This is a genomic window from Cognaticolwellia aestuarii (genome assembly GCF_002000025.1).
GTDB lineage: Bacteria > Pseudomonadota > Gammaproteobacteria > Enterobacterales > Alteromonadaceae > Cognaticolwellia > Cognaticolwellia aestuarii.
The window spans coordinates 403,700-461,370 of record NZ_MUZV01000001.1 but is presented as its reverse complement, the minus strand read 5'-3'; the positions used below and the strand labels follow the sequence as shown (position 1 = coordinate 461,370).

The 57,671-nt window shown below is 38.8% G+C and carries 48 protein-coding genes and 1 tRNA gene (2 of these 49 running past the window's edge); 15 read left to right on the top strand and 34 right to left on the bottom strand.

Features of this window, described 5'->3' with window-relative positions:
• A protein-coding gene (gene ubiA / locus B0169_RS19080; protein ID WP_143323435.1) for a 4-hydroxybenzoate octaprenyltransferase crosses the window boundary here: on the top strand, positions 1–535 show its 3' portion. 329 nt of this gene lie to the left of the window's left edge; 535 of the gene's 864 nt are visible here — the last part of the coding sequence; its start codon lies off the left edge, out of view; the stop codon is at positions 533–535.
• A gap of 65 nt (positions 536–600) precedes the next feature.
• On the opposite strand, the gene plsB is transcribed toward ubiA, so the two are convergent.
• A complete protein-coding gene (plsB, locus tag B0169_RS02065; protein WP_077284194.1) occupies positions 601–3,042 on the bottom strand; it encodes a glycerol-3-phosphate 1-O-acyltransferase PlsB in 2,442 nt (813 codons plus the stop codon).
• 375 nt (positions 3,043–3,417) lie between these two features.
• On the opposite strand from plsB, the gene B0169_RS02060 reads away from it, so the two are divergent.
• From B0169_RS02060 to proC, 8 genes are all read left to right on the top strand, one after another.
• Positions 3,418–3,909: an NYN domain-containing protein gene (locus tag B0169_RS02060; protein WP_077284192.1), complete on the top strand. Its 492-nt coding sequence runs from the start codon at positions 3,418–3,420 to the stop codon at positions 3,907–3,909.
• Positions 3,910–4,100: 191 nt separating this feature from the next.
• Positions 4,101–5,045 (top strand): response regulator, encoded by a 945-nt coding sequence (locus B0169_RS02055; protein WP_077284190.1) that lies wholly within the window; start codon positions 4,101–4,103, stop codon positions 5,043–5,045.
• A 130-nt stretch (positions 5,046–5,175) separates the two neighbouring features.
• Positions 5,176–5,826, top strand: coding sequence for a cupredoxin domain-containing protein (locus tag B0169_RS02050; protein WP_077284188.1), 651 nt, complete (start codon positions 5,176–5,178; stop codon positions 5,824–5,826).
• Between the two features lie 14 nt (positions 5,827–5,840).
• Positions 5,841–8,159: a bifunctional diguanylate cyclase/phosphodiesterase gene (locus tag B0169_RS02045; RefSeq protein ID WP_077284186.1), complete on the top strand. Its 2,319-nt coding sequence runs from the start codon at positions 5,841–5,843 to the stop codon at positions 8,157–8,159.
• Between the two features lie 9 nt (positions 8,160–8,168).
• Positions 8,169–9,404, top strand: a complete 1,236-nt coding sequence (locus tag B0169_RS02040; RefSeq protein ID WP_077284184.1) for a hypothetical protein — start codon at positions 8,169–8,171, stop codon at positions 9,402–9,404.
• 1,215 nt (positions 9,405–10,619) lie between these two features.
• Positions 10,620–11,735 carry a glutamate 5-kinase gene (gene proB / locus B0169_RS02035; protein ID WP_077284182.1) on the top strand — a complete coding sequence of 372 codons (1,116 nt, stop codon included), beginning with the start codon at positions 10,620–10,622 and terminating at the stop codon, positions 11,733–11,735.
• Positions 11,735–12,982 carry a glutamate-5-semialdehyde dehydrogenase gene (locus B0169_RS02030; RefSeq protein ID WP_077284180.1) on the top strand — a complete coding sequence of 416 codons (1,248 nt, stop codon included), beginning with the start codon at positions 11,735–11,737 and terminating at the stop codon, positions 12,980–12,982. The genes proB and B0169_RS02030 overlap by 1 nt, the downstream gene beginning before the upstream one ends.
• Positions 12,983–12,984: 2 nt before the next feature.
• Positions 12,985–13,800: a pyrroline-5-carboxylate reductase gene (gene proC, locus B0169_RS02025; RefSeq protein ID WP_077284178.1), complete on the top strand. Its 816-nt coding sequence runs from the start codon at positions 12,985–12,987 to the stop codon at positions 13,798–13,800.
• A 144-nt stretch (positions 13,801–13,944) separates the two neighbouring features.
• Here the strand turns inward: proC and B0169_RS02020 are convergent, their stop codons facing one another.
• From B0169_RS02020 to B0169_RS01990, 7 genes are all read right to left on the bottom strand, one after another.
• Positions 13,945–14,652 carry a hypothetical protein gene (locus B0169_RS02020; RefSeq protein WP_077284176.1) on the bottom strand — a complete coding sequence of 236 codons (708 nt, stop codon included), beginning with the start codon at positions 14,650–14,652 and terminating at the stop codon, positions 13,945–13,947.
• Positions 14,653–14,657: 5 nt separating this feature from the next.
• Positions 14,658–16,373 (bottom strand): hypothetical protein, encoded by a 1,716-nt coding sequence (locus B0169_RS02015; protein WP_077284174.1) that lies wholly within the window; start codon positions 16,371–16,373, stop codon positions 14,658–14,660.
• A gap of 77 nt (positions 16,374–16,450) precedes the next feature.
• The gene (locus tag B0169_RS02010; RefSeq protein ID WP_077284172.1) at positions 16,451–18,355 is read right to left on the bottom strand and encodes an alkaline phosphatase PhoX; all 1,905 of its coding nucleotides are present in this window, start codon (positions 18,353–18,355) and stop codon (positions 16,451–16,453) included.
• A gap of 443 nt (positions 18,356–18,798) precedes the next feature.
• On the bottom strand, positions 18,799–19,665 hold the full coding sequence (locus B0169_RS02005; RefSeq protein WP_143323434.1) for a carboxypeptidase-like regulatory domain-containing protein: 867 nt from the start codon (positions 19,663–19,665) through the stop codon (positions 18,799–18,801).
• Positions 19,655–21,379, bottom strand: coding sequence for a hypothetical protein (locus B0169_RS02000; protein ID WP_077284531.1), 1,725 nt, complete (start codon positions 21,377–21,379; stop codon positions 19,655–19,657). The genes B0169_RS02005 and B0169_RS02000 overlap by 11 nt, the downstream gene beginning before the upstream one ends.
• Before the next feature lie 506 nt (positions 21,380–21,885).
• Positions 21,886–21,961, bottom strand: a tRNA-His gene (locus B0169_RS01995).
• A 215-nt stretch (positions 21,962–22,176) separates the two neighbouring features.
• Entirely contained in the window at positions 22,177–24,105 is a 1,929-nt protein-coding gene (locus B0169_RS01990; protein WP_235838434.1) for a methyl-accepting chemotaxis protein, read from the bottom strand.
• Positions 24,106–24,437: 332 nt separating this feature from the next.
• On the opposite strand from B0169_RS01990, the gene B0169_RS01985 reads away from it, so the two are divergent.
• Positions 24,438–24,986, top strand: a complete 549-nt coding sequence (locus tag B0169_RS01985) for a DUF1285 domain-containing protein (protein ID WP_077284166.1) — start codon at positions 24,438–24,440, stop codon at positions 24,984–24,986.
• Here B0169_RS01985 and hemN read toward each other — a convergent pair whose 3' ends face one another.
• From hemN to B0169_RS01940, 9 genes are all read right to left on the bottom strand, one after another.
• Complete coding sequence (hemN, locus tag B0169_RS01980; RefSeq protein WP_077284164.1) at positions 24,987–26,357, bottom strand: oxygen-independent coproporphyrinogen III oxidase; 1,371 nt, start codon at positions 26,355–26,357, stop codon at positions 24,987–24,989.
• A 187-nt stretch (positions 26,358–26,544) separates the two neighbouring features.
• On the bottom strand, positions 26,545–27,027 hold the full coding sequence (locus B0169_RS01975; RefSeq protein ID WP_077284162.1) for a DUF2489 domain-containing protein: 483 nt from the start codon (positions 27,025–27,027) through the stop codon (positions 26,545–26,547).
• 9 nt (positions 27,028–27,036) lie between these two features.
• On the bottom strand, positions 27,037–27,621 hold the full coding sequence (yihI, locus tag B0169_RS01970) for a Der GTPase-activating protein YihI (RefSeq protein WP_077284160.1): 585 nt from the start codon (positions 27,619–27,621) through the stop codon (positions 27,037–27,039).
• Between the two features lie 894 nt (positions 27,622–28,515).
• On the bottom strand, positions 28,516–29,049 hold the full coding sequence (locus B0169_RS01965; RefSeq protein WP_077284158.1) for a VOC family protein: 534 nt from the start codon (positions 29,047–29,049) through the stop codon (positions 28,516–28,518).
• A gap of 143 nt (positions 29,050–29,192) precedes the next feature.
• Positions 29,193–30,986, bottom strand: a complete 1,794-nt coding sequence (locus B0169_RS01960) for a M61 family metallopeptidase (protein WP_077284156.1) — start codon at positions 30,984–30,986, stop codon at positions 29,193–29,195.
• Positions 30,987–31,075: 89 nt separating this feature from the next.
• Positions 31,076–31,936, bottom strand: a complete 861-nt coding sequence (purU, locus tag B0169_RS01955) for a formyltetrahydrofolate deformylase (RefSeq protein ID WP_077284154.1) — start codon at positions 31,934–31,936, stop codon at positions 31,076–31,078.
• Positions 31,937–32,033: 97 nt separating this feature from the next.
• Positions 32,034–32,267, bottom strand: a complete 234-nt coding sequence (locus tag B0169_RS01950; protein WP_077284152.1) for a VF530 family protein — start codon at positions 32,265–32,267, stop codon at positions 32,034–32,036.
• Between the two features lie 122 nt (positions 32,268–32,389).
• The gene (locus B0169_RS01945; RefSeq protein ID WP_077284150.1) at positions 32,390–33,118 is read right to left on the bottom strand and encodes a glutathione peroxidase; all 729 of its coding nucleotides are present in this window, start codon (positions 33,116–33,118) and stop codon (positions 32,390–32,392) included.
• 326 nt (positions 33,119–33,444) lie between these two features.
• Positions 33,445–33,882 carry a GNAT family N-acetyltransferase gene (locus B0169_RS01940; RefSeq protein ID WP_077284148.1) on the bottom strand — a complete coding sequence of 146 codons (438 nt, stop codon included), beginning with the start codon at positions 33,880–33,882 and terminating at the stop codon, positions 33,445–33,447.
• Positions 33,883–34,252: 370 nt separating this feature from the next.
• Between B0169_RS01940 and hutG the strand changes: the two genes are divergently transcribed.
• Both hutG and B0169_RS01930 read left to right on the top strand, forming a co-directional pair.
• The gene (hutG, locus tag B0169_RS01935; RefSeq protein ID WP_077284146.1) at positions 34,253–35,047 is read left to right on the top strand and encodes an N-formylglutamate deformylase; all 795 of its coding nucleotides are present in this window, start codon (positions 34,253–34,255) and stop codon (positions 35,045–35,047) included.
• A gap of 12 nt (positions 35,048–35,059) precedes the next feature.
• Entirely contained in the window at positions 35,060–36,421 is a 1,362-nt protein-coding gene (locus tag B0169_RS01930) for a formimidoylglutamate deiminase (protein WP_077284144.1), read from the top strand.
• A gap of 132 nt (positions 36,422–36,553) precedes the next feature.
• On the opposite strand, the gene B0169_RS01925 is transcribed toward B0169_RS01930, so the two are convergent.
• A complete protein-coding gene (locus B0169_RS01925) occupies positions 36,554–36,910 on the bottom strand; it encodes a hypothetical protein (protein WP_077284142.1) in 357 nt (118 codons plus the stop codon).
• Between the two features lie 221 nt (positions 36,911–37,131).
• Between B0169_RS01925 and ccoG the strand changes: the two genes are divergently transcribed.
• The 3 genes from ccoG to B0169_RS01910 are packed head-to-tail and all read left to right on the top strand — an operon-like array spanning position 37,132 to position 40,228.
• Complete coding sequence (gene ccoG / locus B0169_RS01920) at positions 37,132–38,565, top strand: cytochrome c oxidase accessory protein CcoG (RefSeq protein WP_077284140.1); 1,434 nt, start codon at positions 37,132–37,134, stop codon at positions 38,563–38,565.
• Positions 38,565–39,542 (top strand): serine/threonine protein kinase, encoded by a 978-nt coding sequence (locus B0169_RS01915; RefSeq protein WP_077284138.1) that lies wholly within the window; start codon positions 38,565–38,567, stop codon positions 39,540–39,542. Before ccoG ends, B0169_RS01915 begins: the two co-directional genes overlap by 1 nt.
• A 53-nt stretch (positions 39,543–39,595) precedes the next feature.
• Complete coding sequence (locus B0169_RS01910; protein WP_143323433.1) at positions 39,596–40,228, top strand: thiol:disulfide interchange protein DsbA/DsbL; 633 nt, start codon at positions 39,596–39,598, stop codon at positions 40,226–40,228.
• A gap of 48 nt (positions 40,229–40,276) precedes the next feature.
• Here B0169_RS01910 and B0169_RS01905 read toward each other — a convergent pair whose 3' ends face one another.
• From B0169_RS01905 to B0169_RS01830, 16 genes are all read right to left on the bottom strand, one after another.
• Positions 40,277–40,942 carry a TVP38/TMEM64 family protein gene (locus B0169_RS01905; RefSeq protein WP_143323432.1) on the bottom strand — a complete coding sequence of 222 codons (666 nt, stop codon included), beginning with the start codon at positions 40,940–40,942 and terminating at the stop codon, positions 40,277–40,279.
• Positions 40,943–40,969: 27 nt separating this feature from the next.
• Positions 40,970–41,404: a thermonuclease family protein gene (locus B0169_RS01900; RefSeq protein WP_077284529.1), complete on the bottom strand. Its 435-nt coding sequence runs from the start codon at positions 41,402–41,404 to the stop codon at positions 40,970–40,972.
• A 320-nt stretch (positions 41,405–41,724) separates the two neighbouring features.
• On the bottom strand, positions 41,725–43,863 hold the full coding sequence (locus B0169_RS01895) for a hypothetical protein (protein ID WP_077284134.1): 2,139 nt from the start codon (positions 43,861–43,863) through the stop codon (positions 41,725–41,727).
• A 25-nt stretch (positions 43,864–43,888) separates the two neighbouring features.
• Positions 43,889–44,542 carry a single-stranded DNA-binding protein gene (locus tag B0169_RS01890; protein WP_077284528.1) on the bottom strand — a complete coding sequence of 218 codons (654 nt, stop codon included), beginning with the start codon at positions 44,540–44,542 and terminating at the stop codon, positions 43,889–43,891.
• A gap of 100 nt (positions 44,543–44,642) precedes the next feature.
• The gene (locus tag B0169_RS01885; RefSeq protein WP_077284132.1) at positions 44,643–44,996 is read right to left on the bottom strand and encodes a DUF3802 family protein; all 354 of its coding nucleotides are present in this window, start codon (positions 44,994–44,996) and stop codon (positions 44,643–44,645) included.
• Positions 44,997–45,176: 180 nt separating this feature from the next.
• The gene (locus B0169_RS01880; RefSeq protein WP_077284130.1) at positions 45,177–45,974 is read right to left on the bottom strand and encodes a DUF1338 domain-containing protein; all 798 of its coding nucleotides are present in this window, start codon (positions 45,972–45,974) and stop codon (positions 45,177–45,179) included.
• A gap of 232 nt (positions 45,975–46,206) precedes the next feature.
• Positions 46,207–47,679: a succinylglutamate-semialdehyde dehydrogenase gene (astD, locus tag B0169_RS01875; RefSeq protein WP_077284129.1), complete on the bottom strand. Its 1,473-nt coding sequence runs from the start codon at positions 47,677–47,679 to the stop codon at positions 46,207–46,209.
• Positions 47,680–47,760: 81 nt separating this feature from the next.
• A complete protein-coding gene (gene astA / locus B0169_RS01870; RefSeq protein ID WP_077284128.1) occupies positions 47,761–48,777 on the bottom strand; it encodes an arginine N-succinyltransferase in 1,017 nt (338 codons plus the stop codon).
• Positions 48,778–48,846: 69 nt separating this feature from the next.
• Positions 48,847–50,061 (bottom strand): aspartate aminotransferase family protein, encoded by a 1,215-nt coding sequence (locus B0169_RS01865; RefSeq protein ID WP_077284127.1) that lies wholly within the window; start codon positions 50,059–50,061, stop codon positions 48,847–48,849.
• A gap of 336 nt (positions 50,062–50,397) precedes the next feature.
• Positions 50,398–51,543: an HDOD domain-containing protein gene (locus tag B0169_RS01860; protein WP_077284126.1), complete on the bottom strand. Its 1,146-nt coding sequence runs from the start codon at positions 51,541–51,543 to the stop codon at positions 50,398–50,400.
• A gap of 185 nt (positions 51,544–51,728) precedes the next feature.
• Positions 51,729–52,328 carry an anthranilate synthase component II gene (locus B0169_RS01855; RefSeq protein WP_077284125.1) on the bottom strand — a complete coding sequence of 200 codons (600 nt, stop codon included), beginning with the start codon at positions 52,326–52,328 and terminating at the stop codon, positions 51,729–51,731.
• A 230-nt stretch (positions 52,329–52,558) separates the two neighbouring features.
• Complete coding sequence (locus B0169_RS01850; protein ID WP_077284124.1) at positions 52,559–53,761, bottom strand: alginate export family protein; 1,203 nt, start codon at positions 53,759–53,761, stop codon at positions 52,559–52,561.
• Positions 53,762–54,157: 396 nt separating this feature from the next.
• Complete coding sequence (locus tag B0169_RS01845; RefSeq protein ID WP_158077032.1) at positions 54,158–55,186, bottom strand: 5-oxoprolinase subunit C family protein; 1,029 nt, start codon at positions 55,184–55,186, stop codon at positions 54,158–54,160.
• Positions 55,183–55,950, bottom strand: a complete 768-nt coding sequence (locus B0169_RS01840; RefSeq protein ID WP_077284122.1) for a 5-oxoprolinase subunit B family protein — start codon at positions 55,948–55,950, stop codon at positions 55,183–55,185. The genes B0169_RS01845 and B0169_RS01840 overlap by 4 nt, the downstream gene beginning before the upstream one ends.
• The gene (locus B0169_RS01835) at positions 55,931–56,674 is read right to left on the bottom strand and encodes a 5-oxoprolinase subunit PxpA (RefSeq protein WP_077284121.1); all 744 of its coding nucleotides are present in this window, start codon (positions 56,672–56,674) and stop codon (positions 55,931–55,933) included. Before B0169_RS01835 ends, B0169_RS01840 begins: the two co-directional genes overlap by 20 nt.
• 14 nt (positions 56,675–56,688) lie before the next feature.
• A protein-coding gene (locus tag B0169_RS01830; protein ID WP_077284120.1) for a YcbX family protein crosses the window boundary here: on the bottom strand, positions 56,689–57,671 show its 3' portion. 226 nt of this gene lie beyond the right edge of the window; only the last 983 of its 1,209 coding nucleotides appear in the window; its start codon lies off the right edge, out of view; its stop codon occupies positions 56,689–56,691.

Here is a 57,671-nt window from a genome sequence, read left to right as displayed (position 1 = left end):
GCTGACCTTAAGTAATTACACTATTGCATTATCTTTTGTCGCAGTGTTATTAGCTGCGAGCTATCCGTTTATGAAACGTATTACCCATTTTCCACAGGTGGTACTTGGTGCTGCGTTTAGCTGGGGTATGATCATGGCTTTTGCTCAAGAGCAGGGACAAATACCGGTTGTGGCTTGGCTGTTATTTAGTGCCAACGTGTTATGGACTATTGCTTACGATACTATGTATGCCATGGTTGATCGTGACGATGATTTAAGAATAGGTGTTAAGTCGACCGCGATTATTTTTGGTGACAGTGATAAACGCATTGTTCTATTTTTGCAGTTAATGACTTTAGCTTTGTTATTTACTGTTGGTGATATGTTAGCTTTTGGTTGGCCATACCAACTTTCGTTGATTATTGCCGCGGGTTTTTTCTGTTATCAACAAATGTTAATTGCTGGTCGTGACCGTGATCGTTGTTTTAAAGCCTTTTTGAATAACCATTATGTTGGCTTAGTTATTTTTGTTGGTGTTACCGTAGAATACTTATAAGTTATCAACATTAGCGAAGTATTTGCTGCTGATCACAAGCAGCAAATACTTATTTTAGTGAACTACTAACGAATAATACTTTGTAATACTTCAATATCGACTAAATTACTAACTGAGCTTTTCAATAGACCTAGAGTACTGCTGTCGACTAATTTATCGTTATCATCTAAAGCAATATAACCCTGATCTTTCATGGCTAGGATTAAAGTTGATTGCGCTTTTTTATCAATAAACTCAGGAGCATTGATATTATTGAGTACCGATAGACGTTGGGCTATGGCAACCACTTTTTCATCGAACTCTGATTTCTTAATAGGCGCCAATTGGCTAAGTAATGAAGTGATAATGGCAAAGCGTTGCATGGTTTCGTTCACGCACTCTGCAATTAAGCGAACTTTCGCACGTGTTTCATCATCTGGGCTCAGTGACCAAAAGCCGGCTTTGCTTTGTTTAGCAATATTCTGTTCAGTTAAGAACTGACAAACAGCGTTGACTTGTAGCTCAACATCTTCAGCCGATTGCCATAAAAACAAGTCAGTTTTAAGTAGCTGCACTAAACGTTGAATTTGGCTAAGTAAGTCATCCTGACTAATTTTTGCGTTTCGCTCTAATAAGCGACACACCAATGACGGTAATATAAAGGTGTGGAGAATATTATTGCGATAGTAACGTAATTCTAATATTGCGCTGTCGGTTAACGAAATTATTTCACCAAAACTGTCTTGATTGATGGTCACTTTATTGAGCAATATTACGTGCGCTAATAACTCTGCGCCAGTTTCAGTCGGGATGGTTAATTCGCTATGGTATGGTGCTGCTCTTTGCATGTCCAAGAAGAAATCAAGTTGGCTAATTAACTCTGCTTTGGTTAAGGCTTTGTTCTCTGTTGCATGTAGGATCAGTGATACTAATGCGACACCATTTAATGCTGCACATTGATTGATTGAGGTCATGACTTGCTGCGCCAAGACATTAACGCTAGGCGTTAACCATTTTGGTTTTTGAGGATCTATCGGATCTATATCCTGCTTCCAATCGGGTACTTGCTGGGTTAAAAATTGATTAATATTAATTGGCTCGCCAAAGTTGACGTAGCCCTTACCGTAATTTCGTAAGTTGCGTATGGCTTTAATAACGCCAAATATGGACTCACCTTTCTTTTGACTGCCACTTAATTCTTTGTGATATGTGCCGACTTCCATGACGTGTTCATAGCCAAGGTAAACAGGCACTAAAGTTAATGGTCGGTCAATGCCGCGCAATAAACTTTGGATAGTCATCGCGAGCATACCTGTTTTCGGTGAAAGTAATCTGCCGGTTCTGCTACGACCACCTTCAGAGTAGTATTTTACACTGTAGCCACGCTCGAAGAGTAAGCCTAAATATTCACGAAAAATAGTGGAATACAGGCGATTACCTTTAAAACTACGACGAATAAAAAATGCCCCCGCTTTTCTAAAAATCGGGCCAGCAGGCCAAAAGTTTAAATTAATACCTGCGGCAATACGTGGAGTTACTAAGCCTTGCTGAAAAATAACATAGGTCAGTAATAAATAATCCATATGGCTGCGATGACAAGGTACATAAATTATTTCGTGCCCTTCTTGAGCCAGATTTCTTAAACGTTCTGCTTGATGAACTTCAATGCCGTTATAAAGCCGATTCCACAACCAGCCTAAGATGCGCTCGCCAAAACGCACGGTAACATCACGATAGTCACCAGCAATTTCATCCATTATTGCTAATGCTTGCTTTTTGATTTCTGTTTCACTGAGGTTTTTACTTTTGGCTTCTTCACTGATCAGGCGTTTAATCGCCGGGTTAACCATTAAATGATCGAACATTTGTTGGCGATGCATCAGTCTTGGCCCTGTCGCCGCTATAATTTGACGGTGAAAATGAAAGCGGGCAATACGCATTAATTTTTTGGCACTGGCTTCGTCGCTACCATGTTTATCAGCCATATGGCGAAATGAAATAGCTTCACTAAAGCGCACCATAGTGTGGCGGCCTAAAAATAAGACGATAAAAAATTTGCGTAACCAAGTTGGAGACTCTTGATCCGTTAATAGAGCGCCAACATTGGTATTATTTTTTTCTTTTGTTGGTGTACGGCCCCAAATGACATTGGCAGGGATAAGTTGAGCATCAAGTTTTTCATTTTTTGCATGGGCATTAAGTAACTCAAAGCCTTGTGCTATCGCGGTGGTTTTTTGCGGTTTGCGCCAATGAAATAATGCCGTTGGCTTTTCTAAAAACAGCAGGCGAGATAAGGTTTGCCCATCAACATTAACCTCTGATAAGGGATCAGGTAGATCAGCCTTTTTGCAGGCGGTACGTAATGATAGAACATCACTGGCTGACTGGTGACGCAAAACATAAAATACTGGCTGCTCAGCCGTGAGTTGTTTGGCATTAATTATTTTGTCGGCAACAACTTTGCAACGCACTAATAACATTATTGGTAAGCGCAGTAATAAATAAAATAATTTACGAATAGCTAACATCTTGTTTTTCTCAACTTTATTTGACCGGTTATTATAACACTTAGCTTAAAACTTGTCTCTTATGCACATTGAATTAATCCCTTCGCAAAATGCAGGTTTTGTCGGTGACGTTATCATAGCCATTGTAATGAGTTTCTTTTCGTTCAGTAGTAGATAATCACTTTGATATCATTATCTCTGAGATTTAGCGCTTATTTTTATCACTAACTTTGCTTGCGCTATTTAATGTGACTAAAGTCCATGCAGCATGAAAAATACAGCATGCACAGCCAAATTGTTTGACTATATTGTTATGATACTTCAAGCTGAAATTCTGCATCTTCAACTGTCATGGCTATAAATACACTATGGTTTCTGTTAATCAAAAGGATTTTTATGCAAGCAAGTGAACTACGACCTAAAATTGCCATATTTGTAGATATTCAGAATATTTACTACACCACAAGAGATACTTTTCAACAGCAATTTAACTATCGCAATTTTTGGCAACAAATCAGCCAACAAGGTGATATTGTTTTGGCTAATGCTTATGCAATACAGCGTAGTGACGATCAACAACATAAATTTCAAAAAGCGCTAAAACACATAGGTTTTAACGTAAAACTCAAGCCTTTTATACAACGCCGCGATGGCTCAGCAAAAGGCGATTGGGATGTCGGTATTGCTGTTGATGTTATGGAAGCCGCGCCTGAAGTTGATATTGTTATTTTATTATCTGGCGATGGCGATTTTGATTTATTGCTGAGAAAAGTCATGTCGCGTGATGGGGTTAAAACCCATGTTTATGGCGTGGCAGCCCTAACTGCTCAGGCGTTAATTAATGCGGCTGATGAGTTCTTTCCAATTGACCAGCATTTATTGTTGTAGTTTGTCGCATTTTTCGTCAATACGACGGGTAAAAAATATAAGTTTGCCGATAATTTGAGCTAAATTTGTAATTCTTGTTTGGGCTTAGTATTGTACTATAGCTATGATGCTTCAAGATGTAGAACGGCAACTTACAGTATTATAAGTATAAATAGAGTCGATATAAAAATAATTATAAACGAGGAATTTCCATGTCAGTAGAAGCTTTATATAAAGTTATTTTATACCCATTTATTAATGAGTCACTTGCGAGTTTAAAAGCGATGACCAACCTAGTTGGTGAGGCTGGCGAAGCTTTTGTTGATAATGTTGATGATTTTCGCTTTAAAGGTTACGCGGTATGCTCTGAAGTTACCGGTGGTTTAGATGGTGTCATTATGATGCACCACTACCCAGAAACGGCAATCGCTATTGGTAACTCTGTCTGTGAAAATATGTTTGAAGAAAAATATCAGTTCACCGAAATTAATGACGAATTAAGTAATGCTTTGGCAGAATGGGGTAATACGATTGTTGGTCGTTCAACTGATTTACATGGTCGCTACAGTTTAGATTATAAATTCTCAAGCCCATACTTTGTTCATGATGTTAATGACATGGATAAATATTTAGTCGGTGTGAAAGAAGTCATTACAGTTCCTATCACGATTGAAGGGGTTGGGCGTTATTACTTTAATTTATTAATTCGCCATGTAGAATATCAATCAGTAGGTATTAAGCGTGAAGCAAGCTCTGGCATTGCTAATCCGCATACCAAACAATTACCTGTCGACAGTAAAATTTTGCTGGTCGATGATAGTGCTATGATCCGTAAGGCTTTAAGACGTTATTTAGCACAACTGGGCTACAATAATGTTGTTGAAGCTGATGATGGTTCAACGGCTGTAACTATGGTGCAACAAGAGCAGCCTGATTTTATGATCATGGATGTTGTTATGGGTGAAATGAACGGTGACCAAGCGTTAGCAAGCATTCGTGCTAATGGCAGTAAAGTACCTGTTGTCATGTTGTCGTCAGTTACCGATCAAGCACTGATTAAAAGTTGTCAAAGCCAAGGGATATCAGGCTTTATTTTTAAACCGATCCAAGCCGATACCGGTGCAGAAATTGTTAAAAATTATCTAAAAATAGCGTAATATTGCGCTATATGTTGGTTACGATGCTGAAAGTAAATGCTTTTGCTCGTAACCAGCAATTATAGCTTGAAACTATTTATCTATTTACAAGGTCTTTGTTAGTCACTAACCGCTAATCAGGGGATGACAATTGCGCTCTCTCTCTCTAAATATTTTAATTTTATGTTGCTTACCTTATTATGCAATTGCCGAAAATATAAATATCAACGTTGTTGATAATGCTAATAAAGCCTTACCTGATATGGTGGTTTATCTACAGCCAGAAGATGATATTTCATTACCTTTTAATGAACAAATTGTCGAAGTTGGCCAGTTTGACCGCTCTTTTACACCTTATATTAGCGTGATGCAGCTTGGAAATAAGGTAATTTTTAAAAATAAAGATGATATAACACATCATATATACTCTCCTATTGGCGATAATAAGTTTTCCTTCAAAATTAATGCCGGTGAATCACAAATTAAACGCGACTTTCAGCAAACTGGTGAAGTTGCTATGGGATGTAATATTCATGATTGGATGAGTGGTTATTTACTGATTGTAGATACCCCTTTGTTTGGTAAAACAAATGAAAATGGTATGCTTGATTTACCTATGCCGCCGGCAGGGAAATATCAACTTATTGTTTGGCATCCACAACTTGATGCGACTAACAACCGTGTATATCAGTCAATAGATTTGTCAGAGCAAAAACAAGTCACGATAAAAATTGATAATAAAATACTAAAAATATCAGAACAAAAAAACCAAGAAGACTTTGATTTTTTATCTGACTATTAGGGATCAGTCTCTTAATGAAGAGCTTACAAACTAAAATATTTTTGTTTTTTGTCTTACTGCTGCTGCTAGTGCAAGCGATTGCATTGTGGACCATAGTAGAAGGTAACAAAAGCCAAGAAAGACAAGAGATTACTAATCGTCTTAGCACAGCTAAAACGATCTTTAATGCCCAGTTTAATAGCCGGCGAGATTATTTAACTGCTTTTGCTGAAACAGCAGCTAAAGACTATGGTATCAAGCAAGTTTTTGAAGATGAATTACGTAGCTTGTTAGTAGCGATGAATAACCATCGGAAACGAATTGATGCCGACCTTGCGATGGCTATTTCTGCCAAAGGTATGGTTACAGCGCAACTGGTACTTGGTAAAAACCAAGCGGGAGAGTCAAAGGTAAAGCAGGGTAGCGAACGCGAACAAGCCTTTCGCTTTCCGCACTGGTTGGAAAGCCAAGAACAATCTCACCTCTATGTTTTAGGCGACTCTGTTTACCAAATTAGTTTATCGCCAATGAATGTCGGCGCAAAAACTATCGGTTGGCTAGCCTTTGGCTTTGAGATTAACCAAGAATTGGCACAGCACTTTCTTGATATCACACAATTACATACTGACTTTGCAATTAAAGTTGGTGATGAATGGCGTTTGATAGCATCTTCAAATGCTACAGCACAATTAGATTTTACTAAACAAGTGGTTAACGGTGAAACTCCGAATGATTACATTGCTATTGGCCACCTTGTTGATGAAGCAGGGCAACTGCAATTAGCGCTTGCCATGTACGGCTTACGTGCCGATATTGTTGCCGTACTTCAAGAGCAGTGGTGGCAATTTTTAATTTTAACATTTATCACGTTATTACTTTCCTTATCTGTTGCCTATATTATTGCAGCCTCTATTACCAAACCTGTTAAACAACTTGTTAAGCAAGCAAAAATAGTAGCAAGCGGTGATTATCATCAAACGGTAAATGTTAACGATAGCAGTGAATTAGGACAGCTGGCGAACGAGTTTAATGCGATGCAATCGGCAGTTCTTTCACGAGAAAAAGCCATAACGCATCGAGCGAATCACGACCCACTGACAGACTTACCTAATCGAAGTGTGCTAAAGACGGCATTGCAAAACTTGGCTGAACGCAAACAAGCTTTTACGGTATTTCATTTGAATTTGAGCCGATTAAAAGATGTTAATGAGACACTCGGGCATGATGTTGGTGATTGGCTAATTAAAGCCGCGGCCCTGCGTCTAAGTACGCTAGATGAATTTCAGTTACTTTGTCATATTGGTGCAGACGAATTCGTTTTACTTGCAGAAATTAATGAGCATAGTTCCTCTGAGCTTTTGGTCAGCCGCATCCATCAAGTTTTAGAAGACAATTGCGAATACCAAGGTATCAATCTGCAACTACAAGTGCGGATAGGTATTGCTTCAGTGCCTGAGCATTGCCACGATACTAAGTCTGTTTTACAGATGGCAGATACGGCATTGCACCATAGCCATAAAGTGAGCCAATTAGTACAGGTTTACCATCAAGGGCTTGATGTAAATAGCGTTGAGCGTTTGAATCTGATTAATGACTTAAAAGATGCCATTATTGATGACCAATTGGAGCTACATTTTCAGCCCAAGCTTGACCTATCAACAGGTATTGTGACTCATGTTGAAGCATTAGTACGTTGGAGACACCCAACGCTCGGTATGGTGCCACCAGATAATTTTATTCATATTGCTGAGCAAACAGGGCAAATTAATGCGTTAACGCATTGGGTATTTATTAATTCGTTAAAACAATATAAAGCTTGGTGTGAAGTAGGTTTAAATATAAGTGTTGCAGTCAATATTTCTGCTGAAAACCTTAAATCACCTGACTTTTATGAGTTTATTTGTCAGTCAGTTGATAAACACCAGGTGCCAGCTGATAAGGTTACGCTTGAAGTTACTGAAAGTGCGGTAGTAGATGACCCTGAAGCGGCCATTGCTATTTTACAGCAATTTAAAGATCGTGGCATGCGAATTTCTATTGATGATTACGGTACCGGCTATTCATCGTTAGCGCAGTTAAAGCAATTGCCAGTTCATGAACTTAAAATAGATAAGTCTTTTGTTCAGCGGCTGTGCGAAGATGAAGATGACCGTATTATTGTACGTTCTACTATTGAACTCGCACATAATATGGGGTTGAGTGTTGTGGCTGAAGGTATTGAAGACGAGTTTGCACTGAATTGGTTAGCTAAAAACAAATGTGAACTTGCTCAAGGTTACTTTATTAGTCGACCTAAGCCAGCCAAAGAACTCACTACTTGGTTATTGGAAAAAAAAGTCTATGCCTTTGAATAGGATTATATTTTGTTAAAAATATTTACACTAACCCTATTAATACTGGTGATCAGCAGTGCAAATTCAGCTGAGTATAAATTGCATGGTGTGCTCGATGTACGTGCAACATCAGCTGATACGCTCAAGAGTTATGTTAATGGCGGGTATGGTAAGTTCACTAGCCATAATGGAGCGAATGTTTCATTGGCACAGGCGGGTGGAGAAGTTGTTGTTACATGGGATATAGGACTCAGTGCGCATGTTGTTGCTAACGCCTATAGTGATGAAAATGACAGTGTCGTTGGCTTAACGGAAGCATTTTTGAAATATCGAACACTGCCGAATGAATCTGGCTACCGTTGGCAAACTAAAATGGGGATTTTCTATCCTGAAATATCCTTAGAAAATAATGCTTACGCTTGGGCAAGCCGAAATACCTTAAACTCTTCCGCGATTAATACTTGGCTTGGCGAAGAGATACGTCTACTTGGCGGTGAAGTGGCATTAACTCGCCTAGGTAAATTTAACAATAATGCTTTTGATATTACGTTAGCGGCAACTGCTTTTATTAATAACGATCCTGCAGGTGCTTTATTATCTTGGCATGGCTGGACTATCGGCAATCGCCAAACTTTATGGACAGAGTCAAAAGCGATTCCTGATTTTCGTGCGCGTATGCCAGGTTATGATCTTAATGGCCAAGCAGCCAAATCAGACCCCTTTTTAGAGTTAGATGATAAATGGGGATTTCATCTGCGTACCAAAGTGAAGTTTCATCAAAAAGGCCAGATTTCTGCTGGCTATTACGATAATAAAGCAACGCCTTATATGGTTGAAAATGGTCAATATGGTTGGCGTACCCGCTTCTACCATTTTGGTTTGAGTTGGCGTTTACCGGCAGCATTTGAACTTAGTAGCCAATTTCTGAGTGGCGATACTTTGATGCAAAGTCCTTTCCGCACCGATGTGGTTAATAATGACTATAAAAGTGCTTTTATTGCACTGTCAAAGCGGATTAAAAAGCACCGTTTGACGATTCGCTTAGAAGAGTTTTCCGTTACTGATAATGATCTGACTATTGGTGATAATAATGAAGAATACGGCAAATCAGCAACACTAAATTATACTTATAGACTGACTAAGCCGGTATTTTTATCGCTAGAATATAATTGGCTTGATAGTCATCGCCCCTCGCGTATGTACACTGAACAAGCAATTGATTTAACTGAACGACAATGGCAACTTGCAGCAAGGTACTTTTTCTAATCAATTTCTTAGTGGTATCAAAAGGCAGCTTGCGCATTCATTGGTAAAGTCATCAGCATGCCTAGTAAATGCGCTGTGAATTCCCCCCCATGACACCTTTCAAACGATACATTAAATATCATGGGGTTATGTTTATTTTACTATGTAGTAGTTATAGCTATATGCGCTTAAATATAGGCTATTAGTGCTGTATTCAGCTAATCACTCATTGATCATAGCCAACTCGACAATAAAAGGTAACTCGTGCACACCAAATTTCACGTTAATAGAGATATAGTCGTTATGATTAGCGGGTAGAGCTAATCATAACGACTATATCAATTGCACCTTACCTTCGACTAAAGATACTGCTGATTTTTCGAAACTATTAAAGGTATTTGCACCACTATTGCGGTATGAGTATCACCGTTTGATCTTGTTGTGGCTAATGTGACTTCGCTTTGATTCTTGATTTACAGGTAAATGCTTTTAGTAAGTTCTGAGTAGTTCATTTCACTGAATTGTTTATTACGCTGAGTAATGTTTCATTTAACTTAATTAGTGTACTAATCTTTTTGTTTTTCATGTTAGAAAAATGCATAAATTATAAAACTTCTGCCAGAACAGCCTTGAATAGTTTAATAAAATGCCACTTTTGCACAATAAGATGATTATTAGGCAATCTATATGGATGCAATGATGATTAATTGAGCACTCTTGATCTTTCTGATTAATATAGTTAGTATACAAATCTTTAGTGTACTAACTATGTTAATATTAATTAAATAAAGAGGAAAAAGTTATCAATATTTCAGATAAAACTTCAGCAGAGTGTTTTACTTTAGAAGGCCTATCTTTTAGCTGTTATCGTTAGCTGCTATATCCCCGCAATTTTAAGCACACACCTGTATTTTTAAATTAAATAAAATCAATTAAATTATTGTTTTATCATCATGATTTTAAGTTCTGATTGGTAGGGTGATATTCCGCGTTAAGTGGGCTTTAACAAACATATACTGAATTCCTCACGATATTCGTTTGATGGATAAAATTAAAAATATGTTGTTAAAGAGGCGTTAATCGATATTAGCAGCAAGTTTATTATTTTATTTAGTTTGTAGTGGAATTATCTTATTCAAATAATTATCAGCTGGTGTGGTTGCTACTGCACTCATCATTATTATGGTTAGTGATAAATGAATAAGTAAACATCAGTATAAAAACTAAGGATTTACCGTGAATATTAAACAATGGCAGAGAATAGTAATTAAAGTCGGTAGTGCTTTGATTGCCCCTGAAAAAGCCGGTTGTAGTAGTAAGTATTTACTCAGCATCGCAAACTTTATCATTCAATGTCGCTTATCGGGCATACAAGTAGTGCTTGTTTCTTCAGGCTCGATAGCTGCTGGTGCACACTTATTTGAGCGTAATAACAATAATAGCGAAGCCGCTAATATTGTTATTAAAAAGGCCATGGCTGCTGCCGGACAAGCAGAAATGATGGCAACATGGGATGAACTATTCGATTTTCCAGCCGCTCAGCTGTTATTAACACACGCCGATTTACGTAACCGTGTTCGTTATGAAAGTATCAGAGACACTATAGAAACCTTATTAGCGAATGATATTTTACCTATTATTAATGAAAACGATGCCGTAACTACAGACAAGCTTAAAGTCGGTGATAATGACAACTTATCAGCTATGGTTGCCTCAGCAGCACATGCTGATGCATTAATCATTTGCTCTGATATTGACGGTTTATATGAAGAAAATCCTCATATCAACAAAGATGCAAAATTAGTTGCCGATGTTTATCAAATTAACGCCAAAATTTATGGCATGGCAGGTGGCGCAACCAGTGATGTTGGAACTGGCGGCATGAAAACAAAAATTCAAGCGGCTGAAAAAGCAGTATCACACGGTATTGATACTTATATAGTGAACGGTTTTAAAGCTGATAGCTTTAAAACATTATTAGCAAATGGCAATCCGGGAACGCACTTTTATTCGCATAAAAACCCTATGCTTGATGGCGTTCATTGGATGCGTCACACCACACGTGCTCAAGGGGAATTGATTGTTGGCAATCAATACGACATTACGGATACTGAGTCCAGTGACTTATTACTTGCCGAAGATTTATTGAGTGTAAAAGGTGATTTTTCCTCGGGTGATATTGTTATGTTGCGAAAAGACAATGGCGATAAATTAGCGAAAGTTAAAACCAATTACAGTAGCTGCCTACTTAACTTTGTTGCAGATAGCGACAACCAAGATTTTTCCGAACAATTAGATAAAACGCAAGAACCGATAATTTCAAAACAATATATTGCGTTAATGGAGTCATAATGAATTTAATTACCACTATTTCACACAATGCAGCCCAAGCGGCTAAAGTCATGGCAATTCAAACGGCTGAAACTAAATCAACACTTCTTAATGATATGGCCGTTGCGCTGAGAGTCAGTAAAGCTGAGATCTTTAAGGCCAATGCTATCGATATTGAATTTGCAGTAAAAAATGGTTTGAGTGAATCGATGGTTGACCGATTACAATTAAACGACCAACGTATCGAAGACATGGCAGTAGGACTAGAAACCGTCGCACAACTCCCCGATGTTGTTGGCACGATTAAAGATCAAGATGTTATGCCTAATGGGCTTAAAATCAGTAAAATGCGTATACCGTTAGGTGTTATTTGTATGATTTTTGAAGCGCGACCTAACGTGACAGCTGATGCTGCCGGCTTATGCATTAAGTCAGGCAATGCGGTGATTTTAAGAGGCGGAAAAGAAGCGTTAAACAGTAGTTTAGCTATTGCGAAAGTACTACAAGATGTTTTAGTTGCCTATCAATTACCTAAAGAAATTATTACCGTTATCGCTGATCCCGACAGAGCCTTGATGACAGAATTACTTACCCAGAAAAAATACATTAACTTGGTTATTCCAAGAGGTGGTGAAGGGCTAATAAATTTTGTTAGTGAAAATAGTCAAATACCCGTTATTCAACATTATAAAGGGGTTTGTCATTTGTATGCGGATAAAGCTGCCGACCTAAATAAAACCTTGAAAGTATTATCAAACGGTAAAACCCAGCGCACAGGTGTTTGTAACGCTTTAGAAGCTTTATTGGTGCATAAAGATATTGCAGCAGAATTTTTGCCTATGGTAGCAGAGCACTTTAAAGAAAAAGGCGTGCGAGTTAATGGCTGTGAAATCAGCGTACCTTATTTTGAAAATAGTAAGCAAATAACCCTAGACGAGTTTGGTGAAGAGTATTTGAGCTTAGAAATTGCCGTTCGTGTTGTCGATGACTTTGCGCAAGCGATTGAACATATTGATCAATTTGGTAGCAACCACACTGAAGTGATATGTACTGAAGACTTGCAAGCGGCGACAAAGTTTCAGCAACTTGTTGATGCCTCTGTGGTGATGGTGAACGCTTCTTCGCGTTTCTCTGATGGCTCTCAGTTAGGTCTGGGTGCTGAAATAGGTATCGCCACGACAAAATTACATGCTTATGGCCCGATGGGGATCGAGTCATTAACCACCGAAAAATATTTGGTTAATGGCGACGGCCAAGTTAGGGCATAACCATGACGACTCAACAAACTAAAATAGCCTTTATTGGTGGCGGTAATATGGCGCAGGCCATGCTAAGTGGGTTTATAGCGGCTGAATTTCCGCCTGAAAATATCTTGGTATGTGCACCTACAGCAGCAACTCGTGATGCTTTGGTTAATAAATTTTCCTTGAACGTTAATGAAAATAACAGTGCGGCAGTAATCTTTGCTGATATTATTTTCATTGCTGTAAAGCCAAATATTGTTAGTACCGTTGCCACTGAGTTAAATACAGCCATACAGCGTGATGGTACAAAACCCTTGATTATTAACCTTGCTGCGGGTGTAAGCAGCAAGCAACTGCAAGCATACTTTGATGATGACCAGCAGGTTATGGCGGCAATGCCAAATTTACCGAGTGCTGTGCGAAAGGGGTTAACTGGCTTAGTCGCTGCTAAAAGCTGTGATCAAGAAAGCATTACCTTGGCTGATAATGTACTTTCTTGTATTGGTAAAACGCTGTGGTTAGACGATGAAAGTAAAATGCCAGCAGTGGTCGCGATAGCCGGCAGTGCGCCAGCATATTTCTTCTTATTTTTAGAGGCCATGATTGAGTCTGGTGAAAAACTCGGCCTCACTTATAAACAAGCTGAGGCAGCAGCAATGCAATCGGGCATAGGGGCGTTGACCATGGCATCAAGCTCAGCCTCATCGGTGGTTGAACTTAAAGAGCAAGTTACCTCGCCAAATGGCACCACGCATCAAGCGCTTGTCTCTTTTGCGAATAACAACTTTAAAGATATTGTGTATCAGGCTATGCAAGCAGCGGCCAACAAAGCGGCTTCATAAGATAGCTCTGTGATAACTACTTATGACAACCAACTATGATAAGCATCTAAGAAAGCTATCGTATATTGGCAAACCTGTAGCGTAGATACTGTAAACAACACTTTATGTTTGCCGATATTAGCGATTATATGGGTTTTTCGCGGCTTAACTTTCTAATGTTTTGTAAGAGCCCTTGTGTAATGCAGGGCTCATTAATAGTGCAATAATCACCGCTGAACTTAACAACGTTTGCCACCAATAAAGCTGCAAGCCTAAGGTATAATTAAACAAAGCAAGCAAGGCAAAATAGCCCACCACAGTGTACTGTAGCCAATAGATACACCAGCGTGAATTGTGCTTGTTTTCTATCACACCTGTAAAACGTCGAGCAAACTGTAAACTAATCACCGCAAGTGTTGAAACAAAAAGCCCAACAACAATAAACGACAGCCAAACAAACAATTCTGGCCATCCAATTACTTGTGCTGATTTAGCCGGTCCGGACCATAATGCATCCCAGCTTACCGCTAATATCAGCCCTAACGTTACCAGTATTTGTCTATCTTGCGTATCATTACCAGGATTAACAAAGTCAGCCAACTCGCCCTTTAGATATAAGAAAATAAAGCTAAATGCGATCAAGCCAACCACAGGCTCTATGCCGGGCTGAAGTTGCAGGCTAAAGTATGTTAGCAAGTAACCTAACATCGGAAATACCGTATGAGTAAACGATACCCCGACAATCCAAATAATGGCCGTTCGTAAACGAACGAGTTGTTTTGCCCTAGCAAATGTAGCGATAGCAACATCTGAACCGATACCTAACCCCATTAACAAACTGGCGATAACAAAATCAAATAGCGCAAATTCCATGGTATTTAGTCCATTTTAGCTGTTGGTGTTGTTAAATTTTTTGACCAATTGAGGCGCATATCCCAAGTATAACGATGCTCTGGCGCCAGCGGAGCTTGGCTTTCATCAACTTGTTTCAAAACGTTAGTAGCAGAAGTTAAATTAGCGTCGCGACCAAAAATATAACTTTGTTCACGCACGATAGATAAATAGGCCTTATTTAACTTCAGCGCACGCTCAGCTGACGGCGTAATAAGTTCAAAAACACTGCCGGCATTAAGCACTTTTTGTGTATTGACACTACCGTCTTGATTAAACCAGCGTTGCAGCATTTCGTTATTTTGACGAAACTCATCACCACCGCCAACTCTCTGTAAATATGTCAGTATTTCTCCGTTTTCTTCGCCAATATTGGGAGCATCATGTTGTGCTGCTAAGTTGATATAACCCCAACCTGCTGCGCCTGTCACCTTGCGGGGAAAAGAAAAAGTTTGATCTAATGTTGAGCCGATAGTTTTGTGACAACCCGCACAAAAAGCTAACTCTTGAGAGTTTTGATGGCGTAAATCACCGTTGGCGTTTTCAATGTAAGCATTGAGTGTCCAGCCCATATTACTATTTACACCTTTATCGCCTAATAAGTGCACTTGCGGTAAGTTCTCAAAATGTTTCTCTTTGGCCTCTAAGTAATATTCTGACGCCAATTCTGCTTTGTCTTTAAAGCTGTGCTTTTTCATGTAGCGTACTTCTTTCATGCGTGGCGCATTGTATACCGTGCCGTCGTCGTTTATTCCGATATAACGAACGGTGTGTAAAAACTCGGTATTTTCAGGGTATAGCAAGTGACTTAATGGGATATTTTTTGCGTCACCGAAATAATGTGAGCGTAGCTTGACTTGGCTAACTTGAGTGGTTAACTGGCCATCGCCATTAATATCTTCGCCAATTACATGCTCAGATACTGGGATAGTGGTGATGTTTTTAGCTGCTTTCATGGTCATTTCTACTAAGGCTAAATTAGCAAAGTAAACATCGCTAGAATATTGACCATTTTGTTCTCTAAAGGCTTTAGGTAAGCGGATCATCGCATCACCCGTTGAGCCATTGGTTGGCCAGAAAGTACTTGGGAAAGGCTTATAGTTAAATGCTACCCAGTGGCTGCCATCTTTTGCTAAACCATTCGTATCAAAAGCTTGGTTAGGCTGTGCTAAGTTTTTAATTGGGGTAACTTCACCGTACCAGTTTGGGTCGCTGCTAAACTTTTCTATAAAAGCGCTATAGTTGTCTTGCGAAACCCATTGTTTTATTTCTTGATCTGATATATCAGCGATTAATTGTGTTCTATCGACAAATAAATTTTTCCAGTGGTTGTTTGTGCCTAAATCAGAAAATTGGTATTCACCTTGTAAGTCACCATCATTCATGGTGTTAGGGCGATTGGGGCTGTTTTTATAAGTCTGATGGCAAGCGTAACATGGGTTGTTATTGCCTTCGGTTTTGGTATAACACTGAGGTGGAATAACTGCCTCAGCATTGTAAATTTCTTGATGCGCTATATAAGCGGTTGCCGGAATGACATCGCCTTCAGAGTAAGGTGAATCTGCAGGCGAGGTACTTGGCATTATTAGCGCAGCAACACTGTCATTACTATGCTCTGTCCAGGCTTTATTGTTGTCATCCGAACAAGCAGAGATAAGAAAAAGGCTTAAAAATAGTACTATTATTTTAATTGAATATCGCATAGTTTATCATTTTTTAGATGGGTAAAAGCGGGATGAAGAATCCCGCTATGCATTGATAAATCTAGTTAATTATATAATTAAAGAGATTTAGGATCGTACATCCATAATGTATTGTTCTCTTGGAAGCCATCTTCACCAATAATGATACGGCCATCGCGCATAACAATAACGTTATCAGGTTGAGAAAGTTGCTCAACATCACAGCGCAGGGCACCGGTTAAGCTAGAGCGGTAAGTACTGCCCATTACTACCGGTTCAATGCGGGCTAAGTCATAGTTTTCTTCGAGTTTAGCGCGGTATACACCACCACAATCTTTAACGCGAGCTGATAACTGAATATCACCCTCATCATCAATTAAGGTGTTGTCTAAATCTGCAATGCCCATGTACATATATGCTGCTGTAACGTCTTCGTCTGCAATAGCCTCAACACCACCAACAGCCTCTAGAGCACGGTCGTGATTGATACTAATACCTTCAAGTTTACGCCACTCAGCGGTAGCACCTTTCATTTTAGCGGCTTGACGTGACTCTAAAAATGCCGCTCTATCGTCCATTGGTTGGCCCGCTGTTACTGCGCTGCCACCCTCAGCTACTGACGGATAAGTTGCATCACCATCAGCCCATGCTTGTACGTCTGCAAGTGTCATATAACTGGTTTCGCCATCAACGTAGTCAGAAGTATCAATGCCATCATAATCAGAAATCCACGCTTCGATCGTCGCATTGTTACCTGAGGCTAGTTCAACCCAAGTAACATCAAAACCGGTTGTTGCCGGTTCTGTACTACCAGCATCTTGCACTAATTTAGCGCCGTAAATTGTACCTGAGCTTAAGTCTTCATCAGCATCGGCAACAAATTTAAATAAAACACCACCGGTATCATCTTGTGAAGAGTAAACAGTGCGACGATCTGGCATTACAGTAGAGTTTTCATGCTCATAGCGGCCGATTGTGTAATGTTTAACAGGTACTGGGTTATCAGAAGTCGCGTTAGTAATTTCAACGGTATAGCCGTAACGGTAAGGGTTAGGAAAGTCAGGCGCTGTTAATGCTTCTAAATTATCGGTACTGGTATTCGCAGGATCGTTCCAGCTAGCGTCAGTGGTGGAATTTACTGTTGAGCGTACAATCCATTCCTCAGAGCTAAGTGGTGTGCCCCAAGGTGAAACCGAACCAAAACAGTTCGCCGCTGTACCACCAACACTATCAAAATCAACCATCATAGCTTCAGCAACTGACCAACTGCCAAATTGGTCTTTTTCTATTTTCATACGGCTAACACCACCAGGATATGACTCCCAGTTAGTGAATAAGTATCCTTCACCTTCACCCGTTGACACATAGCCATTGAAATCAGGCGCGTTGTTTTCAATAATTTTGTCGCCAGAAATAATGCCATAATGTACACCTAAACCACCAGCTAAGCCTTTGTCGCCTAAGTCTGCGAAAGTATCATTTGTTTGACCAATAATTTGATATTCACCTAATGCAGACACCACAACTTGACGCTCTGCTTGTGTTTCTGGTACCGGTGAATTAACAATTGTTTTTGGCAAGTTGTTAAAGTTAACGCCACGCAATACACCCACTGTACCTTTGTTGTATGCTTTGCCATTAACCGAGTCCGTCATGGTATTGGCATCAGAGGGATGTTGAACATTGAAGAACAAGTCGCCTTCATCAGTAAGAAAGGCTCCTGTAACCTCTGCACCAGTAGGTACTGTCGCTAAGCGAGTTAAAACCGCTGCCGACTGGCCATTCACACCATCAGAGCCGTTAGTACCGTCTGAGCCATTAGCGCCATCAGCTCCGTCAGAGCCATTTGAACCGTTAGCACCATCTGTCCCTGCAATACCTGGAGCGCCTGCTTGACCTGTTGCTCCATTTGCTCCGTCATCGCCACCACACGCTGACAACCCTATTACTAAAGATATAGCTATAGCTGATAACTTAAATTTGTTCGTTACTCTTATTGACATAGTTTTTTCCAATTATCTAAATAGTTAATAATGATTAATGGCAAACAGGCCCCTGATACTCAGAGAAAAGAGGTACTGAAAGTGAGCAACATCTTGATGAGGTTTCTTGACAATTTCATGATTGTAAAATGAAGTTAATGAGTCATTAAGATGACAAAAGCATAGATTTGCTAGGTTTTACAAAGGTAATTTCGTGTAAGAAAGACGGTATTTTTTTATACGGATTTTTAATAAAAGCAATTAAAATCAGGTGGTTGTTGTTTTATTGATGAGGTGAGGGCGTTTTTTGTAATGGTATTCACCCTCTTACTTTTTGTTCAGTAATAACTGATGGCAAAATTATCACGTTGAAGTAAGTGAGATAAAAAGTGATTTTTTGCCCCATTTTTATCTGCTAGAAAACTTTAATAATACGGCGATAACGAAATAAATTTATCACCATATTATACAGTTTTATCGACGAAGATCATTTGCCAAACTTTGCTTAGTAACTGTTTTAAAAGCTTAATTAAGCGATAAATTAACCATACTGCTAGTAAAAATAACAGCGCTAAAATACTCCAAGTAATTATATTAACACCTAAAGAATATTCTTTTTTAGGCTTATCAGCTTTGACTGAATCGTCAGCCTTTTTAGTGCCGGTAACACTGATCACTTCAACTTTTTGTGGTTGTAGTGCGACATTAAAATTGTTTTGGTTATGATCAAGAGTAATATTAAATTTAGCTGTTTTATAACCTTTATGGCTCACTTCAACCAGATACTTTCCTGGCGAAAGTGGCATAGAAAATTTATATTTGGGCACAATGTTTAAAATTCTAATTCTTGCCGATTGCGGTTCCGTGCTAATTTCCAACGGATAAACTTTTACACCTTTTTGCCAAAAATTTAGTGCGGTTTTATTGATAACGCCACTATTTATGATAACTTTCCGCTCAATTGCTTGTTGTTTAGAGTCTTTAGGTTGAGCTTTCAACCAGTAAGTACCTGACGCTAATATTGCCTGATCGAATATTTTTAAACCAGGCTCATAACGTGTTCGAGCAATAGTGATATTTTCAGCATCGTTATAATTAGCTAGCTCTAATATTCCACGATGCTTGCTTGTTGAGATAAGCTTAAATTCGTTAGTCTCGATTTTTTCTTTAACTTGTTTTAACCCCGGCAGTTTTGCTAATTCACCAGCAAACTCTTCTAGAATACCTTTTTTAATGGTGCCTTTAATGGTCTTTTTAATATCAGCATGTGCGATATTGGGTAAGATAGCAATGAACAGAAAACTACATAACAATAAGATTTTATTCATCACTTGAGTCTCCAATTAAACTTGTTAACCAACCGACGAGCTCAGGCGCTGAATCACCGAGTAAGTCTATGATCATTAAAACAGTGTCAGTGTCGCCATTATTTTTTATATAGTCGCTAATGATAGAGTCAACCGCGGCTTTATTTTGTTGATAGAGCTCTACACCACTACTTTTCATTAGCTCTTCTAGCGCTTCACCTCTGAGTGCATCTTCAAGTTTCTCTGTTAATTCATTAGACGCTTGATTTTGAGTTTTTACTTTCTCTGCTGTTTTTTTATCTTTTAAATTAATCGTATGCTGGTTAATACTATCTGCTTCGACCCCCATTAACTGCGCGAAAAACACACTAACATTAGAAAGTGCAACCACTTCAAAAATTTGCTTTTCAACTTCTGACTTAGCCGGCATATGCTGCTTTTGAGGTCTGCTTAGGTTACATATCTCTGAGTCGGGTAATGTGCTGCAATGGCCTGTAGAAATTTCCTTGCCATTAATGAGTAGTCGCCAGTTAAATGCCATACCAAAAACTAGCCATAGGATATTACCACCAGGATACTCAGTGCCGTTCATAGTAATAAGCTTATTTGGGTTTTCTCCTGCCCAAATAGAGGTTTGGCGTGAGCCTTTTTTTGTACCTAATTGGCATAGGTAAGAAACTTCTAAGCAAACATTTGGCTGGCTGAATAGTGAACTTGAGCTGGTGGTGAACTCAACGAGATCATCGCCGGTAAAACGCTTTTTTCCTTGATTAAGCACGCTAGCTAACTGTTTTTCTAATAAGCTATTAGCGCTGCTGGGCTCAGGGTAAGAAAAGCGTAAATGCTCGGGAGCATTAATTACCATAGTGTCAAATTTAGCTGGCGTTTCCTTATTTAACGCATTTGAGAGGTAGTGTTGATAATACCTTTCCATAAATAATTTAGGCTCTCGTGCACCGAAGTTTAGCGCGGCGGCTGTGATGTCACGCACTTCAGCAAGCGGTTTAAAGTTGTCGTGATGTGTGGCTTTTACTGTAATGCTATTGTAACCTGACTTAACAACCTCATTTAGCATTTCAAGAAATGCTGAGTTTAACCCTTGGGCATTATAGCCTTGACGATACATTTCAAGCTTCAAGCGAGCTCGTTGATCAATCGACTGCATCGCGATATCAATTTTCTTCTCCATAGCAAAGCAGTGTAAACGTCTTAATTTTTTACTATTAGCCCAGTGAAGAAAATCTCGATAGCCAGCTTTACTGTCTGAAGCGAGTGCCTCCTGCCATCGCCTATCGGTTGAAATATGCCGAGACAGGTATGAAAGCAAGAAAAAGAAGCTTAAAACCGTACCTAAAAATTGGCTGACGCCTAAATAGTAAGGTTCGTAAGGATAGCTTTGTGTTAATGATTGCGCCGACTTTTCTGTCAAAGGGTAAGTCGTTTCATAATCTAAAGAAAGCAGTACCGGTGTCGAAAGACTCTCAATAGGGAGTAATCTATTTTCTTGCCAAGCAAAAATAGTTTGTATATTACCTTGATAGGTAAATACTTTGTCAGTATATATTTGATATTTTACTGAGCCGAAGGCGATAGTTATTAGCCAAACGATGGCGCCAATTAAGGCATAACGAGATAAACGTTTTAATTTAATACGCCAAATAGAGTTTGGCTTTGATTTGGTAAGCTGACGAATGAACATCCAAAGAACAAAACAAGCAAGAATAACAATTTTTATCATTAATACGTCCATGCCAAAATATATGATGAGCAAGCCTATAGCTATTGGGAAATAGCTTTGCCAAGCAAAATATAAATATTATTTATAATCAATTCGACCAATTTATCACTAAAACTTGAATAAAACCAAATTATTACGAGCATTTTTTAGTCGTTATACTTTGTGTAGGGTAGAGAAAATAAGACTTATGCGTTGTGATCATAGCCTTTCAAATCAATTGATAGTTTCGTTGAATTAAAAAAATTAGCTCTTTTTTGATGGGGCAGAATGACTGATGTTGAAAGGTGATAACTTAAAGTTCCAGCTTGCACACCTATGAATAAGGCCGACTTAAATAAGGTGAATGAGTTTTGGCTGATATTTTGGTATTAATTGCCAGTTGAATGTGAATAGAAGTAGAGCGAATTAGTTTCAAGTAGGTATATAAATGCACAGACGTTGTTTTAACAATATGCGTTACAAGTTATTAAGAAACTTTGATTTTAAAGGAATAGTGTGAGAAAAGATGGGGTGGCTAAAGGGACTTGAACCCTCGACAACCGGAATCACAATCCGGGGCTCTACCAACTGAGCTATAGCCACCACTGAACTTACTTAAAACGCCTTGTGGTAAGGCGCGGAGAGTATATTGCATTTGTTAGCTTATTGACAAGGAAAATATCTTATTTCAGATGATTTTTCTTTACTTTTTTGTTGCTCAGAAGCAATTATCGACAATACTAGCAAATATTTCAGCACTGAATAAAAGGCTCAGTCCTAGATATACCTGCTAGCCCGTGCTTAGTATATTTTTTAAATTATATTTTAAATGTTTTTACTTGATCAGATAAATCAGCCGCAAGTTTTGCCAACTCATCACTTGCCGCTGAAATTTCTTGGGCACTATCACCAGTTTCAACGGAGATATCGCTAATTTCCACGGCTTGTTGGCTAATATCTCGTGCGACTTCACTTTGTTGTTGTGTAGCAGTCGCAATTTGAATATTCATATCGGAAATGAGAGACACTGATGCTTCAACTTCAGATAATGAGCGCGTCACTTCATTGGTTCTATCAACAATTTGCTTAGCTTGTTCACTACCGACATTCATTGATGTCGTTGCTCGGCTTACTTTGCTTTCCAATGACTGAATCATGGTTTCTATTTCAACGGTAGATTTTTGGGTATTTTGTGCAAGTGTTCGTACTTCATCCGCAACCACAGCAAAGCCTCTGCCTTGTTCACCAGCGCGGGCTGCTTCGATAGCAGCATTGAGTGCTAATAAGTTGGTTTGATCGGCAATCCCCTTAATAACCACGAGAATATTGACAATGTCGGCAGTGCCTTCTTGTACTTCATCGATTAAGGTTTTTGAATCGAGTATACCAACTGACAGTGCTTTGATTTGCTCGATAGTTTCATTAATGGTTAATGAGCTAGTGTTAACCAGCTGTTTCGAGTTGTCAGCAGCATCTGATGCCTCCGATGTTTTACTGGTGACTTCATCAATAGAAGCGCTCATTTCGTTAATAGCGGTTGCAACTTGATCGGTTGCTTGATGTTGACGTCTGACATTCTGATCTGTTTGCGCTGTGATGCTAGAAAGCTCTTGTGATGCTGTTGCTTGTTGCTCTGCTGAAGCCGAAATATGTTCAATCATGCCTTTTAAGCGCGTAATCATGTCTCGCATAGCTTGTTGTAATAAACCTAATTCATCGCTTTGATTTACTTCAATCGTTTGGGTTAAGTCTCCTGCTGAAACATGCTGAGCAGCTTTCACTGATGAGATGATAGGAGTACTGATGTTTTTTGCAATGAATAGCCCAATCAATGTAATAATAATTGAGACTATGATGATAGTGATCACGGAGATTTTAATTAATGCATTCGCAGCAGCAAAGGCTTCAGATTCATCAATTTCAGCTATTAAGGCCCATTTAAAGTTGCCTAAGTCGAGCGTGGTAAATGACGATAGTACAGCATTTCCATTATAGTCATTAATTATTTCACTAGCAGACACGCCGTTAAATGCATGCTCGACAGCCTTAGTATCTACACCATTTTCAGCGATTGTTCCTGCAAACGATGCTAGGATCGAGTGGCCTTTTGGATCAAGAAATGAATCAGAACGCATGCGCTTATCTTGTCCAACCAAATAGGTTTCACCTGTTTCACCCATACCATCGCGTTGTTGCATAATCTCATTCACTTTACTGCTTGGAAATTGCAATGCAATGTAACCAATATGGGTGCCATTTTCGTCGGACTTTTTAGCCATAATGAAAGCTGCTGGCTCATTATTTGATGGTGGATAGGGTTTGAAGTCGCTGATGGAAAGTGTACCTAAAGCACTATTTTTAGCGTTCACAAAGGCATCATTAATACTACTTTTCGCCAGTGATGAAGTACTAATGTTCATGCCTAAATCAGATTCTTTAGCGGCGCTGAAAACAATATTGCCTTTTAAATCAATCAGGAATAAATCATACCAAGCGTTAATTTTATTAATACTTTTTAGGTGCTTTCCATATTGTTGTTCAAGCTGTTGCCATTCTTTTCCATTGACACCTGTGCTAGCAGTAGCTGCTGTAAACTTCTTTAGTGCTATTGCGGCATAAGGATCACTGTCGAGTATCAGCAGGCTTGATTTCAGTGAAGAAACATAGTTTTCTAATTGTATTTTTTTAATACTCTTGATTGACTCTAGTTGATTAAAAGCTTGTTGCTGAATGGCTGTTTGGGCCATATTGATACTAAAAAATGCAAATATGATAAGAGGAAGTAGAGAAAGGCATAGAAATGAAAATGTTAGTTTTTGATTAATTTTTTTAAATTTGTACATATAATGAACTACCTTACATCCGAACAACTCAGCGCAATGCTTAGCTGATACTCATTATGTTTAATACCTCCTGGCGCTGAATGATGTCCTATAATTTTAGCGTAACACAAATTTTAAGAAACTCTAGCGCGTGCTGAATTATTTTTAAACGTTCTTTTAGTTGTTAATTATCTGGTTATTTTAGCTTTTTCAGTTAATTTGCTAGTATTAAGTAAAATCACTTAGAAGATAAATATATGTCATTAGAAAGCATTTCTGCACAAATTCTTAACACTGAGCAAGGCAATGAGAAAAAAATGCCGCCGGTTGAGTTATGGGATCCACCTTTTTGTGGTGATATTGACTTGGTGATAAAGTCGGACGGTAGCTGGTTTTATAATGGCACAATATTTAAGCGCTTATCTTTAGTTAAGCTCTTTGCCTCAGTCTTAAAAAAGGAAGCCGAAAAGTACTTCTTAGTTACACCAGTTGAGAAGATAGGTATTGTTGTTGAAGACGCGCCGTTTTTGATTACCCAATGGCAGTGGTTAGATGATGCAAAAACTATTATGCAAGTTAGCAGCAATTTAGGCGATAGTTTTACTTTAAGCGCCGAGCATCCGTTAACGCTGACAGAAGAGGGTGGCCTATATGTCACCGTTAGACGTAACTTACCCGCTAAAGTGCATCGTAATGTTTATTATCAGTGGGTTGATTTAGCGAAAGAAGAAAACAATGAAAACGGCACTGAATTATGTTTTTACAGTGCCGAACAGCGATTTGTTTTAGGGGTATTAGAAGATTAGTTATATTACGCGAGAAAAACGTTGTTTATTTAAATGTTGCTTCATGTAGGCATCAAAACTCATGCAAATATTACGTATCAGTAAGCGTGCTTTTTGATTCACTTTGATTTCATCAGCACTATTGGTCATTAGCCCATCATTAATAAAAGTGTTTAGTGATGGTAAATCTTCGGCAAAATATTGATCAAAATCGATGGCAAATTTTTCATTGATTTTATTTTTATCGAGGTAAAGGTTACACATTAATTCACGTATGACTTCACCACGAATAATATCGTCGTTGGTTAAACTTACACCTTTTACATGGGCGTGAGCTTGGTTATCAATTGCCTTGTAATAGTCTTGTAATTCTTTAGTATTTTGACTGAAGCTGTTACCAATAGCACTAATAGATGACACGCCTAAACCGAGCAGATCGCAGCCGCCTTTAGTGGTGTAACCTTGGAAGTTTCGGTGCAATTCGCCTGCTTTTTGCGCTATTGATAGCTCATCTTCAGGTTTAGCAAAGTGATCCATGCCGATAAAGTCATAACCAAAATCACATAGCTTTTCGATAGCGAGTTTCATTAGGGCAAACTTTTCATCAACACTGGGTAACCACTCATCTCTTAACTTTCGCTGGGCAGCAAAGCGAGCAGGAATATGGGCGTAGCTAAACAGTGAGATGCGATCTACATCCATTTCATGCGCTTTATTTAAAGTACGAGTAAAGGTGTCGATATTTTGGTGCGGTAGACCGTAGATTAAATCGATATTAATGGATTTAAAGCCAACTGCTTTTGCGTGAGCAATGAAGTTTTCAATAAATTCAGTAGACTGTACTCGATTAATGGTTTCTTGCACCTTTTCATCAATGTCTTGAACACCAATGCTTATGCGGTTGAAGCCTAGGCTATAAAGATGCTCTGCTAGGTTCATTTCAATTTCACGAGGATCGATTTCGATACTCATCTCTACTTGTTCAGCAAAAGTAAACTTTTCTTTTAGCAGCTCAACCAGTTTGGTGATTTGTTCGTGTCGTAAAAAGCTTGGTGTGCCGCCACCCCAGTGTAACTGTTTAACGGTGTAGTCTTTAAATAGTGGTGCTCGAGAGGCAATTTCTTCGGCAAGAAATTCAAGGTAAGTGTCCGCTTTATCGCGATGGCGAGTGATAACTTTATTACAACCACAGTAATAGCAAAGGCTATGACAAAAAGGGATATGCACATACAAAGACAACTCACGATTAGGTGAAGCTTCAATGGCTCGAACCAGATGATCATGTTGGAATTGATCATGAAACTCTAGTGCTGTTGGGTATGAAGTATATCGTGGGCCACTAGTGTTATATTTCTTTAATAGCGCGCTATCGAAAAATTGAGTTGCTTGCATGAGTCTTCTCGTTTACCAATTTGACGCTATTATAGATAAACTAGCCGCCCAAACATTGATCAAGCGCAATGCTGACGGCTTTATTGTGACTTATGTCAATTTTGTTCTATTTTATTATTATATTACAGTAACTTGATGTTTTTAAAACGAGTTAATAATATTTTCCGACATTATTGCGTGGGTTGACTCAATTGCTGTTTCGTTCATTCGCGTATTGATGTAGTAAGCCAATATCACGGCGAATATCTTCCGCTAGCTCTGCTTCAAGCTTCATGCGCTCAAGGTCGAGCTTCATACGCGTTCGTTTATCAAGCTTTTTACGTTCAGCTAAAATAGGCATATGCTTAATACCTTCATAAAATTTAAATACCGCAGGAAATTGCAGATTTAAATCTTGGCTTAGCTTTAATGAGTCAAGCAACACACTCAAACGCCAGCAGCCTTCGGCAAAGTCGCACTGCTCTTCTTTCATAGCTCGCACAATAATAATGACACTGGCGATGATTTTTTTATCATGCTGTTGCAGTGCTTGTTGTTGCGCGGCTTTTTGTTGCTCTTGTTCTAGCGTTTGTTGTTTTAATTGACGCAATAGCTTAACTGCTACTGCGGCTAGTACGCCAATAATCACCATGGCCAATAACGCGAGATATATCCAAGGATTTGAAAACATGAAAGCTACCTATTCAAATTTTGATAGGTCACTGCTATCAAATTTGTCCCATAAATCATCTTCAGAGTCTGAGCTTTTAGTTGGTGCTATTATCTCTTCTTCATCATCATCAAGCCCCAATGCTTGACTGATTTTTTCATGTTGTTCCATTAATTCATTGTAATAATTAACATCTTCAGCTGTTAGTTCTAAATCATCGTCTTGCTTTTCAAGTATTTCAAGCAAACGAGGATCTTGCTCAATACGATTTAGCTGCTCAGCTAAAGACTCACTCGCTTCCACCGCGCGAATGGCTGCGATAGGTGAATTATTTGCTATGACTTTTGCCGGTTTAGCAGCTTTGGTTTTAATTGGTGCAGTAACAGGTTTACCTAAGTCAATAGGTGTTTTATTGCCAATACGTGGATCTTTGTTTACTGATGATTTTTGCCCATTATTGACTTTAGGGCTAGCTTCTTTTTGGCGATTTCCCGCTTCTTTGCCACTTTTTTTCTTGGCTTTACGAGGTGTCGGGGTCACTAATTTTTTCTTGTCATCTTTAAGGATGCCAATTGAGCCTGTGCCTGGCTTGCGGGATTTTTTAGTACGAGACATAGTTATAACTTTTGCTAATGAACAATTATCACTATTTTACGACATTCCACGCTAAACCGCGATAGAAAGAAAAAAAGCGACGTTAATAACGTCGCTTTTGGATGAAATGTGGCATAAGCCAAACATATAATTCCGATTTTAAGGGGCTATCCTAGCCTTTTGGTACAGTCCTTGTGAATTTGACAGTTTCCAATATTATTATAGTCACTTCCGTGCTTAAATTTATTTTTTTCGGTCGTCCTGACACTTTCTTGGTTTATCCTTAACGCCCTCTATGGGCAAATTACTTCAGCACTCTTCCTGAGTATTAGTAAACTATCCGTATTTTAAATTATTTGCTGCGTATATAACGCTTATTGCTTTCCGTGCAAAAATTGTCCGTTTTGTATGCTGCTACTAAAGTAGCTGACCCATACTTTACGTGACTTTGCCAAAGCAGCAAGCTATTTTTTTCAATTGTTTCTTGCACTAAAGTCGAATAATTAACAAGTGCTTGTTTTTAAATGTAATATTTTTGTTAACAAATGTAATTTAATTATCCTTTATAAATAATAATGGTCAATGTCTTACAAGAAAAATGGCAGATAAGCTAATTAGTTATTTGATTTTTATTTACGAAACCCTTCGTTAATAGGTGCTGTAGCGTTTTTACTATATTGTGCATTTGCGAACAATGAATAAATACCTGGAGAAGAGAGTTTAGATAAAGTTGAATTATTCGCCAGCACAGTGTCATACACTGAAGTGTTTTTAAGCTCAGGTTTGTTGTTCCAAATAGTGTTGGCGTTTATGGTGGTGGCGTGTTGAAACGCATGTTGTTATGAAGTGTGACGAAAATTAACTTTTTTAAAGCAGTAGACAGTGATGGAGCAACTATCTACTGTATTGTCGCTTTTAATCTTCTTGTTCGTGTAACCAAGCGGCGTGAGTTGGTGCTTTTTTAGTTTTAGACCATTCTTCAACCATTAACGGCGCAACACGTTTAAGCTCAGCATATTGTTCAGCTGTACCGGTATTTGTAGCGAGTTCTAAGCGGTGGCCATTAGGATCAAAGAAATAGATAGACTTAAATATTCCATGGTTAACTGGGCCTAAAACATCTACGCCATGGGCTTGTAAGTCGTTTTTCGCTGACACTAGGGCATCAATATCTTCAACTTCTAAAGCAATATGTTGTACCCATTGCGGGGTATTTTCATCACGTCCCATTTCAGGTGAGTTAGGTATTTCAAAAAAGGCTAAAACATTGCCCATACCAGCATCTAAAAATATATGCATGTAAGGATCTGGCGCTTTAGTTGACGGTACTTCATTTTCTGCAATAGCGACAGTGAGTTCCATATTTAAATGCTTTTGATACCAGTCAACGGTTTCTTTTGCATCTTTACATCGGTAAGCCACATGGTGGAAGCGTTTTAAATTAATCATAATGTTGTTAGTTACGTTATAAGTTAAACAGATCTCGAATGAGCTATTTTTTACCATAGCTCGATAATAGACCCTAATTTTCAGATGAGTTTAGCGACGTAATGTTGTCAGCAATTACGTACGCTTTACTTTACAAGCTGATGTTATTTCGCTGCGATAATCTCTTGCCATTGCTTTGTTAAATTATTGTCTACAACTTTAAAAGCAATACCCGCTAAAGGTGAGTCAGTGACTTGCAGTGTCGAAGTTAATAGCTGATCGTCACGAAAGAAGTGGCAAGTTAGCTCGGTATTTACCGATAAATGTTCAAATAAAGCCTGTATTGTTGATTCGGTTATTTTGATGTTATCAATAGCAATAAGGGTATCGTTCACCGCTAATCCTGCATTTGCTGCCGGTGAATTTTCCAATACTTGGTTAATAACTAATCCCAAGGTTTGAGCTTTGTAGTGAGCCCCTAAATAGGCGTGATAACATGTGGCCGGAGTAGTCTCTAAGCTATTGAGCTTTTTGAATTTTTGTTTCTGTAATTCAACGCCATATTCTGCTAACTCTTTGCTGATATCAATACGTTCATTACTATCGAGGTGGCGTTTAAATGTTGTTGAAATGTCTTCTCCACACAACAGGTTAGCTATATTAATAAAATCGTCTTCCGTGGTGCCTGTGTTAGTACGACCAAAGTGGATCCATAGTTCACGCATCAGGGTGTCTAAGCTATATTGATGATTAGATTTACTGCGAATAGTTAGATCTAGCCATAAAGCAATTAATGCGCCTTTAGCGTAGTAACTGACAATGTTGTTAACCGCATCTGGACCTTGTTGATAAAACTTGGTCCAAGCGTCAAAACTTGAAGCGGTAATGCTTTGCTTCAACTCACCCGCGCCACGAAACACCCGTGTTGCTGTTTTTGCCAATATAGCTAAGTAGGCTTCAAAATCAATTAAGCCGGTGCGGTAAAGTGAAAAGTCATCGTAGTAAGAGGTGATACCTTCAAATGCCCATAATTGCTTGGTGTAGCTTTCTTTTTGTAAATTATATGGCACAAATTCTTTCGGCTTAATTCGACAAACATTCCAAGCATGAAAATACTCGTGCGAACATAAACTTAAAAAGGTTTTATAATTATCACTCATATCGGCATGAGTTTGTTGAGGGTTGGGAAGATCAAAGCGACTAGCCTGCAAAATAGTCGAGTTTTTATGTTCTAAGCCGCCAAAGCCCTGTGCCTGCAAATGGGTAATAAACCAATATTCTTTAAAAGGTGCTTCACCAAATAAATTAATGTGGTGCTGACATAACTTACTGACATCTGCCGCCAAGCGCTGCGTATCGCCATAATGTTTACTGGTAAATACTAAATGATGGACTACACCTTCCACAGTAAATTCGGTGCAATCAAACTCACCAATGGCAACAGGACAATCAATTAAATGTTGATAATTATCTGCAATATATCGACCAAATTGAAACTTTTCAGTTTCTTTTGCTCGGGTTAAACCTGTGGCGACTCGCCATTGGTTATGTGTTGTGTTTGCTGATGGCTCAATGATGAGCTCGCAACTTAACTCGCTTAACTCTGTGACTTGTAAAAAGGTCGAGCTGCCATTGAAAAAACCACGTTGGCTATCAAGGTAGGCTGTGCGAACAGATAAGTCGAAAGCAAACACTTGATAACGCACTTGTACTTGGTCATCTTGGGCTTGTAGTGACCAAGTTTGCTTGTCTATTTTAGTTAATGCTATGGCTTGTTCTTGGCCGTCAAACGCATGGATTTGCGTTATATTTTTAGCAAAGTCGCGGATCATATAACTGCCAGGTAACCAAGCGGGTAACGATAAGGTATAGCTTTGGCCAGGCGTACTTTTAAATGACAGTAAAACCTCAAATAAATGGCTATTTGGATTGATAGGAAAAATTTGATATTGGATCATGTTGGAAGACAATTATTGGCAAATATTTGTCTTCCAATGTAGCAGAGTTGATGGGATAAAACAGCTGTAAAATAGCGTCTTGTGAGCGCTTAACTTAAAATAACAGTTTTATCTTTATTCAAGCAAATACGCTGTTCTGCATGCATTTTTACTGCGTGACATAGGGCGGTTGCCTCTAAGTCGTGACCAAGGTGAACCATTTTCTCAATAGTGAAGGTATGGTTAATCGGTTTGACCTCTTGAACAATGATAGGGCCTTCATCAAGATCAGCTGTGACGTAATGCGCTGTGGCACCAATAATTTTAACCCCACGTTTATGTGCTTGATGATAAGGTTTCGCACCTTTAAAACTGGGTAAAAAAGAATGATGAATATTGATCGCTTGGCCACGTAGACTATGGCAAAGCTGATCTGATAATATTTGCATATATCGAGCAAGTACCAATAAATCACCTTGATATTGTTGATAAATATCGAGTAAAGCTTGCTCTTGTTGCGCTTTGTTTTCTTTATTAACCGGTAAATAATGAAATGGAATATTATGCCATTGTGCCAAGGCTTCGCAGTCTTTATGGTTGGATGTAATTGCTACTATATTAATGGGTAGGGCGCCCGCTTTCCATTTTGTCAGCAATGAAACTAAGCAATGATCATCTTTAGAAACGGCAATAACCACGTTAGGATAGCTTTCTTTTTCTCTGATTTTATACTGCATGTTTAACGGTTTTGATAGTAAATCAATGGCTTGACTTAGCTCTGCAAAACTCACTTTAAGCTCTCGATCGTCAAAAGCAACACGAGAAAAAAAAGTTTCAGTATAAGGGTCACTGTATTGGCTGGTTTCGGTAATAAAAGCACCGTGTTGAAATAAACTTTGCGATACTTTTGCTAATACGCCTGAGGTGTCAGGACACTGCCAAGTAAGGATGTAGTGATTAATGTTTTTCATCTGCTAGTAGTTGTTGTGATTATATTGCCTCAGCATGGCATTTTATTGCCATATTGTTCAATACTTTTGCGTTATATGCTAATGCCTTTCAAGTGATTTAAGTTTGGTCGGTTAACTTACTTTTGTGCTTGATATAAAGCGCTTCAACTTTTTCTCTTGCCCAAGGGGTTTTCCTTAAAAACTTTAAACTTGAGTTGATACTCGGTTCGTCAGTAAAACAACGAATTTTTATTTCTTTACCGAGATACGCAAAACCAAAGTGCTCAACGAGTTGTGTGACGATAGTTTTTAAAGTTAATCCGTGTAATGGATTATAAGGTTGGTGATCCATATTTTGGGCCTATGCAGTTTTGAGCGCTATTCTATCATGTAGAGGATAAGATAATTAAAAAAGCGACAGATGAATGTCGCTTTTATCGTTGGCTTTAAATCACCTGCTTGTTCTTGCTCACATTAGCTAAAGTGTGCTGCTAATGCCTCACTACCACCAATATGTTTACCATCAATAAATACTTGCGGCACAGTATCTGCGTTAGTTAATGCTTTAAACATGGTTAAATTAACATCTTTGCCAACTTCTAGTTCTTCAAATGTTAAGCCTTTTTCTGTTAATAAAGCTTTAGCCTTTTTACAGTATGGGCAGGTAGGCTTGCTAAAAACCGTGATTGCTGAAGTTTGACAAGCAGAAGGGTTAATATGATTTAACATAGTGTCAGCATCTGATACTTCAAACGGGTCGCCTGGTACATCAGGTTCAATGAACATTTTTTCAATGATGCCATTTTTTACTAGCATCGCATAACGCCAACTACGCTTACCGAAACCAATGTCAGCTTTGTCGACTAACATACCCATAGCGTCGGTAAATTCACCGTTACCATCAGGAATAAAGCTAATATTATCAGCGTCTTGATCTTGTGCCCATGCATTCATTACAAAGGTGTCGTTTACTGACATACAGATAATTTCGTCAACGCCATTTTTAAATAATGTTGGCGCTAATTCATTGTAGCGTGGTAAATGTGAAGATGAGCATGTTGGGGTAAAAGCACCAGGTAATGAAAAAACGACGACAGTTTTGTTATTAAAAATTTCATCGCTAGTGCGTGTTGTCCATTCGTCATTTGCTCGTAATGTGAAGGTAACATTAGGGACTTTTTGTTGCTCTTTATTTTCTAACATAATGGCTCCGTTTTATTATCATAAATAGTGTTTTGTAAGGCAATGCAGTAATTATCCTGTTTTTACGATAAATATAAATCGATTAATATAGAATATATCAATCTATAAAATAGATTATCACTGCTTGCTAGTGATAGGCAAAATTTATCGTATTATCCTAGCTTAGAATAACAACGCGATAATGCCTAGTGCTTTAACGCTAAGGACAGCTATTACCCTTTACTTAGCGGTAACCATTGCACTTATGTTTACTATTGTTTTTGTTGTCAATTGGTTATGAACATACTCAACAATGCTATCTTGTGTGCTTTTGCAGTTTCAAGTAATCAGAGTTCAATCACTGCAACCATGTCTTCATTATCTTCATCCATGCCAACTTCGTTAAAGCCAAAGCTAGCATAAAAGCTTTTCGCGACTGGATTTTCAGGGTGGTAGCAAATTTCGATCTGCTTAAGCATTGAAACGACTTTTATTTCGTCTAAAGCGAGCGATAGGGCTTTACGACCTATGCCCTTTTTTTGATAATGTTGGTCAATCATGAAACGCCAAATTGACATTTTATCTGCGCTTTCTCGCACCCACATCAAAAAACCAACGGGTTCATTAGCTAAATAAATTGCTCTACTTTCATAACCATTGTTATAGGTGGCCTCAACTAAAGACCACATATTACAGGCAACATAGTCTTCTTGGGCTTTTTCTACATCAAGCTCGCATACTCGCTCATAATTATCTTTTGTTACTTTGCGAAGCGTTACATCCATTTGTTTTCCTTGGTAAATCATTTTTACTTTACATTGAGTTAAGTAATGCCTGCTAAATTAGTAGCATGATATATACCGCTCATGGTTACTTTTATATATGGAGTGGCCATTATCATTTTCAAGTGTTGATTGGTTTTTGACCGAATCATTGGCTAATCGCACTAAAAAGTGCTTTGGCTATTGATAGTTTTAACACTCTTGTTCTGTAGCTAAGAGTATTTGTAAACGCAATAAGTGCCGAGGTTGTTATGAGAGTAAGTAATAGAGCGACTAACTATATTGCGCTCAGATAAATAAAGTAGTTCATGTTCTTATTATTGCATGGTAAATTATCAACAACAAAGTTGTATATACAATTTAAAGAGGTGATATGTCTACTAGCTATACGTTAATTAAAGGCTCTGTTCCTTTACTGATAAGTATGCCCCACAATGGCGAAGAAATACCTGATGATATTGCAGCCGTAATGACAGCTAAGGGCCGTGAAGTAGCAGATACTGACTGGTATATGGATCGCTTATATGCCTTTGCGCAAGCGCTAGGTGCCTTTATCTTAATTCCTAAATACAGCCGATATGTTGTTGACTTAAATCGTGATCCTGACGGTATTGACCTATATCCAGGTGCAAACAATACCGAATTATGCCCAACGACTGCATTTGATTTATCACCGCTGTATTTAGAGGGTAAAACGCCTAACGCAGAACAAATTAGCCAGCGGGTTGCCAATTATTGGCAACCTTATCATCAGGCGTTAATGTCAACCATGCAAACAATAAAGGCTGAGTTTGGTCAAGCAGTGTTACTTGAGGCACATTCCATTCGTTCACAAGTACCGCGTTTTTTTACTGGCCAATTGCCTGATTTTAATTTTGGTAATGCGGACGGTAAAAGTTGCTCTGCTGAGCTTATTTCTGCTGTAGCCAATTTAAATTATGCTCCCTATACCATGGTTTGTAATGGCCGCTTTAAAGGCGGGTATATTACTCGTGCTTTCGGCCAGCCGGATAATGGTTTTCATGCTTTACAGTTGGAGTTATCGCAGCGAACATATATGAATGAGCAAGCGATGACTTACAACGAAAGCTTAGCGTTACAGGTACAACCAAAACTTGAAGCTTTGGTTAACAGCTTGATTACTTTTGCTAAAACTAGTCACAATTAACGGAGCCTGGTAATGAAACTTTTTGCGAAAAAAATATTACTCGCTAATGGTTGGGCGAATGATCAAACCTTGACTATAGAGCAGGGAATGATTACCGATATTGTCGAGGGTGAAATCGCAGGTGCTGAGCATGCAAAAGGCATCGTTATTCCCGGCATGGTTAATTGTCATTCTCATGCATTTCAACGCGCTTTTGCCGGGTTTAGTGAGCAGGGCAGTGAAGGTCAAGATAGCTTTTGGACTTGGCGCAATGTCATGTATAAGTTTTTAGGGCAATTAAGCGCACAAGATGCACAAGTCATTGCGAGTCAACTTTATATTGAAATGTTGAAAATGGGTTATACCCGTGTGGCTGAATTTCATTATCTTCATCATGATATTAATGGCGAAAATTATGCTAATTTATCAGCAATGGCGCAGGCAATTTTTGCTGCCGCTGAGCAATCCGGTATCGGCTTAACATTGTTACCCGTATTGTATCGATTTAGTGGCTTTGATACTCAGGCGCCTAATTCAGGCCAGCAGCGCTTTATTAATTCTGTTGCACAATTTAATGATCTCGTCAGTGAATGTTTCGAGCTTGCTCAATCACAAGCGAATTGTAATGTCGGTATTGCGCCGCATTCATTACGTGCAGTGGATAAAAGTTCACTGCTCGCGGCTGTTAAGCATGTCAGAGCACTCGATGAACAAGCGCCAATTCATATTCACATTGCTGAACAACAAAAGGAAGTACAAGACTGTTTAGCCTATTATGGTCAACGACCTGTGCAGTGGTTATTAGATAATGCCGAGCTAGATAAATATTGGTGCTTGATTCATGCCACACACATTAATGAACAAGAGCGTCAGGGCATCATTGCTAGCCAAGCGATTGCTGGCATTTGTCCAACAACAGAAGCTAATTTAGGTGATGGTATTTTTCCTACCGAGGAGTTTATAGCTGAAAACGGCACTTTTGCAATTGGCTCAGATAGTCATATTTCGGTTAACCCGATTGAAGAACTACGTTGGCTTGAGTATGCCCAGCGCTTAAGTAAGCAGCAACGTGCACTGTTAACCGGTAAAGAAGAGAAATCAGTTGGCGCGAACTTATGGCAGCAAGCCGCCGTGGGTGGAGCACAAAGTACTAATAGCAACACCGGTGCTTTAGCCGTAGGCAAGCAAGCTGATTTGTTGGTGTTAGATGATAGCCAGTTGCGTTTGTATGCTCATGACGACAAACATTTACTTGATAGTGTAATTTTTGCCAGTCGAGAAAATCCAGTATTAGATGTTATGGTTAATGGCCATTGGACAATTCGCGATAAAAAACATGCTTTAGAGCAGGCTTGTGCGGATGATTTTTCTGAGTTACTTGCTAGGATCAGTTGATCTTTTATTTTAGCCAAAATGCTTTGGTTTTTATTGCAAAAGCGCCTAGGTTTTAGCTTAATTTTATAAGCTAATCACTATCGCTTTTATGCTGTTGTAATAAACGTTTACGGCTTTGCTAAGCGTTTATTACTATAATAAGCTACTGTATTCACTAATGGTCTGACAGACTTTAATTAAATTATCGCGATGTAATTTCGTGGTTCTTTTTTTATCGAGACAATGGCTTTGGTAAAAACTTTTTACCTGTTTACGGCTACGGGTAATTTCGGCTACGTAGGTTTGTTCTTGAGCATTAAACTGAGCAAAATGGTTGGATAAATCTTGATAAATTTTATCTGATTTTAAGCGTATTTTTGTATCGGTAGCATCGGAGAAATAACTCAACACTACAGATTTTTGTTCTAACAACCAGTTATTTAGCTTTTCGTTAGGATAAAAATGAAAATATAACGCACTTGCCACGATTAAGATCAATAATTTTTTCATACCCTGCCTTATAATTAAGATGTACGGATAAATAATAAGCGACATCATGTTATTATTTAATCGACCATAGATATCATTATGCTTTATTGAAATAAATATAATGAGAATAGTTCTAGGGTAATCAATTTTCTATTAACAAAGCAATATTTTGCTATTTTTTGATAGGTAATCAGTGCCAATTCGTTATAATTGACCCGCATTATCGAACTAAAGGATCCGCTTTGAAATCACAAGATCATAACCGTAAAGTTAGTAATCAAATTCCGATTAAAAATGTTGAAATTCATCAACCAGAAAAAAGCGATACATATAAACCCCGTGACCAAATTTATGTACGTAAAGTGGAAGGTGTATTTCAAAAACTCCGTCAAAAGATGAACTTTTTCTTTCTTGCCCTATTTGCTATTTTACCTTGGTTGCAATATGACGGTCATCAAGCGATTTTATTTGATATTGGTGAGCAACGCTTTACCTTATGGAGCGTGACACTTTGGCCACAAGATCTAACCTTGCTGGCGTGGATTTTTATTCTTGGTGCTTTTCTACTGTTTTTTGTTACCACTTTCTTAGGGCGTGTTTGGTGTGGGTATCTTTGTCCTCAGACCGTTTGGACTTTTATTTTTATCTGGTTTGAAGAAAAAATAGAAGGCACCGCTAACCAGCGTAAGAAGCTCGATAGCCAAGCGATGAACGCGAATAAATTTTGGCGTAAAGCGTTGAAGCATTTTTGTTGGGGCTTTTTCTCCATTTTAACGGCGTTAACCTTTGCTGGCTACTTCGCACCAATGCGAGAAGTTTTTGTTGATTTCTTTACCTTTAATGCTTCATTTGCTTTAGCAGCAACCGTGTGGTTTTTTGCTTTTTGTACCTATGGTAACGCAGGCTGGATGCGAGAGATTATGTGTTTACATATGTGCCCGTATGCACGCTTTCAGTCAGCAATGTTTGATAAAGATACTTTAACGGTTTCTTATGATACGAAACGTGGTGAAAATCGTGGCCCGCGTTCAAGAAAGCAAGATCCAAAAGAACTTGGCTTAGGTGATTGTATCGATTGTAATTTATGTGTTCAGGTTTGCCCAACAGGGATTGATATCCGTAACGGCCTGCAATATGAATGTATTAACTGTGGCGCCTGTGTCGATGCTTGTGACGGTGTTATGGAGCGAATGAAATATGATAAAGGCTTAATTCGCTACACGACAGAGCATGAATTAGAAGGTAAAAAAGTTCATTTTGTACGTGGTAAATTAATTGGTTACGCCATAGTGCTAATAGTGATGTCTAGCCTATTGATCTTGGAAATGGCTAACAGAGTACCGGTTTCTATGGATATTATCCGCGATAGAAATCAACTAGCTAAAGAGAACTTTAATGGCGACATTGAGAATGTTTATACGCTTAAGATTTTGAATAAATCACAAAAAGATAATCGTTATCGTTTGTCGGTTAAAGGTATAGATAATACCAAGTGGCATGGCGAACAAGAGATATTTGTTAAGGCGGCAAAAGTGTATACTCTGCCAATCAGCATTTCGGTTGATCCTTATGAGTTGGAAGGTTATATGACAGATATAAGTTTTGTTATTGAATTAGTGTCAGATACGGATGAGGTCATGCTTGAACATGAAAGCCGCTTCTTTAATAAGCGCTAATGGCCGTATTTGATTTTACGTCGTTATCACCGGACTTAATTTTAGACGGCTTAGAAAGTACAGGCTTAACCGTTGATAGCGGCTTATTAGCGTTGAACAGTTATGAAAACCGTGTTTATCAATTTCATGATATCGATAAAACTAAGTATGTAACTAAGTTTTATCGGCCTCAACGTTGGACTGAGGCGCAAATTAGAGAAGAACATGAGTTTTCTTTTGAGTTAGACGCTAATGAGTTGCCGTTAGTTGCCCCGTTGAAAATTGATGGCGAATCATTATTTTCTTACCAAGGATATTATTTTGCAATATTTCCTTGTCGTGGCGGTCGTATCTTTGAGGTTGATAATTTAGATCAGCTGGAATGGATGGGGCGATTTCTAGGACGTATTCATGCTATCGCGGCTAAAAAGACGTTTATTGAACGACCGACATTTAATAGTGAAGAAATGTTGCAGCAGGCGCAGCAAACTATTGAAGATTCAGCATTCGTTCCCGCGAGTTTGGCATTGCCCTTTTTTACTATTTTAGAACAAGTGATTGCGGTTGCTAGCAAGCAGTATCAACCACAATCGCAAATTCGTTTACATGGCGATTGTCATGCCGGTAATATTTTATGGACTGAGGCTGGGCCGCACTTTGTTGATCTTGATGATTGTCGAATGGGGCCAGCAGTGCAAGACATTTGGATGATGTTAAGTGGTGACCGTCAGCAGCAATTATTGCAGCTTGATACGATATTGACTGGCTACGATGAGTTTCACAGCTTTGAGGTCAATCAATTGCCTTTAATTGAATCATTGCGTACTATGCGAGTAGTTAACTATATGGCATGGCTATGTAAACGTTGGAAAGATCCTGCTTTTCCTCATAATTTTCCTTGGTTTAATACTGAAAAATATTGGGAACAGCAAATTCTAATGCTTAAAGAGCAAATGTCGGCATTGCAGCAACCTCCGCTGAGTTTATTGCCTTATTAAGTATGTTCGACGCTATTGATTTTGATTTATTAATGATTAGGAATTGTAATTTTATGAAAAAGTTAGTGAGTTTATTCGCTTTGATGTTATTACCAGTATTCGCTTTTGCGGCAAATTATACTGAAGGCGAGCATTACACTAAAGTGAGTGAAGAAATCACCACTAAACCGGAAGTACGTGAGTTTTTCTCATTTTATTGCCCACATTGTTTTCAATTTGAACCTTTTATGGCAAAACTAAAAACTTCAATCCCTGCTGACACTGCGTTCGAAATGAACCATGTCGACTTCTTACGTGCGGCGTCACCTAAAGTACAACAAATGCTAAGTAAAGCTGTTGTTGTTGCGCATCAAATGGGCGTGGAGAAAAAAGTTATTGGTGCCATGTTTAACTATATTCACGTACAAAAAGCTGTATTTACTTCAGAAAAAGACATCCGTAATGTTTTTGTGCTTAATGGCGCTGACGGTGAAAAATTTGATAAGTTAATGAAAAGCTTTGGTGTTGCGAGTAAAGCTAAAAACATGAAAAAGCAGCAAGACTATTTCGTTAAAAAAGGCGCATTAACTGGTGTTCCAACAGTGATTGTTAATGGCAAGTATCGTGTTGATACTAAAGGCCTAGATAGAAGTAACTTTGAACAAGATTACATTAATCTTGTTAATCATTTATTAACCTTAAAGTAACTTTACCTATTGTTATAATTAAAGAGGCTTAGGCCTCTTTTTTATTATCTAAACTCTGTAAGTTGAACTGAATTCGTGTTTTCGGTAGAGATAACCGCTAAGGCTGACAGCGATAACCAGTAGAACTCCACTAAGTATCAACTGTTGCTGACCATTAACTTGTAGCCCAGCTCCCATTAATGAAAATATGGTCATCTGTGGTATAAAACCAAGTGCGGAGCCGAAAACATAAGGTGTTACCGGCGTACGTGCAGTGCCGGCAAGTACGTTAGTGAGAAAGTTTGAGCCAGCAGGTAGTAGCCGAATAATTAATGCTTTTAAAAAGGTGTTATGACTAAAAAAGTTAGTTACTTTGGCCAAAGGCAGCGGATAATGTCGTTGAACTAAGTTAGCAAAACATTGACGAGCGACTATTAAGGTCAAGATACAGGCAACAATAGCCGATGTGGTTGCTATTGCCATACCTAAGCCTGCACCAAATAAAAAACCGGCACTTATTGCCGCTATTTGCCTTGGTAGCCCCATAGCCATGGCAGGCGTTAATAGTAAAATAAAAGCGAGTGCACCCCATGGGGTATTTGGGATAAATTTTGCCATATAGTTTTGAATATCAGCGCTATAGCTACCGAGGAAAATGGCAGCTATTGTGATGGCTAACAGCACTGATAGTATTGTTGCCAACGCAGTTAATTTTATTGCTGAATTTGCTTTCAATAGAGGCTCTTTATGCTGATGATGCAATTAGTGGCACCAGCTTTGTTTTTTAGTTTTACCAGAATACACTTTTGCAAACCCCGCCGTTAATAACTCTTCTGCAAGGCTCTCACCGTCAATAAAGACATCGGCGGTAATGCGAAAGTATTTCCCGCGATTTAAATTCTTCAGTTCAATCACATTAGCATGCTGTAATTTATCTTGGGTAAATTTTTTGGCGAGTAAGGCTAATTGCTTTTCATATGGGCACTTTGCCCTTAATTCGGGCGTATCAATATTGTTGATGCGAATTGGCGCATTTTTACCAATCAGTGGCGGCCATTGGTCGATATCAACACGAAAGGTATCCCCGTCATAAACATTTGTTACACGGCTTATGACAATACTACCGTAGTCATTAGCAAGCGCTTGTGGGGCGAGTAAAATAAGAAAACAACAAAGTAATTTTGACAACATTGGCATTAAATTAGCCCAAAACAAAAATTTGCAGCATTTTGCGCCGCTTTATCACTAAATACAAGCCAGTTATCTGTTAACTTGAACTCTGGATAATGAGCGCTTGATATTCAAGTGAATCAAAAGCTTAGGTGGCAAAGTAAATGCTATAGCAAGGTGAACATCACTAATAGACACCATCAATGCTTTATTTTATGCCTTTTCCAAGGCAAAACGTTGATGAATAGCGCGCTATTTATCGACGTTTTAACGCAGATAATGGCTTAAAAGGGAGGATTGAGCAAGCGCTGCTTATTCAGAGTTCAGATTATGTTAAGCATTAATTTTTAACGCTTTGATGAAGGTGATCGGGATTCGTTAGCTAAATCTTTTAATATTTTGCTTTTTGCCATATTAAATTCACTTTCATCCAAGTAACCTTGCTTTTTCATCATAACAAGTTTGTCTAAGGCTGCGATTAATCGAGTATCCGCATCTACATAATCGTTATTACTCTTATGCGATTGACCCTGAGTAGCGGTGTTATAGTGTGAAGTGTCTTGATCGGATATTTCTGTACTCTGAGTGACTTTATTTGCGTTGATATCTGTAGCACTATCTGGCTCTGTTGGCTTTGGTGTTGTTGATGGCTCTGTTGGCTTTGGTGTCTCAACGTTAACTTTTATTTTTCGTTTACTCGTGGTTGTTGGATGAATATATTGAGAAAACAGCCATTGCCAATCAATTACTTTATTGATCACTTTACTGTACTTGAGTTTAGTGTGACGTATATTACCGACCCGAAAATATAGGCAAAATAAATAAGTTTCTGCTTGCGCGTTTGTTAAGCGTAGTTGAATTTTTCGTTGCTTTTCATCGATCATTTTTAGCTGATTCTCTTTGGCGAAAATCGCTAGCACTTGCGTTTCTAATGTATTGGAAAAGCTTTGCGCTGAGTGCGCATCTACTGTTGATATAACGTTGTCATTTAATAATAATTCACTGCGTGTTAGTGATAATATTTCGATAACTTTTTCAGCATTTTTCTCATGACGTTTATAAAGCTTGATTGATTTTTTTTCAGGGACGATATCAAAATTAGCCCATTGCTCGTGTAGAAAATGTTGTTGTTTATGGGTTCTTTTTCTTAAATACCAGAAATAGCTTATTAGCATTAGCACTGTGAAGGCAATAAAAGCGAAAGCATTACCGCTATTAGTATTTGTTGCCGAGCTCTCGTTATTAATGGTTTTACTGGGGGCTATTTGAGGTTGCTTGAGACTGTACAGGCGTTGATTATTATGTTCGAGTAACATCAGTTCACCATCGAGTCTTTGATGTAAGCTGAACTTTGTTTGTTTAATCTTACTTTCGGGTTCTAAGTTAAATGGGCCCTGCTGGTCAGTTTCTGTATTAGTAAACTCTGGAAATAATGGTGAAGCTTGTAACTGCCAAATATCTTCTGTTGTTTGTAAGTGTAATACTTTACCCCATAAACTTTTTAATTCTCGGCCGTGATAAAGGAAAGTTTTACGTGGACTATCAACTGATGCTAGTTGCTGCTTAATCTGCTCTTGTGGAATGTTCTTTCGCCAATCTTCGCCTATTTTAGCTTTGACAAGTAAATGATTATCTTGATGCTGTAATTGGACAAGTAAACTGTAGCTACCCTTTTTTATCCAATCAAAATGGATAATTTTTTGCCCGGCGATAAAAACAATTTCATTTAAAATACTTGCTTGCTTTGAGAACGGATTATTTACTGGGGTACTGTAACCTCTAACACCGTATGCCTTTGGTTTTATGCGTAAAATTGTACCTGCATAGAGTGCCTCGTGAGCTAACTTTTCACTTTTAGCTAGTCCAACAAAAAGTAAGCCAAAATCATTGTGCCAAGGTTCAATATAAGGATTAAAGCTCAGCTGTTGTATGTGTTCTTGTGCTTGGTTTATGGCAATACGCATTACTTCGCGTTGCTTATTTAATTGAGGTCTTTGATCCCTTGTGTAAGTTAACTGCCAACGCATGATCACTGTATCATATGGCAAAGAGATGTCGTTTTCTGGGCTTAATTTTGTTTTTGATTTTTTGTTTTTTTCAGTATGGGCAGTATAAAATGTCAGATAACCATCGCGCTCACGGTAGTTAAAATTTGGGTCGAGTGCAATGGCTGTTAAAGTGATGTTTTCAGGAGTATTTAATGCAGATTTTAGTTCAAAAAAAGGAGAGGGGGAAATATCACGATCATTAATTTGATAAACATTGCCGATGCTGGTAGCGATAAAGTACTGCTTATCATTACCGGGTATAGGCAATACAGCCTGCCAACTTTCATTTTTTAGCGTGGCATGGCTAAGGTCTGCGATGGGTGATAACGCTAGACCACTGTGATTATGTTCTTCCGCGTTAACCGAGAAATTAAAAAGCGCTACTAATGTGTAAATAAAATACAGCTTAACAATATTAAGTCCGTTTTTCTTTTCCATATAATAGCGCTTCCTTAAGGTGATATTAGTGCTTGGCGAGTAACACCGCTTGATGTGCATCGATAAATTGATTTTTATTCTTATTATTAAGATAGCTCAATTTTCCGTCAACTATTATTTGATCATTTATTTTGCCATGTTCTGCAAGGTAAAGTGCTTGCTTACCCCAGATATGAATAGGGCGTTGAATAGTGACCACATGGCTTTGCTGGGTGATGGCCGAAAATACATGTTGTTTTGATTCAAGTATCACTTCGGTTAATTCTTTATTGTTTTCTGTGGTAATGAGCTTAATTTCTGACACGATATTGCCACTACAATGAATTTGATTAATTGATTGTGCGTAACCTTTAGGAAAGGTTTGTGCGTAAGTTGCATGAATGATTTCACGATTATTTTTTCTACTATTGATTAAGTAACCCTGCACTAAAATAATATCGCCTTTGCCTGCATGAATCAGGGCACGCTCAACTATTTCACCAATAACTTTTACCGTATGGTAGCTCGTCCATTCTTTAAATTGATTACTGGTTTTGTCAAACCAACGACTATGTGTTGCTAAAGTAAATTCGGCAAAAGCTACAACGGGATTGGCTTGATAGCGAATATCAGGCTTATTAACAAGGTTGCCCAGTAGAGTAACTGTGCATAAATGGTTTTGGGGTTGTTCAGGTAACATAAGGCAACTTGTGGTTGATAAGATAAATGGCTCGAACGTTAAGCCAGCATAAGTGCTGATAACGCACAATAACAAGACTTGTTAGTAAGCTAACCAATGACTAAAGTAAAAATTGACTGTGTATTTCGGTATCAAATAAATTTTTAATTAAAATTGCAAATTCTTGAATAAACTCTACTTGTTCATTGGTTACCGAGTTATTGATGACGCCAGATAATATTTCTTGTAAATCATAGACGATAGCGTCAATTTCTCGAACAATGGTATTACGTTGATTAAACGTTAGTGCTTCATTTTGATTGCATAAGCTAATAATTTGTTCGCTCATTTCTTGCTCGATCACTTCTAAAACCGAGCTATTGTTATTATCAATATTCGAGCTGTTTTCAAATAGGCTTAAGTGAGCAGTTAAATATTCAATGATATGAATATAACCTTCAGTATCGGTAACCATTGATTCATCTATTTAATTTTTATTGTAGCCCTACTTTACTCATAAAATATGCTGATGATCAAGTAGCAAAGCCGTTATTGAATGCTGAGTGGGTAAATTTAATACTCCGGTTTGGGCGATCTAAGAGCAGAGTGTGGTATGAGGGAAATTGGCACCTATCGATTATAGGTGCCGGCTAACCTATGCGGCAGCGTTAGTGCTTTCAAAGATCTTGTCAGCAGAAGCTGCAACAAAACCTGTGTAAAGCTCGCCGTTTTCCATCGGGTAGCGCTTGGCAAACTCGTAGAAACAACTTGGAATAGCGACTGTTTTATCTGAGAACTCCACTAATACATGATCAGCCATAGTAGAAGATTGCTCTAGTTTAACGCCTTCGTCACCTTTGATCTCGCCACCGGTGGTATTCAATTTAAAGCCGCCAGCTTTCACTGCTTCATTGACTGCTTCGATTGAATCGTAATTGGCTAAATGATTAATGCTAACAGTGAAATGGTTAGCGCGATAACCCCATGCAGCAACCCAAGCGGCATATTCACTTTCAGCTAACAAATCTAAATATTCCTGATGGCTTACTTGCCAGTGAGTGCCTGAATACAAAAAGCTTTCAAGGTTAATGTCTGCTTCGTCGATACTCGCAACCATTTTAGCAATAATCTCTTGAACACGTGGTGAGAACTTCTCTACTAATAGTTCACTAATGAAAACTTTTGGTAAGTTAGTATCGCTATGTTCAAAGTGTTTGGCGTAAAGTTTTTTAGCTTCAAAGTGATATTCACCACACTCTGTATAACCTAGGTTAATTAAGTGTGCAGAAATCTTTTCAATATTGACTTTGGCAATGTTAAAGGTACGGTAAGCAACATGATCGTTGATTAAATCGTCACCTGTGCTTAAAAGTTGGTGTACTTTTTCAGCTGAAGGCGTTACTTCTAAATAGTTTTGCCAAATGTTGTTAAATAAATTTTTAACCGCAGTCATGTTAAATTCCTAAATGCATAAATAAAATAGTGTTGATATCTCAAGTCGACAGAGTGGTATGTGAGGCTATTTATTACTTCTTCAATAGGAGATTAAAGAATATTTAGGACAGCATGCTTAATAACCACTCAGCATAAGTGACTATATTTGATCGATGTTTTTAAAAAAGCCGGGACGGATCCCAGCTTTTTTTAATGGGCAGTGAAGTTTCATTGCTATTAAGTTATTTCTATTACTTAATTGATAAGCCAGGGCTTAATGCCGCTGGTAATGCTACTTTTTCAGCTTCTACTGACGCGACAGGGTAGGCACAATAATCAGCAGCATAAAATGCACTTGCTCTATGATTACCACTAGCACCAATGCCACCAAATGGTGCAGCGCTGCTAGCACCGGTAATGGGTTTATTCCAATTTACGATACCTGCGCGAATACGGCGGAAGAAGTGATTGTATAACGCTTCACTGTCACTTAATAAACCAGCCGATAAACCAAACGAGGTGTTATTCGCTTCGTTAATCGCTGCGTCAAAATCTGTGTAACGGTAAACTTTTAATAGCGGACCGAAATGTTCATCATCTGGCATTTCAGAGATATTTGTAACATCAACAATGCCAGGAGAAATAAAGCCAGTGCCAGCTTCAAGGTGCTTCATCATCACAATTGACTCGCCGCCCAGATCAAGAAGTTGCTGCTGAGCTGCCACTAAGCTTAATGCTGCTTTCTCAGATATCATTGAGCCGATAAAAGGTTGTTCTTCATCGTCAAAATAACCAATTTTAATCGCTTCAGTGCTAGCCACTAATTTAGCTAAAATCGCGTCGCCTTGCTCACCAGCTTCAATAAATAAGCGACGAGCACAAGTGCAACGTTGACCGGTAGTGATAAAAGCTGATTGTATAATGTCATGCACTACCGCATCGATATCCGTGACATCTTTTACGATTAATGGGTTATTACCACCCATTTCTAACGCTAAAATTTTGCCTGGTTGACCGCCAAATTGCTCATGTAAAAAGTGACCAGTGGTTGAGCTACCGGTAAAGAATAAACCGTCAATTTGTGGATGACTTGCTAATGCTTTACCTGTTTCAACTTCACCTTGTACCATGTTAATAACGCCAGCTGGAAGGCCAGCTTTTAGCCATAGTTTTAAGGTTTCTTCCGCAACCATAGGCGTTAATTCACTGGGTTTGAATACTACAGTGTTACCTGCAATAAGTGCTGGCACAATATGACCATTTGGCAAGTGACCAGGGAAGTTATAAGGGCCATATACCGCAACAACACCGTGTGGTTTGTGACGAATAAAGGCTTTTGCACCTGGCATAGGGTTTTCAACAGTGCCGGTACGCTCTTCATTAGCACGTACAGAAATAGCGATTTTACCAACCATGGCACCTACTTCCGTGCGGGTTTCCCAGATAGGTTTACCGGTTTCAAGTGCGATAGTTGTCGCAAATGCTTCTTTATGCTCAGTAAGTAATTCAGCAAACTTAACGGTAATAGCAATACGCTCTTCGATTGGCATATTAGACCAAGTCTCGAAAGCTGCACGAGCAGCAAGCACAGCTTCGTCAACTTGTGCTGGAGAAGCGGTATTACCCTGCCAAATCACTTCATTTTTAGCCGGATTTTTTGAAAAAATTTCATGGCCTAAACCTGCTGTCCATTGACCATTAATAAGTTGTATATTGTGTGACATTCTAGATTCCTCTGCGCGTGTTTCGCTCATGAGTGTAATAACTACCTTCGCTCGATAATTATCTAAATAATGACTAAGTGATTAATTGGCAACTAGGCGAACCCAGTCCCCTTCATTTACCATAAGTGCATCTGCAACGGCTTGTGATATCACCACTTGATTGGCGGTTTCACGTAATAACACTGGTGCTTGTGTTGCTCTAAAGTCAGCTACTTTGCTATTACAAATAATATATTTATTGTCATTAGCAACGTCGCCAATAAGTACTTGGCATTTCTGGCTTTGGCGTACCGTTTTTACTGATGCTGTTTGTGTTTCTACTGTTGGGCCACCGTCAAAAATATCAACATAGCCGCGGCGCGAAAAACCTTCAGCTTCTAGTAGTCTCAGTGCTGGTACTGTTTTTGGATGTACTTTATTGATCACTTGTTGTGCTTCTGGGCTCAACAAATTAACGTAAATTGGGTATTTAGGCATTAATTCAGCAATAAATACTTTTTTGCCGATACCTGTAAGGTAATCTGCTGTTGGAAAATCAAGTGAGAAGAAATTATCTTCTAGCCACTTCCAAAATGGAGATGAACCATCTTCATCTGAAACACCGCGCATTTCCGCAATAACCGTTTCCGAAAAACGTTCACTATGTTCTGCCATAAATAGAAAGCGGAAACGCGACAAGAAACGTCCGTTACGGTTTTTACGGTGGCTTTCGCTAAGAAATAAAGTACAAATCTCAGAAGCACCCGTATAGTCATTACATAAGGATAATGTTTCAACAGTATTGTAGATATTAAGCTCACGAGAGCTATGCACCACTTTACCTAAATGGTAATGATAGAATGCATCGTCTAGACCAACTGCGGCTTCAATACCACTTGTACCAACAACGGCGCCGGTTTCTGTATCTTCCATGACAAAAAGGTAACCTTCATTGCCAGGCTCGGTTACCGAGCTATTAAAAGAAACTTCAGCATGAGAAATGCGTTTTCTGAGCAATTCTTCGTTGACCGGTAGTGATGTAAAACCGTGTCCTGACTCAACAGCAATTCGATGTAATGCATCATAATCACTGCTTTGAATAGGGCGTATAATAATCATAGAAAACTCTCAATGAGACGTTCAAATACTTAAATAGTTAAGTATTTGAACGCGATAGTAATGAATGGCTTACTTAGCTAATTTAGCTACGGCTTTTTCAAAACGTGCTAAACCTTCAGCAATATCTTCATTCGGGATAACTAATGAAGGGGCAAAACGTATAATGTTAGCGCCGGCAACAAGTGTCATAACACCTTCATCCATTGCAGCATTTAAAAAGTCTTTTGCTCTACCTTGGTAAGCGTCAGTTAATACCGCACCAATCAGTAAACCTTTACCACGAATTTCACTAAATACATTATGTTTGGCGTTGATAGCATTTAAGCCATCGACATAAAGTTGTGCTTTTTCTTTAACACCGTTTAATACTTCTGGCGTATTAACCGTATCAAATGCAGCTTCTGCTACAGCACAAGCTAATGGGTTACCGCCGTAAGTACTACCGTGTGTACCAATTTTAAGGTGCTTAGCAATATCGGTTGTTGTGATCATAGCGCCAATAGGGAAGCCACCACCTAATGCTTTTGCAGTGGTTAAAATGTCAGGTGTTACACCTAAGCCCATATATGCATATAATTCGCCTAAGCGGCCAACACCAGTTTGTACTTCATCAAAAATTAACAAAGCGTTATGTTCATTACAAAGTTCGCGAACGCCTTTGGCAAATTCGTCAGTAGGTGAAACAATACCGCCTTCACCTTGTAGTGGCTCCATTACTACAGCACAGGTTTTGTCTGAAATAAGTGCTTTTAGGCTGTCTAAGTTGTTGTACTCTGCGTGATCAATATCACCAGGCTTAGGACCAAAACCATCTGAATAGGCTGTTTGACCACCAACAGTAACGGTGAAGAATGTACGACCGTGGAAACCTTGTTTAAAGGCGATGATTTGTGACTTTTCTGCGCCAAAGTTTTCAAGTGCCCAACGACGCGCTAATTTTAATGCTGCTTCGTTTGATTCTGCACCAGAGTTAGCGAAATAGACTTTATCAGCAAAAGTATTATCCGTTAATTTTTTTGCTAAACGTAGAGCTGGCTCGTTGGTCATCACATTTGATAAATGCCAGATTTTATTGGCTTGTTCTGTTAACGCACCGACCAATGCTGGGTGACAATGTCCTAAACAATTCACTGCAATGCCGCCAGCAAAATCGATAAATTCACGATCTTGTTGATCCCAAACACGTGAACCTTGACCGCGAACAGGGATAACTGCAGATGGTGCATAGTTAGGTACCATAACATCATCAAATAACGCACGATCTACGGGGAAGTGATTAGACATTGTAAATTCCTCTTATAGTTAGGATATTGTAATCAATAGTTGTGTATTAGTTTTATAAGCTAAAGCTTAAAGAAACTAAATGAATTAATTAGCGAAGTGTAATCTCAACACATGACTAACTAAAAAATAGGCAGGGATTATGACAGAAAAAACCCACTCTGTCTCGTAAATATGCGCTGTACCCCTTGTAAAGCAAAGGCTTAGCCGTTTTTATTCATTATTCTTGCATAACTATTTTTAGTGGCTTTTTTCGCCTTAGGGGTGGCTGCTAGCGCTTGATGTATAGTATGAGGGTCAGCAATTGCTGGTAATATTTCATAATTAATCAAAAATAATTTAATTAAAGTTTAATTTTATATGGTCAATGTCACCTTTTTTTAGCAGCGCTATATCTTTTGTCGTTAATTGCCCAGCGGTTAGTAGTGTTTTAGCTTCTTCGGTATTGATGAGATCTTCTTTGGCTAAGCTTCTAAAAGCAATATAGGCTTTAGCCTTAGTCAGGATTTTGGCAATAGGACACATGTGACTGATATTAACCGCATAGGCCAGATCAAATAACGCTTCCGTAATTTGTAAGCGATCAAAACGCATTAGCTCAACCATGTCGGCAGCGACTTTACTACTACGTTCAACTAGCTGTTCAAGTAATAACTCTGGTGATGCTTCTAATTCCAGTAAAACGTCATGGAGTTTTTTATCTTTATTGTCGTAAGCATCACGCAACTCTTCGTTGTAAAGTTCTGAATAGGTGTTTAAAAAACTACGAGTTACAGCGAGCAGGCCTAAATTACTCAGCATACCGGCAGCAAAAGCGGCAAATTCATCTAAGCCTTGCTCCTTCGCTAATAATTGTGCAGCTAGGGCAATTGATAAACTATCATTCCACAGTTTACGTTTCATTAATGGAAAAGGAGCGGTATTGCTAGGTAGCCAATGCTTGAGCATAAAAGTTGGCATCACTAATTTTAGATTATCTAAGCCAACGTAGCTGAGTGCTAAGTTAGGCTCAGTGACTTGTACGTCTGAACGTTTACGGTATTGGGGCTTATTCACTAAGTTAATTAATTCAGTGCATAACCAAGGTAATGCTTTAACTAAAGGTGTAATACGATTGATACTGGCAGCCTTGAGTGACAATATTTCCATAATAGACGGCGCTGCATCTTCTATCTTCAGCACGTTCAGGTAGAGGTTTTCTTTATTGTCGAATTCTTTATTAACTTGCTTGGCGACTCGTGCAAAAAACTTACTCATCACTTGGGCTTTAAAGTGTTCGTGTCCATGCGCTTGAATAATTTTATTTTTATTCGCTTCTTCTTCTACGGCAAGTAGCTCACGTCGGCGATTTAATTGTTCACTATTTTGATGCTTGGCAACATTTACTTTGCCATTTTTTTGCTCAGCAAAGTCTTTACTAATCGCTAAGCTAAGTGCTCGATTATAGAGAGGGGAAACAAGTTTATTATCTTCAAATATTTGCATCAGCACTTCATTATGGGTAACGGTGATTGATTTATTTTTATTGTTAGTTAAGTTATCGACCTGTTTATCTATTTCTTAAGGGTCAGACAATTGAGCAAATTGTAGGTAACTCACCTGAATTTAGGCTAACTAAGCATTTATTTCGACACCAAAGTGCCAGTCAGTGAGCTTTATCCAACTATCGGTCAAATATTATCATCTATTAGATTGGCATACTGATCAATAAAGTTTTGTAATAACTGTTGACCTTGCTCGGTTAAAATTGATTCGGGATGGAACTGTACGCTAGCAAGCGGTAAAGACTTGTGTTGTAGCGCCATAATCTCTATGTGATCATTGTGTGATAACCAAGCCGTTACGGTTAACTCATCTGGTAGGGTTTCAGGTGCAACAATTAATGAATGATAACGGGTCACTGTTAAGGGCTGTTTTAATGCTTTAAATAGTCCCTGTTCATTATGTGAAATGTCACTGGTTTTTCCATGCATGACTTTCTTGGCTTTAATGATTTTGGCACCGAAATGTTGGGCAATACATTGATGACCAAGGCAAACACCTAGTATTGGAATGAGGCCTTTAAACTTTTCGATAATGGCTAAGGAAATGCCGGCGGCATCAGGATCGCTAGGGCCGGGAGATATCACAATATATTGTGGTGCTAATGCTGTTATCGCATCGACATTGATTTCATCATTTCTGACCACCATGACTTCTTGACCAAGTGCTTGAAAATAATGCACTAAGTTAAAAGTAAAAGAATCATAATTGTCGATCATTAATAACAAAGAAACACCTACATAAATTCAGACTTGGAAGCGGGCGCTATTCTAAGCTTTTATCCACAGCCATTCTACCCCTAGTGATAGGATTGACGATATTGTTGATTAATACTGTTGTGTAACTTGATGCTAAATGGCGAGGAGGTAAACGAAAAGGGTTTAAACACAATCGTTTAAACCCTTTGTTAGCTTATTTTAAATGTTAGCAAGCGCTAACTTTAGCTGAGGAGTGTAGCTTAGAAATTAGCGGCAACTTGTACACAAAGCTTATCCGTATCGCTAGCATAGTTGTCAGCATCAAAACTGGCGAACTTCACTAGAACACTGTAATTTTTATTAAATGCATAGGCTGCAGCAACGTCGATTTCTGAGCCATAATCAATACCATCAACATCTGAAGATAAGTCATGATAAGTGGCAGAAAGCTTGATGCCATTGATTTTGGTTTTCGCGGTAAAGTAAATATCCTCAATACCTTGAGCTGGAGTGCCTAAAAATTTATCAGCAAAACCTTGGAACTTGTGTAGTGTTGCTAATGGTGTAGAGAAACCAACGCCGTTATCACTTCCCAAAGATTCGATACCGGCTAATAAAGTCACGGTGCTCACTTTCGTGCCGACTTCAAAATTGTAGTAGTCAGCACTGAAGTCAGCTGCGTTATCACCCGCGTCACTTTGTGTCGCGTAAGCTGCGTTAATCATTACTGGGCCAAAGTTACCGTTGTAACTAACACCGTAAGTATCTGTTGAAGAAGTTGCTGCGGTATCGAAATCAAGTAAGTAAGCATACGCATTGATCTTGTGCTCTTTATTGATTTTATAACCCGTGTTAAGTAAATGGAATTGACCATGTAAGTCAGCTTTATCGCCGTCAGGGCCAAAAATACGATTTATGTTATAAATATAGCTATAATCTGCAGAGAAACCTTTGACCGGTTTCACTTGAAAACGGTAACCGTCGTAAGTTTGCTCGTTTTGTCTCCAACCCACACCGCCAACAAAGCGTTGGTTGTTATGTAAAATACGTTGACGACCCGCAGTGGCAGAAAAATTCTCAGTTGAGTACTTTAAGAATAATTGGTTTACATCTGTGCCCGTTGGATCAGCGACTACAGGGTAATCAGTTTCGCCATTGCTAGTGCTATTGTAGTTATCGATGATGTCAGTCACATTATCAACTTCAACACCTGCAGATAACCCCTTAAAGCTACCGGTATTTGCAGTGATACGACTTTTTAAGGTCAGTGCACTTGCGTTGTCGTCAATGCCATCTTGATCAACACCTTCGTAACGAGCGCGGAAGCTAAGTTTTACTGTGCTTTCTGAAAGCGCCTTTTTAACGCCTGATGCCACAGATGTTTCTTCTGCAAAAGCTAATGGTGCACTTAAAAGTGAAGCTGAGAGTAAAGCGAGAGATGTGTATTTTATGTTATTTTTCATAATATCAACCTTAGTGTTTTTAAACTTTGAGAGAGTTTATTTTTAATCAACCATAGTAAGAATTAGTCAAAATATCGGATTGTTTTAAGGCATTTTTTTAGTAATTTTTATTTGTCTGAACAAACTATATTTCATTTATTTACAATAAGTTACACAAGACGGCTTTGTTCATTCATCGGCACATAAGTTTAGATGATGAAAAAGTAATAATTGCCAAGCTGTTTAAAAAACGAGTAACTTTTTAATGCGCTAAAATTAGCACTACTCTGGTCTAATGAGAAATACAAAAAGCAAAAATGCGCTGAATAATGTCGCTAAGCTGATCTGGAACAACAAAGCGTGGTTTTTTTAGCGATTCATTGAGTCAATTACTCGTTTTTATAGTCGGAATTAGCGCTATAAAAGGCTAAATTTTCGATAAAACGCGCGTAACTGTTGTTGTGCTTGTTGGTGATTAATGAGGGTGAAATTGACTTTTTCACCTGGGCGCATTTGGCTTAAACGGAATAAATCGGTTTGCATGACGCTACCCAACACTGGATAACCGCCCATGGTTTGCCTTTCCTTCATTAAGATGATGGGTTGTTCGTTGGCCGGAAGCTGGATCATGCCGTATGTAACCGGTGATGATAATAAGCAACGCTCGCGCAATGACTCAGCAAGTATTTTTTGTTCAAATGAGCCGCTTTGCTCAGGTTTGCTCTGTAGTCGATAGCCCATACGGTTACTCTGGGCTGAAATAGTATACTCATTGGCTAAAAAGTGTTGCTGCTGTTCATGACTCATTTTCAAAAATAATGTACTGGGCATTACCCTTAATGTTAGTGAGTGTTGGGCGTAGAACTGCGTTGGTGAGCTGATTGGCTTATTGGCATTTACGGGCATATGCCGTGCTAAATCATTCGCATCTGCTGAGCAGTATAACTTACTGCCGGTTATTAACGGTTTACCGGTAAAGCCTAGTGCCATTTCATTCTGAGTTTGAGCAAAACTGCCTAACCAGGGTTTCTGTCCTACTTGGCAAGTAAAGCCACCTGCCACAGCTAAATAGCTATGTAAGCCATGTTCAGGCATGGCAAAAGTAATCATGTCATGGGGCTTTAGCTGGTAGCATTGCCAGTTTTTTATCACGGTATCATTGATTTTAGCCTTACAATTCGCACCGGTTATGGCAATTACACATTCGGTATTGGCGCGAAAACTCACTTGTCCTAAGGTGATTTCTATTGCAGGGCAATTACTTTGGTGCTTATTCGGTTCAGTCATACTGCAATGATCTGAAATAAGTTGATTAGCTGTCAGAAAAGCAAACTCGTCTGCAGCACCACCAGCACTAAAGCCTAAATGCTGAGCGTTTAACCGCCCGAGATCTTGAATACTCGCCTGACCATTAATGTTGATAATCTCAAGGCAATGCTGACTCACGCTGATAAGCCTTGTTGCATAGCGATAAATTCAACTTTCGAAATAGCATAAAATTCTACATTTTGTCCGACATTGATGGTGGCATTAAATTGGCCGTTACAGGTGTTATACATAGGTAAGGGGGTTTGGCCAATAATATGCCAACCACCAGGGCTTTGATTTGGATACACGGCGGTTTGTTGCTCGGCAATAGCCACGGCGCCTTTAGGTACTTGAGTGCGTGGCGATGACTTTCGAGGTAAATGCAAAGTGTCAGGCAAACTCGCTAAATAACAAAATCCTGGTGTGAAGCCTAAAGCAAAGCCACGATAAATGGTGCTGCTATGCTGTTCGATCACTTCGTTGCTTGTAATGTTGCAACGGGTTGCTACTTCAGCCAGATCCCATTGTTGTTCGATATCGTAGTAAACCGGTATTTTAATACAATCAACGGACAGGCTATTGTCGGTTAGTTGTGTTGGCTGTTGATGATGTTTAGCAAGGTGTTTAATTTGCTCTGTAATTTCAGTACTTGTGATCATTTGATGACGAAAATAAATCATCAAGCAATGATAGCTTGCGATGGTTTCAATGACGTATGCATCTAGCTGATGTTTAATCAGTGATTGCAAGGCAATAATTTCATTATGTTGTGCAATTAAGATTTCGCTTTTCCAGCTGAGCTGTAAGGCGTTTTCGGCGACAATATCAAGGCTAAAGTTTATTTGAAATCGTGGGTTGCTAGCTCTCTTACCTATCACGGTATTAAGACTTTTTTTCTGCATTGAGGGTTGCTCGCAAAGCTTTGATCATAGCAAAAGCATTGGGTGTGTCACCGTGTACACATAAAGCATCAATGTGAAGTTGCAAAGGTTGCTGATTAATACTTAGTAGCGGTTTTTGTTGCAGTATATCCTGACAGCGACTCACCACGTCTTGGTTATTACTTAACACCGCACCGCTTTCATTGCGCGGTACGAGTAAGCCATTATCTAAATAAGCTCGATCAGCAAAAGCCTCAAAATAGAGCTGAATTTGGTGCTTTTTAGCTATTTTCTGAAATGGCGCGCTGTTAGTTAATGCTTGCAGCATTAAGGATAAGGGTTGATGACTTGGTTGAGCTAACTCGGCAATAGCAATACAAATGCCATTAAACAAATTAAGGTCTTTCATCATATCGTTGTAGAGTGCACCATGGGGTTTAACATAATGAACTTGTGTATTTTCTGCTGCGCAAAGTGCTTGTAATGCCCCTATTTGATATTGCACATTAGCAATTAACTCATCTTGTGTTAACTGCATAGATTGTCGACCAAAGTTTTCGACATCGGGGTAACTGGGATGCGCACCAATAATGACTTGATGTTGGTGGGCAAGTTTAATGGTGTTTTTAATGGTTATTGGATCTGAACCATGAAAGCCACAGGCAATATTCGCCATATCAATCAATGGCATTATATCGGCGTCGTTATTATCTTTAAACTCACCTAAATCGCAGTTTAACTTCATGACTTTTGCCTTACTTAATCATTATGTCTATTGCGACGTTTACGCTCTGGATGCCTAATAACCACATCAGTTAATGGCGTACTACAGCAACTTAAAATATAGCCTTGTTGTTGTTCTTCATCGGATAAACCGTCTTGACACGTTTCCGTTACTTGGCCTTCTTCGAGCATAACCTTACAACTACCACACATACCTGCACGGCAAGAATAAGGTAATACTAAACCCGCATTTTCGCCCTGTTCAAGCAAAGTTTCGGTATTGTTGCCGGTTACTGATTTATTAAAGCGACTAAAAGTTATTAGCGGTTTCTTTTTCGTAACTGGCTGTAATTGTGCTGCTTTTTCTTTAATGCTTAGCCCGTTATTGTCAGTAGGCGCTGTTGATTTTTCAGCTAACGCAAATACTGGCGCAGCTTGATATCTTAATACTTCCAGCTTGTCACCGCGTTTAATTTGTCCTTGATTAAGTGCGACTAAGTTTTGCCCAAATAGAATGTCGCCATTAGCTATTTGCCGATAATTTTTTAATGTTTTTAATGGTTCTTGCTGGTGATCTTTCACTGCATTTTCAGGGTTAATGGTGGTAAAAATACAACGAGTACAAGGCTTGGTTACTTCAAATTCTACTTCGCCAATACGAATTTTTTGCCAAGTATCTTCTGTAAAGGCGTCACAATCGCTCACCACAATATTGGGCCTAAACTGCGACATTGGAATGCTTCGAGAGTTAGGTGGATATTGGCTGTTTAAATGATCAAGTGAGGCTTGTGAAATAAGTAATAAAGGGTAGCCGTCGGCAAAGCCCACTTGGCTATTTTTATTTTTAACAAAGCGTTGTGACTCAGTGCCAAAAAACAGTAATTGGCAGGGCTTTTGAAGGTAGCGACTAAACCATTGGTTGATAGCGTCTTCGCACTGTTGTGCGCTGATAGTGTCATTCCAAACTTGCACATCAACATAATTGAGACTCAGCAGATTATAATCAATCACCAATGCCG

What these genes read in the sequence shown, in the direction of transcription:
- B0169_RS01945 (WP_077284150.1), bottom strand. Translation starts at nt 33,118, where the DNA reads ATGTTAGAAAATAAAGAGCAACAAAAAGTCCCTAATGTTACCTTCACA.
- B0169_RS01915 (WP_077284138.1), top strand. Translation starts at nt 38,565, where the DNA reads ATGGCCGTATTTGATTTTACGTCGTTATCACCGGACTTAATTTTAGAC.
- B0169_RS01890 (WP_077284528.1), bottom strand. Translation starts at nt 44,542, where the DNA reads ATGTTACCTGAACAACCCCAAAACCATTTATGCACAGTTACTCTACTG.
- plsB (WP_077284194.1), bottom strand. Translation starts at nt 3,042, where the DNA reads ATGTTAGCTATTCGTAAATTATTTTATTTATTACTGCGCTTACCAATA.
- B0169_RS01860 (WP_077284126.1), bottom strand. Translation starts at nt 51,543, where the DNA reads ATGCAAATATTTGAAGATAATAAACTTGTTTCCCCTCTCTATAATCGA.
- B0169_RS02045 (WP_077284186.1), top strand. Translation starts at nt 5,841, where the DNA reads ATGAAGAGCTTACAAACTAAAATATTTTTGTTTTTTGTCTTACTGCTG.
- B0169_RS01910 (WP_143323433.1), top strand. Translation starts at nt 39,596, where the DNA reads ATGAAAAAGTTAGTGAGTTTATTCGCTTTGATGTTATTACCAGTATTC.
- purU (WP_077284154.1), bottom strand. Translation starts at nt 31,936, where the DNA reads ATGAAAAACATTAATCACTACATCCTTACTTGGCAGTGTCCTGACACC.
- astA (WP_077284128.1), bottom strand. Translation starts at nt 48,777, where the DNA reads ATGATTATTATACGCCCTATTCAAAGCAGTGATTATGATGCATTACAT.
- B0169_RS02020 (WP_077284176.1), bottom strand. Translation starts at nt 14,652, where the DNA reads ATGGAATTTGCGCTATTTGATTTTGTTATCGCCAGTTTGTTAATGGGG.
- yihI (WP_077284160.1), bottom strand. Translation starts at nt 27,621, where the DNA reads ATGTCTCGTACTAAAAAATCCCGCAAGCCAGGCACAGGCTCAATTGGC.
- B0169_RS01865 (WP_077284127.1), bottom strand. Translation starts at nt 50,061, where the DNA reads ATGTCTAATCACTTCCCCGTAGATCGTGCGTTATTTGATGATGTTATG.
- hutG (WP_077284146.1), top strand. Translation starts at nt 34,253, where the DNA reads ATGTCTACTAGCTATACGTTAATTAAAGGCTCTGTTCCTTTACTGATA.
- B0169_RS02030 (WP_077284180.1), top strand. Translation starts at nt 11,735, where the DNA reads ATGAATTTAATTACCACTATTTCACACAATGCAGCCCAAGCGGCTAAA.
- B0169_RS01885 (WP_077284132.1), bottom strand. Translation starts at nt 44,996, where the DNA reads ATGGTTACCGATACTGAAGGTTATATTCATATCATTGAATATTTAACT.
- hemN (WP_077284164.1), bottom strand. Translation starts at nt 26,357, where the DNA reads ATGCAAGCAACTCAATTTTTCGATAGCGCGCTATTAAAGAAATATAAC.
- B0169_RS01925 (WP_077284142.1), bottom strand. Translation starts at nt 36,910, where the DNA reads ATGAAAAAATTATTGATCTTAATCGTGGCAAGTGCGTTATATTTTCAT.
- B0169_RS01880 (WP_077284130.1), bottom strand. Translation starts at nt 45,974, where the DNA reads ATGACTGCGGTTAAAAATTTATTTAACAACATTTGGCAAAACTATTTA.
- B0169_RS01835 (WP_077284121.1), bottom strand. Translation starts at nt 56,674, where the DNA reads ATGAAGTTAAACTGCGATTTAGGTGAGTTTAAAGATAATAACGACGCC.
- B0169_RS02010 (WP_077284172.1), bottom strand. Translation starts at nt 18,355, where the DNA reads ATGTCAATAAGAGTAACGAACAAATTTAAGTTATCAGCTATAGCTATA.
- B0169_RS01960 (WP_077284156.1), bottom strand. Translation starts at nt 30,986, where the DNA reads ATGATCCAATATCAAATTTTTCCTATCAATCCAAATAGCCATTTATTT.
- B0169_RS01900 (WP_077284529.1), bottom strand. Translation starts at nt 41,404, where the DNA reads ATGCCAATGTTGTCAAAATTACTTTGTTGTTTTCTTATTTTACTCGCC.
- B0169_RS01975 (WP_077284162.1), bottom strand. Translation starts at nt 27,027, where the DNA reads ATGTTTTCAAATCCTTGGATATATCTCGCGTTATTGGCCATGGTGATT.
- B0169_RS01895 (WP_077284134.1), bottom strand. Translation starts at nt 43,863, where the DNA reads ATGGAAAAGAAAAACGGACTTAATATTGTTAAGCTGTATTTTATTTAC.
- B0169_RS01965 (WP_077284158.1), bottom strand. Translation starts at nt 29,049, where the DNA reads ATGATTAATTTAAAACGCTTCCACCATGTGGCTTACCGATGTAAAGAT.
- B0169_RS01990 (WP_235838434.1), bottom strand. Translation starts at nt 24,105, where the DNA reads ATGGCCCAAACAGCCATTCAGCAACAAGCTTTTAATCAACTAGAGTCA.
- astD (WP_077284129.1), bottom strand. Translation starts at nt 47,679, where the DNA reads ATGTCACACAATATACAACTTATTAATGGTCAATGGACAGCAGGTTTA.
- proC (WP_077284178.1), top strand. Translation starts at nt 12,985, where the DNA reads ATGACGACTCAACAAACTAAAATAGCCTTTATTGGTGGCGGTAATATG.
- B0169_RS02015 (WP_077284174.1), bottom strand. Translation starts at nt 16,373, where the DNA reads ATGCGATATTCAATTAAAATAATAGTACTATTTTTAAGCCTTTTTCTT.
- B0169_RS02000 (WP_077284531.1), bottom strand. Translation starts at nt 21,379, where the DNA reads ATGATAAAAATTGTTATTCTTGCTTGTTTTGTTCTTTGGATGTTCATT.
- B0169_RS01985 (WP_077284166.1), top strand. Translation starts at nt 24,438, where the DNA reads ATGTCATTAGAAAGCATTTCTGCACAAATTCTTAACACTGAGCAAGGC.
- B0169_RS01850 (WP_077284124.1), bottom strand. Translation starts at nt 53,761, where the DNA reads ATGAAAAATAACATAAAATACACATCTCTCGCTTTACTCTCAGCTTCA.
- B0169_RS01950 (WP_077284152.1), bottom strand. Translation starts at nt 32,267, where the DNA reads ATGGATCACCAACCTTATAATCCATTACACGGATTAACTTTAAAAACT.
- B0169_RS02060 (WP_077284192.1), top strand. Translation starts at nt 3,418, where the DNA reads ATGCAAGCAAGTGAACTACGACCTAAAATTGCCATATTTGTAGATATT.
- B0169_RS01840 (WP_077284122.1), bottom strand. Translation starts at nt 55,950, where the DNA reads ATGCAGAAAAAAAGTCTTAATACCGTGATAGGTAAGAGAGCTAGCAAC.
- B0169_RS02055 (WP_077284190.1), top strand. Translation starts at nt 4,101, where the DNA reads ATGTCAGTAGAAGCTTTATATAAAGTTATTTTATACCCATTTATTAAT.
- B0169_RS01930 (WP_077284144.1), top strand. Translation starts at nt 35,060, where the DNA reads ATGAAACTTTTTGCGAAAAAAATATTACTCGCTAATGGTTGGGCGAAT.
- B0169_RS01940 (WP_077284148.1), bottom strand. Translation starts at nt 33,882, where the DNA reads ATGGATGTAACGCTTCGCAAAGTAACAAAAGATAATTATGAGCGAGTA.